The organism is Kitasatospora sp. NPDC097643, assembly GCF_040302625.1.
Classification (GTDB): domain Bacteria; phylum Actinomycetota; class Actinomycetes; order Streptomycetales; family Streptomycetaceae; genus Kitasatospora.
Genome location: NZ_JBEOSA010000047.1, coordinates 1 through 57,671, shown reverse-complemented (window position 1 = coordinate 57,671; position 57,671 = coordinate 1). Strand labels below are relative to the sequence as shown.

The following is a 57,671-nucleotide window of genomic DNA, read 5'->3' as shown; positions in this document are numbered from 1 at the left end:
CCGGGACGGCCTGGTTGTCCTCGCGGCGCACCCGCGGACCCGCCGCAGCGGGCGGCTCCGCGGACGGCTCCGCCAATGGCTGAGGCTCGCTGTCCATCTGTGATGACACTACGTCAACAGCCCTTCCGCGCCGAGCGCCTTCAGCGATTCCGCACATCATCTTCACCCCGCCGTGGGCAACCCCCAGGACCTCCCGATGATCGTGCCCGACGGCCGCCGTACGGCCGCCGTACGGTCTCCACAAACCGAACGGCCCGTGGGAACCGGAGGTCCCCACGGGCCGTTCAGCGCTGTCCGGACAACCCTCCGGCGGGCAGGTGGCGCCTGATCAGGCGGCGGTGACACCCTGGAGCGCGAAGGCGCCCTCGATGATGTCCAGACCCTCGTTGAGCAGGTGCTCCGGCATGACCAGCGGCGGCAGGAAGCGCAGCACGTTGCCGTAGGTGCCGGCGGTCAGCACGACCAGGCCCTCGGCGTGGCAGGCCTTCGCGATGGCCGCGGTGACCTCGGCGTTCGGCTCCTTGGAGCCCGGCTTCACCAGCTCGACGGCGATCATGGCGCCACGACCGCGGACGTCGCCGATGACGTCGAACTTCTCCTGCATCGCGCGCAGGCGGCCCAGCATGACCTCGCCGATCCGCTGCGCCTTGCCGTTGAGGTCCAGCTCCTTCATCGTCTCGATGGAGCCCAGCGCGGCGGCGCAGGCCACCGGGTTGCCGCCGTAGGTGCCACCCAGGCCACCCGCGTGCGCGGCGTCCATGATCTCGGCGCGACCGGTCACCGCGGCCAGCGGCAGGCCGCCGGCGATGCCCTTCGCGGTGGTGATCAGGTCCGGGACGATGCCCTCGTCGTCACAGGCGAACCACTGGCCGGTCCGGCAGAAGCCGGTCTGGATCTCGTCCGCGACGAACACGATGCCGTTCGCCTTCGCGAACTCCACGATCGCCGGCAGGAAGCCCTTGGCCGGCTCGATGAAGCCGCCCTCGCCCTGGATCGGCTCGATGATGATCGCGGCGACGTTGTCGGCGCCGATCTGCTTGTTGATCATGTCGATCGCCTGCGCGGCGGCCTCGGCGGCGCAGTTCTCCGCACCGGTCAGCCAGCGGTACGGGTAGGCCACCGGCACCCGGTAGATCTCCGGGGCGAACGGGCCGAAGCCCTGCTTGTACGGCATGTTCTTCGCCGTCAGGCCCATGGTGAGGTTGGTGCGGCCGTGGTAGCCGTGGTCGAACACCACGACGGCGGTGCGCTTGGTGTAGGCGCGGGCGATCTTCACCGCGTTCTCGACCGCCTCGGCGCCCGAGTTGAACAGCGCGGTGCGCTTCTCGTGGTCACCCGGGGTCAGCTCGTTCAGCTGCTCGGCGACGGCCACGTAGCCCTCGTACGGGGTCACCATGAAACAGGTGTGGGTGAAGGCGGCCAGCTGCTCGGACGCCTTGGCCACCACGGCCTCGGCGCTGTTGCCGACATTGGTCACGGCGATGCCGGAGCCGAAGTCGATCAGCGAGTTGCCGTCCACGTCCTCCAGCACGCCACCGTTGGCACGGGACACGTACACCGGCAGGGTGGTGCCGACACCGGCCGCCACCGCACCCAGCTTGCGGGCCTGAAGCTCCTGCGACTTCGGACCGGGGATCGCGGTGACCAGGCGGCGCTCCTGCGGGAGCGGCGTTGCGGCGCTCATGGGTTTCTCCAGACTTCTCGGCTCGGTCTTCGCAGGCTACGGCCGCCCTCCCCGGCCCGGCATGCGCCACTCGGTAGCACTGCGCCATCCGACTTGTCCGGCACGGCCAGCGCAGGTGGCGCAACTACCCGCAGGTCCTGCTCCACTACATTGAGCGCGGGCGTGTCGCCGGTACGGCGGCATGGGTATGGCGGCACCGACGGCGGTCGGGCCGGGCGGGCGAGGGAGCGGGGCCGTACATGGCACAGGACGGGGCACAGCACCACGGCGATCGCACCACCACTAGACCCCCCACCCCGATGCCCCACCAACGCCCCGCCACCCCGGGCGGCGGCAGCCCCGCCTTCGACCTCACCACCTGGGCCTCCGCGCCCCGCCCCGAGGCCGAACCGGGCGTCTACCGGCTCGGCTACCGCCGCCTCGACCCGGAGCGGGCCGAGGCGGCCCAGGTCGCGACCTGGCCGCTGCTGCTGCGGGCGGCGCTTAACGCGGTGGTGGGGTGGTTCGCCTATCTGTACGGCACGCAGTTGCTGACCTACGTACTCGTGTGGTTCGGCGGACAAACGGGCATCGGCCCGCTTGCCTCGCCATCGGAGTCCGAGGCAATGTTCACGCTCCTGGTGGCCAACGCGTTCGTCATCGGCGTGGTCATCAAGGTCTTCGGCAGGATGGGCCGTTGGCCCGAGGTGTGGCGGCGGTACGTGGCGCCGTTGCTGTCGCGGGCGGTGACGCAGGTGGAGCCCGCCGGGGACGACGAGGTGGCGGCGGAGGCCGCGCGGCGGCTGGACCCGTGGGACGGGCTGCGGCAGGGCGGGGCGGCGGAGGCGGCGGGGCGGCTGGAGGGGGAGGCGGTCGGCGACGTCGACTACGTGCGGATCCAGCGGGCGTGGGAGTCGGCGCAGGCGGACCCGGCGTTCGTGCCGGCCTTCGTCGACCAGGTGACGGCCCGCGGCGCGGCGGCCTTCGCCCACCCGTCGGAGGCCCGCGAGCTGCCCGGCCGCGGCGGGCAGCACGATCTGTTGCTGGGTCAGGTGCGTCTGGGCACCGCCCAGGACGTGCCGAAGAACCCGCTGGGCCACCGGGCGGCCGGGTTCGCGCTGGATCCGGCGGTGCTGGGGACCTCGCTGCTGGCGGTGGGCCCGGCGGGGACGGGGAAGACGGCGCGGTTGGCCCGGCCGGTGGCCGAGGCGCTGTGCCTGCAGGCGCTGGCAGGCACGGCCTGCGCCGTGGTGGTCGGGGCGGCGGACGCGGATCTGGGTCCGGACGCCTGGTACGACGTGGTGATCGCCCCCGGTGACCGGACCTCGGTGTACGGCCTGGACCTCTACGGGGCGGCGCAGGATCCGGACGAGGCGGCCGCCCGGCTGGCCGAGGCGCTGCTGCCGGACGAGCTGACGGCCCGCACGGAGACCGCCCGGACGGCGCTGCAACAGGTGGTGGGCCCGTTCCACGCCGCGTACGGCCGCTACCCGGGGGTGCGTGAGCTGCGGGCCTTGTCGGCCGGCGACCCGGACGCACTGGCGGCGCTGGTGAAGGCGCTCGGGGTGGCCGGGCGGCTGGCCGCGTACGAGCGGGACCTGGAGCACCGGGAGCGGCAGCGCGGCCGGGCGGACGATCCCGGGGCACTGCTGGCGGACCGGCTGGCCCTGCTGGACCGGCCGGCCTTCGAGGGTGCCTTCGCGACGGACGGCACCGGCCGTCCGCCGTTCGCGATGCGGGTGCTGGACCATCCGCTGCGGGTGCGGGTGAAGCTGCCGGAGCGCAGTCACCCGGAGGCGGCGCGGATGCTGTCGCGGCTGGTGGTGGGGCAGTTCGTGCAGGCGGCGGGGGCCCGTGAGGACCGGTCGCTGTTCGCCGGGCTGGTGGTGGACGACGCCTCCGCCGCGCTGGACGCGACCGCCGTGCGCGGCCTGCAGCGGATGCGCGGGGCGAACGCGGGCGCGGTGCTGCTGCTGCGCACGCTGGTGGACCTGCCGGAGGCACTGCGCGCGCCGCTGTTCGGCGCGGTCGGCTGCCGGGTGGCGTTCCCGGGGATCGCGCCGTGGGACGGCCGGCTGTTCTCGGAGGCCTGGGGGACCCATCTGGTGCAGGAGACCGCCGTGACGCACACCCCGGACACCTCCGGTGGTGTGATCCGGCGGGCCGGGCGGTTGGGGCGGAAGGCGTTGTCGGGGACGACGGCGCAGACGGAGTCGGTGACGACGCGGGACGTGGAGCGGCTGCGGTGGTCGCCGTCGGATCTGGCGCACGCGTTGCCGGCGGGGCACGCGGTGGTGTCGTTGACGGCGGTGTCGGGGGAGCAGGTGCCGCCGTTGCTGGTGGATCTGCGGGGGTGAGGGCGGGGCGGGGGGCCGGGTGGGGGAGGAGCCTGCCTTCGAGGTGGATTCGGCAGTGCCGGTTGTCCGGGGCGTCCATAATGAAGGGGAGAGACCCTCACCAGTCCCACTGCCCTCTCCCCGCCCGGCCGCAACGGCGCGGTCAGGTCGTTCCCCCGAAGGTGCCATGCCTCCCACACTCGCCTCCGTCGTCCGCAACAGTTCGCTCCATCTGACGGTCCTCGCCGGTGCGGATCACCTGGAGCGGCCGGTCCGCTGGGTGCACACCAGTGAGCTGGACGATCCGACGCCGTTCCTGGAGGGTGGCGAGCTGCTGCTCACCACCGGGATCAAGCTGGGCCGGACGGCCGCGCAGTTGCAGGCGTACGTGCACCGGCTGGCCGATGCCGGGGTGGTGGGGCTGGGCCTGGGGGTCGGGCTGTCGCACACCGAGGTGCCGCAGCCGCTGGTGGACGCGGCGGCGCAGCGGGGGCTGCCGCTGCTGCGGGTGCCGGAGCCGACGCCGTTCATCGCGATCAGCAAGGTGGTGTCGGCGGCGCTGGCCGCGGAGCAGTACGAGGCGGTGACGACGAGCTTCGAGGCGCAGGAGGAGCTGACCAGGGCCGCTCTGGGCAAGGACGGCACGACGGCCGTGGTGCGCCGGCTGGCGGCGCGGCTGGGGGGCTGGGCGGCGCTGTACGACGGGTCGGGTGCGCTGTCGGTGGTGGCCCCGGACTGGGCGGCGCGGCGGGCGGGGCGGCTGGCGGCGGAGGTGGACCGGCTGCGTCGGCGTCCGGCGCCGTCGAGTGCCGCGTTGCAGGGGCGGTCGCCGGGGATAGACACGGCGGACGAGGACTACGTGGTGGTCCAGTCGCTGGGGGCGGACCGGCGGGCCCGGGGTTTCCTGGCGGTCGGGACCGAGGACCGGATCACGCCGACCGAGCGGTACGTGCTGAACGCGGCGGTGGCGCTGCTGACCCTCACCCTGGAGCGCTCGCGCGAGCTGCGGCAGGCGGAGGAGCGGATGGGCGCGGCGCTGCTGCGGATGGTGCTGGCGGGTGAGGTGGCGACGGCCCGGCAGGTGGCGGTGGGGCTGTTCGGCGGCCTGCCGGAGGGGACGATACGGGTTCTGGTGGCCGGGGCCGGGCCGAACGCGGATGCCGGGGAGGGGCTCGCGGAGCTGGGTGACCGGGCCGAGCAGGCCGGTGCCCGGGTGGGCGAGAAGCTGCTGGTGGCGCGGGAGGACGGTGCGCACGGGCCGCGGCTGATGGTGCTGGCGCTGGACAACGGCGCGGTGCACCGGGCCTGCCTGGGGGCGGTGGAGGAGCACGAGGGCCTGTCGCTGGGGGTCTCGGCGCCGGCCGCGCTGGAGGAGGCCGGGACGGCGCACGCGCAGGCCGAGCGGGCGCTGGCGGTGGCGCTGCGGGGTGGCCGCCGGTCGGTGGACCACGAGGAGGTCGGCGCGGGGTCGCTGCTGCCGCTGTTGGGGGAGGACGCGGTGACGGCGTTCGCGGAGGGGCTGTTGCGGCCGCTGCGCGAGCACGACCGGACGGCCCGCGGTGATCTGGTGGCCTCGCTGCGGGCGTGGCTGTCCAGGCACGGGCAGTGGGACGCGGCGGCGGCGGATCTCGGGGTGCACCGGCACACGCTGCGCTACCGGATGCGCCGGGTCGAGGAGCTGCTGGGGCGGTCGCTGGACGACACGGACGTGCGGATGGAGTTGTGGCTGGCGTTGCGTTCCGGGGAGGAATAGAACACCGGTCTGGACGGGATGGAGTGGCCCCGGGGACGAACGCTACTAGTCGTCCAATCCGGTCGGCGCGCCGACCGACCTACCCTCGGGTTCGGGTCCCACGCTCGTGGGCCTGACGACGACGAGGAGAGGGCCGGTACCACGGTGACCACCACGTACGATTTCTGGCTCGCCGGCCGCCGGGCGAGCGGCGACGCCGACTTCGAGGTGCACAACAGCTGGGACGGCCGTCTGGTCGGCAAGGTGAGCATCCCGACCGAGGCCCAGGTCGAGGAGGCGCTGGACGCCGCCGTCGCCGCGCTGCCGGTGTTCGCCGCGACCCCGGCGCACGTGCGCGCCGCCGCGCTGGACCACGTGGCCAAGCGGCTGGCCGAGCGCACCGAGGAGATCGCGCAGCTGATCACCGCGGAGAACGGCAAGCCGATCAAGTGGGCCCGCGGTGAGGTCGGCCGGGCCGTCTCGGTGTTCCGCTGGGCCGCCGAGGAGGCCCGCCGGACCAACGGCGAGACGATGCGGCTGGACACCGACCCGGGCGGCGTGGGCCGTTTCGCGGTGGTGCGGCGCTTCCCGCGCGGTGTGGTGCTGGGCATCGCCCCGTTCAACTTCCCGCTGAACCTGGTCGCGCACAAGGTCGCCCCGGCGATCGCGGTCGGCGCCCCGATCATCCTCAAGCCGGCTCCGGCGACCCCGATTTCGGCGCTGGTGCTGGGCGAGATCCTGGCCGAGACCGAGCTGCCGGCCGGTTCGTGGAGCGTGCTGACGGTTCCGAACGACCGGATGCCGGCGCTGGTACGGGACGAGCGCCTGCCGGTGATCTCCTTCACCGGTTCGGACAAGGTCGGCTACCAGATCATGGACTCGGTGCCGCGCAAGCACACCACCCTGGAGCTGGGCGGCAACGCCGCGGCCGTGGTGCTCGCCGACTGGTCCTCGGACGCCGACCTGGACTGGGCGGCCACCCGGATCGCGATGTTCGCCAACTACCAGGGCGGCCAGTCCTGCATCTCGGTGCAGCGGGTGATCGCCGACGCGTCGGTGTACGACGCGCTGGTGGAGCGGGTCGTGGCGAAGGTCAACGCCCAGGTCACCGGTGACCCGAACGACGACGCGACGGACGTCGGCCCGCTGGTGGACGAGAACGCCGCGAAGCGCGTGGAGTCCTGGGTGGACGACGCGGTCGCCAAGGGCGCCAAGGTGCTGGCCGGCGGCACCCGCGAGGGCGCGACCTACGCCCCGACCGTGCTGGCCGAGCTGCCGGCGGACGCGATCCTGGCCAAGGCCGAGGTGTTCGGCCCGGTGCTGTCGCTGCACAAGGTGGACGGCGTCGAGGAGGCCTTCGCGGCCGTCAACGACTCGCCGTTCGGCCTCCAGGCGGGCGTGTTCACGCACGACCTGCAGACCGCCTTCCGCGCCCACCGGGAGCTGGCGGTCGGCGGTGTGATCATCGGCGACGCGCCGTCCTACCGCGCCGACCAGATGCCGTACGGCGGCGTCAAGGACTCCGGTGTCGGCCGCGAGGGCGTCAAGTACGCGATGGCCGACTACACCGTCGAGAAGGTGCTGGTCCTGACCGGCCTCGACCTGTAAGGGCGACGACGCTCCGAGGCCCGGCTTACACACCCGTGTGGGCCGGGCCTCAGACGTGTCCGCCCGCGGCGGCGACGGCCTCCGTGACGGTGGCGTTGCCGGCGACCAGTTCCAGGGTCTGCCCGGCGGTGCCCGGCTCGCGCAGCAGGGCGGCGAGGACGGCGGCCACGTCGGCCCGGTCCACCGCGCCGCGCCCGACCGAGGGGGCGAGCCGGACCAGGCCGGTGCCGGGGCCGTCGGTGAGCCGCCCGGGGCGCAGCACCGTCCAGTCCAGCGCGGCGCGAGCCCGGACGGCGTCGTCGGCGGCGCCCTTGGCCCGCAGGTAGGTCTCGAAGACCTCGTCGGCGGGGTGGTGGGCGTGGGCGTCGGCGCCCATCGCGGAGATCATCAGGTAGCGCCGGACGCCCGCGAGCTCGGCGGCGTCGGCGAGCAGCACGGCGGCGTCGCGGTCGACGGTGTTCTTGCGGGCGGCGCCGCTGCCCGGGCCGGCGCCGGCGGCGAAGACCACGGCGTCGGCGCCGGCGAGCAGTTGGGCGAGTTGCGGGGCGGTGGCGGACTCCAGGTCGAGCACCAGGGGCTCGGCGCCGGCGTCCTCCAGGTCCCGGGCCTGTTCGGGGCGGCGGATGATGCCGGCGGGCCGGTCGCCGCGGGCGGCGAGCAGCCGTTCCAGGTGCAGCGCGATCTGTCCGTGGCCCCCGGCGATGACGGTACGCATGGCTCCGACGGTAGCCCCGGGCGGGGACCGGCGTCCTGGGGAAGGTCTCGGACAGGACACAATGGGCGCATGACTTCGCTCGCCCACCCGCAGCTGCGTTTCACGCCCACCGTCCAGGACCCGTCCGGCCCCCGGGAGTTGGTGATCCTCGGGTCGACCGGGTCGATCGGCACCCAGGCCATCGACGTGGTGCTCCGCAACCCGGACCGGTTCCGGGTGGTCGCCCTGTCGGCCGCGGGCGGCCGGGTGGAGCTGCTGGCCGAGCAGGCGCTGACGCTGGGTGTGCACACGGTGGCGGTGGCGGATCCGGCGGCCGAGCCGGCGCTGCGCGCGGCGCTGGCCGCGAAGGCGGCGGGCCGGGCGCTGCCGGCGGTGCTGGCCGGGCCGGAGGCGGCGACCGAGCTGGCCGGGATGGAGTGCCACTCGGTGCTGAACGGCATCACCGGTTCGATCGGGCTGCGGCCGACGCTGGCCGCGCTGGCGGCGGGCCGGGTGCTGGTGCTGGCCAACAAGGAGTCGCTGATCGTCGGCGGCCCGCTGGTGAAGGCGGTGGCGAAGCCGGGGCAGATCGTGCCGGTGGACTCCGAGCACGCGGCGCTGTTCCAGGCGCTGGCCGGCGGTACCCGGGCCGAGGTCCGCAAGCTGGTGGTCACCGCCAGCGGCGGCCCGTTCCGGACCCGGACCCGGGAGCAGCTGGCCGGAGTCACCCCGGCGGAGGCGCTGGCCCACCCGACCTGGGCGATGGGCCCGGTCGTCACGATCAACTCGGCCACCCTGGTGAACAAGGGCCTGGAGGTGATCGAGGCGCACCTGCTGTACGACGTGCCGTTCGACCGGATCGAGGTCGTGGTCCATCCGCAGTCGGTGGTGCACTCGATGGTGGAGTTCACCGACGGTTCGACGCTGGCGCAGGCCAGCCCGCCGGACATGCGGATGCCGATCGCCCTGGGTCTGGGCTGGCCGGACCGGGTGCCGGACGCCGCCCCGGGCTGCGACTGGACCAAGGCCGCGACCTGGGAGTTCTTCCCGCTGGACAACGAGGCCTTCCCGTCGGTGGAGCTGGCCCGCGAGGTGGGCACCCTGGGCGGGACCGTTCCGGCGGTGTTCAATGCCGCGAACGAGGAGTGCGTGGAGGCCTTCCTGAAGGGCCGCCTCGCCTTCACCGGAATCGTGGACACTGTTGCCAAGGTCGTGGCGGAGCACGGCACGCCCGTCCCGGGAACTTCCCTGACGGTCGAGGACGTCCTGCACGCGGAGGACTGGGCCAGGGCCCGGGCCCGCGAGCTGGCGGCGGGCTGAGGACCGGCCGAGGGGTCGGCCTGGGCCCGACTCCGGTAGGACAAGAGGACGAGCGGAGCGGCATGACGGAGGAGCGACGGTGGCAACGGTGATGACGGTGGTCGGCATCCTGGTCTTCGTGATCGGGTTGCTCGTCTCGATCGCCTGGCACGAGCTCGGCCACCTCTCCACGGCCAAGCTGTTCGGCATCCGGGTGCCGCAGTACATGGTCGGCTTCGGCCCGACCCTCTGGTCGCGGCGCAAGGGCGAGACCGAGTACGGCATCAAGGCGATCCCGTTCGGCGGGTACATCCGGATGATCGGGATGTTCCCGCCGGGCGAGGACGGCCGGATCACCCAGCGCAGCAGCTCGCCCTGGCGGAGCATGATCGAGGACGCCCGGGAGGCCTCGTACGAGGAGCTCCAGGAGGGCGACGAGCACCGGCTCTTCTACACCCGCAAGCCGTGGAAGCGCGTCATCGTCATGTTCGCCGGTCCGTTCATGAACCTGATCCTGGCGTTCGGGCTGTTCCTGACCGTGAACATGGGCTTCGGCCAGCCGATGTCGGTGCCGGTCATCGGCTCGGTCTCGCAGTGCATCGTCAAGGCCGGCCAGCCCACCGACGTCTGCCCCGCCGACGCCTCGCCGACCCCGGCCCACCAGGTCGGGCTGAAGCAGGGCGACAAGGTGCTCTCCTTCGACGGGGACCGGATCCGCGACTACGACCAGCTCCAGGCGGACATCCGCAAGTCGGCCGGCCGGACCGTGTCGGTCGTGGTCGAGCGCGACGGGCAGCGGCTGACGCTCAACCCCACCATCGCCGTCAACCAGGTGCAGAAGTTCGACGGCCAGGACCGGCCGGTCAAGGGCCAGACCGTGGAGGCCGGCTTCCTCGGCTTCACCCCCAAGCGTGAAATCGTCCAGCAGACCTTCGGGCAGTCCCTCGACCGGATGTACGACATGGGCGAGAACGGGGTGAAGTCCCTCGTCGCCCTGCCCGGCAAGATCCCGGGCCTGTGGAACGCCGTCGTCGGCGACGCCCCGCGCGATCCGGACTCCCCGATCGGCATGGTCGGCGCCGCCCGGGTCAGCGGCGAGGTGTTCTCGCTGGACATCCCGGGCAGCCAGCGGGTCGCCTTCTTCGTGAACCTGCTCGCCGGGATCAACCTCTCGTTGTTCCTGTTCAACATGCTGCCGCTGCTGCCGCTGGACGGCGGGCACATCGCGGGCGCGGTCTGGGAGGCCGTCCGGCGCCATGTCGCACGGGTGTTCAGGCGGCCCGATCCCGGCCCGTTCGACGTCGCCCGGCTGATGCCGCTGGCCTACGTCGTGGCCAGCATCTTCATCGGGTTCACCCTGCTCGTGGTGGTCGCCGACCTGGTGAACCCGGTCAAGATCAGCTAGGGCGTTCGGGTACGGCGGGTGTGCTGGGGCCCACCACCGTGCCGTACCGTTGAGGCCGGGTGCGCGATCGTTGCGCGCCCGGCCTCGGCCGTCCCAGCGGCCGGGCGGTCGACCACACCTCAACCCCGGGGAACCCTGCGCACATGACCGCGATCTCGCTCGGTATTCCGTCCCTGCCGCTCAAGCCGCTCGCCAAGCGCCGTGTCTCCCGGCAGATCATGGTCGGGAACGTCCCGGTCGGCGGTGACGCCCCCGTCTCGGTGCAGTCGATGACCACCACCGTGACCTCGGACATCAACGCCACGCTGCAGCAGATCGCGCAGCTCACCGCCTCCGGCTGCCAGATCGTCCGGGTCGCCGTGCCGTCCCAGGACGACGCCGACGCGCTGCCGATCATCGCCAAGAAGTCGCAGATCCCGGTGATCGCGGACATCCACTTCCAGCCCAAGTACGTCTTCGCCGCCATCGACGCCGGCTGTGCCGCCGTGCGCGTCAACCCCGGCAACATCAAGGCCTTCGACGACAAGGTCGGCGAGATCGCCAAGGCCGCCAGGGACGCCGGCGTGCCGATCCGGATCGGCGTCAACGCCGGCTCGCTCGACAAGCGGCTGCTGGAGAAGTACGGCCGGGCCACCCCCGAGGCGCTGGTCGAGTCCGCGCTCTGGGAGTGCTCGCTGTTCGAGGAGCACGACTTCCGCGACATCAAGATCTCGGTCAAGCACAACGACCCGGTCGTGATGATCAACGCCTATCGCCAGCTCGCCGCCGCCTGCGACTACCCGCTGCACCTGGGCGTCACCGAGGCCGGCCCGGCGTTCCAGGGCACCATCAAGTCCGCGGTCGCCTTCGGCGCGCTGCTGGCCGAGGGCATCGGCGACACCATCCGGGTCTCCCTCTCCGCCCCGCCGGCCGAGGAGATCAAGGTCGGCACCCAGATCCTGGAGTCGCTCGGCCTGCGCCAGCGCGGCCTGGAGATCGTCTCCTGCCCGTCCTGCGGCCGCGCCCAGGTCGACGTCTACAAGCTCGCCGAGGAGGTCACCGCCGGCCTGGAGGGCATGGAGGTGCCGCTGCGCGTCGCCGTCATGGGCTGCGTCGTCAACGGCCCCGGCGAGGCCCGCGAGGCCGACCTCGGCGTCGCCTCCGGCAACGGCAAGGGCCAGATCTTCGTCAAGGGCGAGGTCATCAAGACCGTCCCCGAGTCGAAGATCGTCGAGACCCTCATCGAGGAGGCGCTCAAGCTCGCCGAGCAGATGACCGCCGAGGGCGTCGAGGCCGGTGCGCCGACCGTCGTCGCCGCCGAGTGACCAGGTAGTGCTCGCGCGGGTCCACCGCGTGAAGTTTTCCGGAAGCGGGGCCGTCCGTTCGCGGACGGCCCCGCGGCCGTAGCCGGGTGGGGCCACGGAGTAGGGTGCGGCCAGAGTCGTCTCAGTGAGGTGCTGTCTCGATGCTCGATCGAGGTGTGATGCTCCCCAGCTCGTTCCAGGCCGCCCGCGCGCTGGCCACCACCCGGGTGCTGGAGCCCCCCGACCTCGCGGACGCCCTGGAGGTCCTCCACCGCGACCCGGTCGCCAACGCCTTCGTCGCCACCCGGGTCGAAGCCGTCGGCCTCGACCCCTGGCGGCTCGGCGGCGAGATGTGGGGCTGGTACGACGCGGACGGCGCCCTCGACGCGCTCTGCTACGCCGGAGCCAACCTCGTCCTGGTCGAGGCCGGGCCGGAGGCCGTCCAGGCCTTCGCCGAACGGGCCCGCCGCCAGGGCCGCCGCTGCTCCTCGATCGTCGGTCCGGCCGGGCCCACCGCCGCGTTCTGGGCGGTGATGGAGCGCAGCTGGGGCCCGGCCCGGGACGTCCGCGCCCACCAGCCGCTGCTCGCCACCACCGTGCCGTCCGCCGAGATCGCCCCCGACCCGCTGGTGCGGCGGGTGCGGCGCAACGAGGTCGACACCCTGATGCCGGCCTGCGTGGCGATGTTCACCGAGGAGGTCGGGGTCTCCCCGCTGGCCGGCGACGGCGGTCTGCTCTACCAGGCCCGGGTGGCCGAACTCGTCTCCACCGGGCGGTCGTTCGCGCGATTCGGGGACGACGGGCAGGTGGTGTTCAAGGCCGAGATCGGGGCGGTCACCGAGGGGGCCTGCCAGATCCAGGGGGTCTGGGTCGCGCCGGAGCACCGGGGGCAGGGGCTGTCCGAGAGCGGGATGGCGGCCGTGCTCGACATCGCGCTGCGGGAGGTGGCGCCGGTCGTCTCGCTGTACGTCAACGACTTCAACCTGCGGGCCCGGGCCGCGTACCGGCGGGTCGGCTTCCGTGAGGTCGGGGCGTTCATGAGCGTGCTGTTCTGAGGCGGTCGGTTCCGATCTTCGCCCGCGCTGCCGGGCCACGGGTAGTAACGTCCGGGGCATGGATCAGCTGACCGGGGTGACGATCGAGGCCATCGACCTTGCGGCCTGGGCGCCGCAGGCGTTGGAGGTCCAGGCGGTGGCGTTCGGGCTGACGCCCGAGGAGGTCGCGGTCCGGCTGCACATCGTCGGGCGGCACGCCCAGCAGCCCGGGGTGATCGCGCTCGGCGCGTTGAGCGCGGGTCGGCTGGTCGGCTTCGGCTACGGCATGCCCAACCGGCGTGAGCACTGGTGGAGCACGGTGATCGAGCCCTACCTCACCGCGCGCGGCTACGGGGACTGGCTGGACGGCGTGTTCGCCGTCACCGAGCTGCACGTCCTGCCCGAGTACCAGGGGCAGGGCGTCGGCTCCCGGCTGATCCGCACGCTGTGCGAGCGCTCGGGGCTCGACCGCAGCATCCTCTCCGCGATCGACGCGGAGACCCCGGCCCGGCGGCTCTACCGGTCGCTCGGCTACCAGGACCTCGCGCGGGCGGTGCGGTTCCCGGCCACGGACCGGCTGTACGCGGTGATGGGGGCGCGGCTCCCGCTGCGGGGCCGCTAAGGGTCAGGTCTTCAGGGCTGGAGGCTCCCGGCGAGTTCGAGGTGGAGCTCGGCGTCCTCCCGGCGGCCCGCGGTCAGGGCGCGCAGGGCGAGGTCGACCGCGCGGAACAGGGTCCAGCCGCGCAGCCGGTCGCGGTCCACCTCCAGGGCGTCGGCCAGCTGGTGCAGCCGGCGGCGGACGGCCGCGGGCGCGCCCGGGGAGCCGACCAGGGTGTCCGCCCGGTCCAGCGCCAGCCGGGCCAGGTCGAAGGCGCGCTCACCGGCCAGCGGGCGCGGGTCGATCGCCAGCCAGGGGGCCCGGTCCGCGGCCAGCACGTTGCCGTGGTGGAAGTCCCCGTGCAGCAGGAAGGTCTCGGTGGCGGAGTCGGCCAGTGCGTGGGCCGTCTCCAGCGCCTCGGCGAACAGGGGCTGGGCGGCGTCGGCGGCGTCGGGGAGCTCGGTGCGGCCCTCCCGCAGGCGTTCGACGGTGGTGGCCACGCGGGAGGACAGCGTCGGGAACGGGTGCTCGTCGGGCAGCTCCACCCAGAGCCGGTGCAGCAGGCTGGCCGCCTCCAGCATCGCCTTCGGCTCGGCGAGGGAGCGCAACGGGATGTCGCCGTGCAGCCGCTCCAGCAGCAGGACGCCCTCGGCGGGGTCGGCGTCGAGCAGGAGGACGGCCCCACGACCCGCCCAGTGGGTGAGCGCGGCGTGCTCCAGGGCGGTCTCCGGGGTGCGGAAGCCGGTCTTGAGGACGGCGGGGGAGAGGTCGTCGCGGTGCACGTACGCGACCAGGCTCAGGCTGCCGCCGGGGTCGAGGACCCGTTCCAGCGTGAGGTCCCAGCGGGTCAGGTAGCCGGCCACGGTGGCGGGGAGGGTGGCCAGCCACTGGCGGCCCTCCTCGCCCTCGCCGGCGGTGAGGCTGTGGGTCAGCCAGGCGGGGACGGTGATCTGTGCTGCTGCTCCCGACATGCCGGCCTTCCGGTTGACGTTGGCCCGGTGGGTGGTGCGGTGGTGCGGTGTCCATTGTCGGTCATCGGGATGACATCGCAGGTCAGGAGCGGGCGGGGTCGGCCGGGTCGGGGTCAGCCGGTCGGGGTGGCGGTGGCGGTGGCGGTGGGGGCGGCGGTGGACGGCGCATCGGGGATGCCGGGGAGGGCGGGGACCTCGGCGCCCCAGCGGCGGGCCCGGAGGGCGCACTCGCGCAGGGCCTCGGCGGCGGTGGCGCGGTGGGCGGCGGGGACGGCGGCGACGAGGTCGGCGTAGACGGTGGTCAGCCGGGTTTCGAGGTGGGCGGCGAGCCGGGTGGCGGAGGCCGCGTCGGTGACGGCGAAGGGGAGCTGGTAGCCGGCGGAGGCGGCGCTGGGGGTGCCGCCGAGGCCGGCGATCAGGCGCTGCCAGGCGTCCCGGCGGGCCTCGTGGGCGGCGTAGGCGCTGCGGGCGTCGGCGCGCTGGTCCTCCGGGAGCCGGGCACCGACCACGCCGTAGCCGTAGACGGCGGCGTGTTCGGCGCTGAGGGCGGGCTGGAGGGCCGCGGCGCCCGCGGCGTCGGTGGCGGCGGACGCGGAGGGGGTGGGGGTGGCGGGTGCCGTCTCGGCCGGGGTGGTGTCGCCGAGGGCGACGGAGTGCAGCACGCCGGAGGCGGCGATCGAGGCGAGCAGCCGGGCGAGCGGGGGTTTGGCGGCGGCCAGGTCGGCGAGCCGGGTCTGCGCGGTCTGGCGCTCCAGGGCGGCCAGGGCGGCGACGGTCGGTGCCGCGGCCGGGGCGGTGGCCGCCGCGGGGGTGGTCGCGGTGGCGCTGGGCGCCGCGGTGGCGGGCAGGCCGGCGGCGAGTGCGGCGCGGTGCTGGGCGACCTCGGCGCGCAGCGGGGTGAGCTGGGCGGACTGGCCGCCGGAGGACAGCAGCGCGTCGTAACCGGCCAGCAGGGTGTCGGTGGCGGCGACGGCGCGCAGGCGGATGGGCTCGTCCGGGTCGGGGGTCGGGCGGGGGGTGGCCGGCACCACGCCGGTGTCCTCGTCGTTGCCGGCCGTGCAGGCGGCGGTGGTGGTGAGGAGCAGCCCGAGGGCCAGGAAGGTCCGTCGGCTGGGCGGCTGCATGGGTGTCACTCCGGGGCGTGTACGGGAGGACGGCCTGCCCGCCTGCCCTCGTTGGCGTGAATGATTACAGAACCCCCATGTTCTCGGGCATGGTTTCCGGCCATTGGATCTTGTGCGGAGGGGTGTGACCTTGCTCGCAGTGGGTGGCGCCCGGGGGCCGGGGGTGGTCCGGAATCGGTGGTTGGCGCCTTCACCGGCTAGGCTTTGGGCCGAGCTGCCGTGACCCGGTGTGCGCCGGAGCGGCGCCGGGGGCGCGGGGCGACCTTCTGACAACAGCAGACGCGGCCGAGGAGTCCACCCGGATGAGCACCACCCACACCGACCGGCTGCGCGCGTTGCTGGAGCCGCTGGCCGCGCAGGCCGGCCTGGATCTCGAGGACGTCAAGGTCACCAGGGCGGGCAGCCGCCGGCAGGTCCAGATCGACGTCGACACCGACGGCGGCGTGGACATGGACGCCATCGCCGAGTTCAGCCGGGTGGTCGGCGAGGCCCTGGACGAGTCGGACCTGATGGGGGACGAGGCGTACCTGCTGGAGGTCGGCTCGCCGGGTGCGGAGCGTCCGCTGACGCTGCCCCGGCACTGGCAGCGCGCCGAGGGCCGACTGGCCAAGATCCACCTGGTCGACGGCGGGGAGATCGTCGCCCGGGTGCTGACGGCGGACGAGGACGGCGCGCTGGTCGAGGTGCAGCCGGTGAAGGGCCGTGGCCGCCCGAAGGAGCGCCGCCTGGAGTACACCGAGGTGGCCCGGGCGCGCGTCCAGGTCGAGTTCAACCGCAAGGACGACGAACTCCTCGACCAGGCCGCGGACTTCGAGGAGGGGGACGAGGGTGCGGAGTGACGCCCGTGCCGTACCGGGGGGCCGCAGCATGACGAACGTGACGAAAGACGAGGAGGCGTAGCCGTGGACATCGACATGAGTGCCCTGCGCACGCTGGTCAACGAGAAGAACATCCCCTTCGACCTGCTGGTCGAGTCCATCGAGTCCGCCCTCCTCACCGCGTACCACCGCACCGAGGGCTCGCGCCGCCGCGCCCGGGTGCACCTGGACCGCAAGAGCGGCCACGTGACGGTGTGGGCGATGGAGGACCCGGCGGAGCTGGACGAGGGCGTCGAGCCGAAGGAGTTCGACGACACCCCGAACGGCTTCGGCCGGATCGCGTCCAGCATCGGCATCCAGGTGATGATGCAGCGCCTGCGCGACGCCGCCGACGACCAGACCTTCGGCGAGTACGCGGGCAAGGAGGGCGACATCGTCACCGGTGTCGTCCAGCAGGGCAACGACCCGAAGAACGTGCTGGTCGACATCGGCAAGCTGGAGGCCATCCTGCCGCCGCAGGAGCAGGTCCCGGGCGAGGACTACCGGCACGGCACCCGGCTGAAGTGCTACGTGGTGGCGGTGCGCCGCGGTGTCCGCGGGGCCTCGGTGACGCTGTCCCGCACGCACCCGAACCTGGTCAAGAAGCTGTTCGCGCTGGAGGTCCCGGAGATCGCGGACGGCAGCGTGGAGATCGCCGCGATCGCCCGTGAGGCCGGCCACCGCACCAAGATCGCGGTCTGGTCGCGCCGGGCCGGGCTGAACGCCAAGGGCGCCTGCATCGGCCCGATGGGCGCCCGGGTGCGCGCGGTGATGGGCGAGCTGCACGGCGAGAAGATCGACATCGTCGACTGGTCGGAGGACCCCCGCGAGATGGTCGCCGCGGCGCTGTCCCCCGCGCGGGTGACCAGCGTGGAGATCGTCGACATGGCCCAGCGCTCCGCCCGGGTGATCGTGCCCGACTACCAGCTGTCGCTGGCGATCGGCAAGGAGGGCCAGAACGCCCGCCTCGCCGCCCGCCTCACCGGCTGGCGGATCGACATCCGGCCGGACACCGAGGGCCAGCCCGAGGCCGGCCGGGAATCGGACGACCGGTAGTCGTTGTTGTACGCGGTGCTCCTGCCGGTCCGTCCCGGATCGGCGGGGCGGCGCCATGTCCCTTCGGAGGGGTAGACTTGCCTTCGTCTGGCCGGACGCATGTCCGAGCACGCCCGGAACGCACCTGCGTGGGCTGCCGCAAGCGCGCGGCCAAGCACCAGCTGTTGCGTGTCACGGCGGTCGAGGGCGTCTGCGTCCCTGATCCCCGTGGCGCACTGCCGGGCCGGGGCGCGCACCTGCACCCCGATCCGGCCTGCCTCGACCTCGCGGTCCGCCGCCGGGCGTTCCCCCGGGCCTTCCGGCTCCAGGGTGTGCTCGACACGGAGCGGCTCCGCGGGTTCATCGGGGAGCGGACCGGTGACACCCCGGCGCCCTGAGCGCCCGGTGGGGCCGCGTCCGCGACCGGCCGCCGCTCAGTGCGGCGGGAGAACCACCGCAACAAGCACAGCGCACGGGAAGCCGCGCGCCGTGCACCAGTCAGGTACCTCGCGATGTGGAAGTAGGTCGAGATTGCGATGAGCACTCGATGAGTACGCGATGAGTACGCGATGGGTACGCCCATGAAGTAGCGACGGTCCGGCGGACGAGACACCCCGGACTCATAGACAGGAGTGAAGTGGCTAAGGTCCGGGTTTACGAACTCGCCAAGGAACTTGGCTTGGAGAGCAAGGCCGTCATGGCCAAGCTCACCGAGCTCGGTGAGTTCGTCCGTTCGGCGTCCTCGACGATCGAGGCGCCGGTCGTGCGCAAGCTGACTGACGCGCTTGGTGTGGCCCCCACCGGTGGTGGTTCCGCTGCCAAGCCGGGCCCGCGGAAGACCGCGGCGCCCCAGCCCGCGAGTGGCTCCGCCACCGCGGGTGCACCCAAGCCGGGTGCTCCGACCCCGGGTCCGCGCCCCAGCGCGACCCCTGGTCCCCGTCCGACCCCTGCGGCTGCGGCAGCGCCTGCTGCTCCGGCCGCGCCCGCCGCGACGAAGCCGGGTGCGCCGACTCCGGGCCCGCGCCCGGCCGCGCGTCCCGCCGCTCCGGCGGCCCCGGCCGCGCCCGCGGCCGAGTTCTCCTCGCCGGCTCCGGCCGGTGACGCCCCGCGTCCGGCCACCCAGGCCCCGCGTCCGGCCGGTCCCGCCGCCGGCGGTGCCCGTCCGGGTCCGCGTCCGGCCGGCCCGCGTCCGGGCAACAACCCGTTCACCTCGGGCAGTGCCACCGGCATGGCCCGCCCCGGCGACCGTCGTCCGGCCGCTCCGGGCGCGCGTCCGGGTGCCCCGGGCGCCCAGGGTGGCGACCGTCCGCGTCCGGGCGGCGACCGTCCGCGTCCGGCCGGTGCCCCCGGTGCCGGTGCTCCCCGTCCGGGTGGCGACCGTCCGCGTCCGGCCGGTGCGCCGGGTGCGGGTGCTCCCCGTCCGGGTGGCGCTCCGCGTCCGGGTGGTCCGGGTGCGCCGGGTGCCGGTGCCCCCCGTCCGGGTGGTGCTCCGCGTCCCGACGGCATGCCGCGTCCGGCCGCGCCGCGTCCCGGTGGCCCGACCCCGTCCGGCATGCCGCGCCCGAACCCGGGCATGATGCCGCAGCGTCCGGCTCCGGGCCCGCGTCCCGGTCCGGGTGGCCGTGGTCCGGGTGGCCCCGGTGGCCGTCCGGGTGCCCCGGGTGGTGCCCGTCCGGGCTTCCAGGGTCGTCCGGCCGGTCCGGGCTCGCGTCCGGCCGGTGGCGGCGGCTTCGGCGGTCCGCGTCCGGGTGGCGCGGGTGCCGGTGGCGGCGGCGGCTTCGGCGGTCCGCGTCCCGGTGGCTTCGGCGGTCGTCCCGGTGGCCCGGGTGCCCGTGGTGGCACGCAGGGCGCCTTCGGTCGTGGCCCGGGCGGTCGCCCGGCGCGCGGCCGCAAGTCGAAGCGGGCGAAGCGCCAGGAGTACGAGGCCATGCAGGCCCCGTCCGTCGGCGGTGTGATGCTCCCTCGCGGCAACGGCCAGACCGTTCGCCTGTCGAGCGGCGCCTCGCTGATGGACTTCGCGGAGAAGATCAACGCCAACCCGGCCGCGCTCGTCTCCGTCATGTTCAACCTCGGTGAGATGGTCACCGCGACCCAGTCGGTCTCCGACGCGACCCTCGAGCTGCTGGCCGGCGAGATGGGCTTCCAGCTGGAGATCGTCAGCCGGGACGACGAGGACCGCGAGCTGCTGGAGTCGTTCGACATCGACTTCGGTGCCGACGAGGGCGACGAGGACCAGCTGGCTCCGCGCCCGCCGGTCGTCACCGTCATGGGTCACGTCGACCACGGTAAGACCCGACTGCTGGACGCCATCCGCAAGTCGAACGTGGTGGCCGGCGAGGCCGGTGGCATCACCCAGCACATCGGTGCCTACCAGGTGGCCACGATGGTGAACGGCGAAGAGCGCCCGATCACCTTCCTCGACACCCCGGGTCACGAGGCGTTCTCCGCCATGCGTGCCCGTGGTGCCAAGTCCACCGACATCGCGATCCTGGTGGTCGCGGCCAACGACGGTGTCATGCCGCAGACGGTCGAGGCGCTCAACCACGCCAAGGCCGCCGGTGTGCCGATCGTGGTCGCCGTCAACAAGATCGACGTCGAGGGTGCGGACCCGACCAAGGTCCGTGGCCAGCTGACCGAGTTCGGTCTGGTGGCCGAGGAGTACGGCGGCGACACCATGTTCGTCGACATCTCCGCGCGCCAGGGCCTGAACATCGAGCAGCTGCTGGAGGCCGTGGTCCTCACCGCGGACGCCTCGCTCGACCTGCGGGCCAACCCCGACCAGGACGCGCAGGGTATTGCCATCGAGGCCCACCTCGACAAGGGCCGCGGTGCCATGGCGACCGTCCTCGTCCAGCGCGGTACCCTCCGCGTCGGCGACTCGATCGTCGTGGGCGACGCCTACGGCCGCGTCCGCGCGATGCTGGACGAGAACGGCAACAACCTCTCCGAGGCCGGCCCGTCCCGCCCGGTGCTGCTGCTCGGTCTGACCTCGGTGCCCCGCGCCGGCGACAGCTTCATCGTCGTCGACGAGGACCGCACCGCCCGTCAGATCGCCGAGAAGCGCTCGGCCCGCGACCGCAACGCCGCCTTCGCGCAGCGTCGGGTCCGGGTGTCCCTGGAGGACCTGGACAAGGCCATCGCCGCCGGCTCCATCGAGCAGCTCAACCTCATCATCAAGGGTGACGTCTCCGGTTCGGTGGAAGCCCTCGAGGACGCCCTCGTCAAGCTGGACGTGGGCGAGGAGGTCGAGCTCCGGGTCCTGCACCGCGGTGTGGGTGCCATCACCGAGTCCGACGTGGACCTGGCGATGGGCTCGGACGCCATCATCATCGGCTTCAACGTGCGCGCCGAAGGCCGTGCGCGTACCGCGGCCGACAAGGAAGGCGTGGACGTCCGGTACTACTCGGTCATCTACCAGGCGATCGAGGAGATCGAGAACGCCCTCAAGGGCAAGCTCAAGCCGGAGTACGAGGAGGTGCGCCTCGGCGCCGCGGAGATCCGCGAGGTCTTCCGCTCCTCCAAGTTCGGCAACATCGCCGGTGTCCTGGTCCGCGACGGCATCATCCGCCGCAACACCAAGGCCCGCCTGCTGCGCGACGGCAAGGTCGTGGCGGAGAACCTCACCATCGAGGGTCTGCGCCGCTTCAAGGACGACGCGACCGAGGTCCGCGAGGGCTTCGAGGCCGGTGTCACCCTGGGGTCGTTCAACGACATCAAGGTCGACGACATCATCGAGACCTACGAGATGCGCGAGAAGCCGCGCGCCTAGTCGGTGTCAGCCGGGGCCGGTCGACGGGTGGTATTTCCGTCGACCGGCCCCGGTCTCGCTGTGTAGGGTCCGGGGTAGTTCAGATGTTTCAGCGTCAGCCCGGTTGTGGGCTGTTCGTCCCCGAGGCCTTCCAGGTCGGCGAGACCTGTCATACATGTTCGTGGGAACACTCACCTTCGACCTGCTGCTGGGCGACGTCCACTCGCTCAAGGAGAAGCGTTCGATCGTGCGGCCCATCGTGGCCGAACTGCAGCGCAAGTACAGCGTGTGCGCTGCCGAGACCGGGAACCAGGATCTGCACCGCCGGGCCGAGATCGGCCTCGCGGTGGTGTCCGGCGAGGCCGGGTACGTCACCGAGATCCTGGACAGCTGTGAGCGGTTGGTCGCCGGCCGCCCCGAGGTGCAGCTCCTCTCCGCGAGGAGGCGCTACCACAACGACGACGACGAATGAGAGCCGTGGAGGCGGTCGGCGGAAGTCGCCGTTCTCACACAGATCAGGACCCAGAGCGCCCGCAAGGCCGGGCGCGGGCCGGTACTTTGGGGCGTGGGCCCCGACGGGTGCGTAGCTCCCCCGAGTACCGGGCCCACTGCACGAGGAGGCAACGTGACCGACACCGCAAGGGCGCGCAAGCTCGCCGACCGCATCCAGGTGGTCGTCGCCCAGACCCTGGAGCGGCGGATCAAGGACCCGCGACTGGGGTTCGTGACCATCACCGACACCCGGGTGACCGGCGACCTGCGCGAGGCCACCGTCTTCTACACCGTCTTCGGCGACGAGACCGAGCGCGAGGCCACCGCGGCCGCGCTGGAGAGCGCCAAGGGCGTGATCCGCTCCGAGGTCGGCAAGATCGGGGTGCGCTTCACCCCGACGCTGACCTTCGTCGCGGACGCGCTGCCGGACAACGCCCGGAACATCGACGACCTGCTCGACCGGGCCAAGGCCATCGACGCGGCGGTGCGCACCACCGCCGCGGGCGCGACCTACGCCGGCGACGCGGACCCGTACCGGGTGCCGGCGTCCGAGCGTGACGACGAGGACGAGTAGTCATGGCGGGTGAGTCGGCGAAGGCCGCCTCGCGAACCGGTTCGACCACGGGGGCGTCCTCCACCAGCACGGTGGAGGGTGCCCTCGCGGCGCTCCCGGGGCCGCGCGCCGAGGAGAGCGGCTTCGAGCTGGTCTGGCAGCAGGTGGTGGCGGAGATCGGGCGGGCCCGCACGATCGACCTGATCTGCCACATCTGCCCGGACGGCGACGCGCTGGGCTCCGCGCTGGCGGCCGCGCTGGCGCTGCGCGGGCTGGGCAAGGAGGTGCGGGTCTCGTTCGGCGACGACCCGCAGATCGTGCCCGAGTCGCTGGCCTTCCTGCCCGGCCAGGAGCTGATCGTGCCGGCCTCCGAGGTGCCGGACACGCCGGGGCTGGTGCTCTGCTTCGACGTGGCGGCGGAGAGCCGGCTCGGCCTGCTGCACGACAAGGCCTTCGCCGCGCCCGTCCTGGTGGTGTTCGACCACCACGCCTCCAACCCGGGCTTCGGCACCCACCAGCTGATCGACCCGAGCGCGCCGGCCACCGCCGTGCTGGTCGACGAGCTGCTGCGCCGGCTCGGCGTCGAACTCGACCAGGACCTGGCCACCTGCCTCTACACCGGTGTCGCCACCGACACTGGCTCGTTCAAGTACCGGGCCACCACGCCCGCCACCCACGAGCTCGCCGGGCGGCTGCTGGCCACCGGCATCCGGCACGACCTGATCTCCCGGCAGCTGTGGGACACCTCCTCCTTCGGCTACCTCAAGGTGCTCGCGGGCGCGCTCGACCGGGCCGTCTACGAGCCGGAGGCGGCCGGTGGGCTGGGCCTGGTGTGGACCTGGGTGCCGTACCAGGACCTGGTGCTGTTCAGCGTCACGGTCGAGGAGATCGAGGGGCTGATCGACATCCTGCGCCGCCCGGCCGAGGCCGAGGTGGCGCTGGTGCTCAAGCAGGATCCGGACGGGACGCTGCGGGGCTCCACGCGTTCCAAGGGCGCGGTGGACGTCGCCGCCGCCTGCACCGAACTCGGCGGTGGCGGGCACGTGTTCGCGGCCGGGTTCAGCGCCCGGGAGGACGTCGCCACGGTGGTCGGGCGGTTCCGGAGCGCGCTGCGACCGGTACGTTGATCATCTCTTGACCGCTTTTTAGAGAAAGAACTTGATGAAGCGCAAAGGCACCGGCCCGGACGGCCTGGTGATCGTCGACAAGCCCGAGGGCATCACCTCGCACGGAGTGGTCGCCAAGCTGCGCTGGCTGGCCGGGACGCGGAAGGTCGGCCACGCCGGCACCCTGGACCCGATGGCCACCGGCGTGCTGGTCATCGGCGTCGAGCGGGCCACCCGGTTGCTCGGCCACCTGATGCTCACCGCCAAGACGTACGAGGCGACCATCCGGCTCGGCCAGACCACGATCACCGACGACCGGGAGGGCGAGGTCGTCTCGTCCACCCCGGCCGAGGGCGTGACCCGGGAGGCGATCGACGAGGGGATCGCGAAGCTCACCGGCGAGATCATGCAGGTGCCGTCCAAGGTCAGCGCGATCAAGATCGACGGCAAGCGGTCGTACGCGCGGGTGCGCGAGGGCGAGGACTTCGAGCTGGCGGCCCGGCCCACCACGATCCACTCCTTCACCGTGCACGCGCAGCGCGCGGCCGTCGCCGAGGACGGCACGCCGGTGATCGACCTGGACGTGACCGTCGAGTGCTCCTCCGGCACCTACATCCGGGCGCTGGCCCGCGACCTCGGCGCCGGGCTCGGCGTCGGCGGGCACCTGACCGCGCTGCGGCGCACCAAGGTCGGGCCGTACGGGGTGGAGTCGGCGCGCACCCTGGAGCAGCTGGAGGCTGCGGTCACTAGCGGCTCCGCCGCAGGGCTGGAGGTGCTGCCGATCGCGGAGGCCGCGGCGGCCGCCTTCCCGCGCTGGGACCTGGACGCGGCCTCGGCCGAGAAGCTGTCGCACGGTGCCCGGCTCAAGGCGCCGGGGCTGGGCGTGGACGGGCCGATCGCGGTCTTCGGGCCGGACGGGCGCTTCCTCGCGCTGGTCGAGGAGAAGGGCGGGCAGGCGAAGCCGGTCGCGGTCTTCGTCGGCTGACGTCCCCCGATCGCGTCGTCACCCTCCGGTCGCGTCGTCACCCCTGCGGCGTCGCCGCCCCGGTCGCATCGTCACCCCCGTCGGGAGTCCTCCCGGCGGGGGTTTCGCCCGTTCGGGGGGCTTCACCCCGGCGGGGGAGCGCGCGAGGTGAATTCCGGTGGTGAGCGGCGCGGGCGCGGTCGGCCCGCCCGCCCGGCGGGCAGGCTCCGGGCGACTGACGGCCGGAGGGGGCTCACATGCGGGACGGGGACGGGGCGGCGGGCGATCCGGGGCGGTACCTGCTCCGGATCCGCGACCTCAACGGGCGGCTGCACGGCTTGGGGTTCGTCGCCGACCCGCAGGGCACCGTGCTCACCGCGCACGAGAGCGTGGCGGGCCTGGACCGGATCGTCCTGCACACCCCCGGCGGCCAGAGCCGGGTGCTCGGCCCGGACGCCGTGCAGCCGCTGCCCGGGCACGGGCTGGCCCTGCTGCGGACCGACGCGGTGGGCGGGCTGCCCGTGCCGCCGCTGCCGCTGGCCGCCGTCGGGGCCGGGCACGAGGTGCTGCTGCCCGCGCTCGCCGGGGCGGACGGCCGCGCGGTGGCGCTGCGCTGCGGCCTGCTGGGCGTCACCGGCCTCGGGTACCCGCAGCCGGACCGGCTGCACCGGCTGGCCGGGGTGCTGGTGCTCGACCTGCCGACGGTCGGCGGGGTCGCGGTGCCGGCCGGGTCGCCGGTGCTGGACACCCGCAGCGGCGCCGTGGTCGCGCTGGCCGCGCCCGGGCTGCGGGGGCCCGGGCACGGGGGCGCGCTCCCGGCGGTGCCGGTGGGCGGCGGCGTGCTGGTCGCGCCGGAGCTGGCCGAACTGCTGGCGCGCAACGCGGCCGGCATCCCCGCGTACGGGCCGGCGCTCAACCTGGCCGGGGTGCTGCGGCTGACCGCAGCCCAGCTGGCCGCCGCCGGGGCGGGCCCCGGCCGGGTGGCCGGGCTCGCCGCCGACCGGGTCGACCGGCCGGACGGCCTGACCGGGGACGAGCCGGAGGCCGTCCTCACCGCGCTGGTCGGCGCGCCCGGCAGCGGGCGCAGCACCGAACTCGCCGCCCTCGCCGTCCGCCGGGGCGGCGGCGACCGCCCGCTGCCCACGCTCTGGCTGCGCGGCGCCGACCTGCGGGCCGGGGACCGCTCGCTGGCCGAGCCGGTGGAGCGGGCGCTGGCCGCGGCCGCGGTGGAACTCGGCGTCCCGGCGCCCGCCCCGGAGCCGGTGGCGGCGCTGTGCGCGGCGGCCGGGCGGCCGCTGCTGGTGCTGCTGGACGCGCCCGAGGAGGCCCCGGTGCCGCTCGACGCGCGTCGGCTGCGCGGGGCGGGGGAGTGGCTGACCGGGTGCGGGGCGTGGCTGCTGACCGCCTGCGGGGAGGAGACCTGGGAACGGCTGACCGCCGGGGCGAGCCCGCCCGAGCTCGCCGGGTACCCGCTCGGCCCGCTGCCCGCCGAGGCGGCCGAGCGGGTGCGACGCCGGTACGGGCTGCCGCCGGGCTGGCCGGACCCCGCCGACGCGCGGCACCCGCTGGCCGTCCGGCTGGCCGGGGAGCTGTGGGCGCAGGGCCTGCGCGGGGAGCCGGCGCCCCGGACCGAGCTGTTCGACGGGTACCTGGACCTGCGCTGCCTGCGGGTCGCCCAGCGGCTGGCCGAGGACGGCCGGCCGCGTCGCCCGGGGGCGCACCGCCGGGGCGCGGTCCGGCCCGCCGGGCCGTCCCCGGGCCGGGTGCGTCGGCTGGCGGCGGCGGTGGCCGGGCGGGTGCACGAGGCGGCCCGGCGGATGCTCGGCGCCGAGCAGGGCGGGCTGGGCCGGGCCGCGTTCGAGGAACTGTTCCCGGTGGCCGGCGGCTGGGCGACGGCGGTGCTCGCGGAGGGCCTGTTCGTCCCGGCCGGGGCCGGATTCCGGTTCGCGCACGGGGAGTTCGCGGACTGGTTGCAGGGCCAGCACCTGGACCTGGACGGCGCGCTGCGGCTGCTGCTGGGGGAGGCGGAGGACACGCCCGCAGCGGGCGACGGCCCGGACCACCCGGACCCGGCGGAGCGGTCGGTGCCCCGGCACCGGGTCGGCCCGGTGCTCGCCGCACTGCGCCGGACCGCCGAGACCTGGGGCGCGAACGCGCTGGACCCGTGGCTGCACCGGATCTGGCGCGCCCTGGACCTGCGCCCGCCCGGCAGTGAACCCGCCTGGTGGGCGGCCCGGTTGCTCACCGCCGGGCTGGCCGCCAGCCCCGAGCCGGCCCGGCACCTGGCGCTGCTACAGCAGTTGGCCGGCCGGATCGCCGAACAGGCGGTCGCCGCGGGCGGGTTCGAGGGCCTGTCGGCGGAGCGCCGCGATCTGCTCGGCCCGGCGTTCTGGACCGGCCTGGGCCTGCCCGTCGAGGCCGAACTCGCCCTGCTGCGGCACCTGGTGGCGGCCGACGGCCCCGGGCAACCGTTCCTCGCGGTGGTGGCCGAGCGGCTGCGCGCCGACCCGGTCACCGTGTTCCCGCTGCTCTGCGCCTGGTTCGACGACCCGCGCGGCCTGCCGACGGGGTCTGGGAGCGTCGCCGACCTCGCCCACGACCTGCTGTACGCCCACCGCAGGCTCGCCCTGGACGAGTTGGCCGACGCGCTGGCCGACGCCGCGCACCCGCGGGCGGACGCGCTGCTCACCGTGCTCGCCGCCGAGGAGCCGTCCGCGCTCTGCCGTGCGGTGGACCGCTGGAGCCACGACCGCCGGCCCGAACGGCACGTCGCCGCCGCCGTGCACGCGCTGCGCGTCGCCCCGCACGCCGACGGCGCCGCGGCCGGGCTGCTGCGGTTCACCGCGCTGACCCTGCTCGCCCGGGAGGACGAGCCGGGCCTGCACGGCGCCGCGCTGGCCCTGCTGGTCGCCGACCCGGCGACCCGGGCCGGGCACCTGCCGGCCGCGCTGGCCCTGTACCGGGCGGGCGGCGACGCCCTGTTCACCCCGCGCGCGCTGGCCCCCGCCCTGGAGAGCGACCCGGAGGCCGTCCTGGCCGCCCTCGCGGACCGGCTCGCGGAGCCCGACGCGGCCGTCGCCGAGACGCTGCGGGTGCTCGCCGACGCCCGCGCCCCGCTGGTCACCCGGCGCGGCGCCGAGCTGGCCGCCCGGCTGCTGCGCGACCACCCGGCGCTGGCCGGCCCGGTCGCCGTCGACTACCTGGGCCGCCGCCTGGACCGCGCCGCCACCGGCGGCCCGGCCGCCCGGCTGGAGCTGCGGGTGCTGCTCGGCGGTGCGCTGGCCGCCCGGGCGGGGGTGCGCCGGCCGTTCGCGCAGGTGCTGTCCACGCCGGTGGCCGACCCGGCGGCGGACGCGCTGCGCTGCGAACTGCTGGACACCCTGCTGGCCACCGAGAGCGACCCGACGGTGCTGACCGCCGCCGTGGAGCGGCTCGCCGAGCACTGCGCGGCCGAGAAGCCAGCCCGGGCCCGGGCGGTGCTGGCCCGCGCGACGCCCGCGCTGCCGACCGCGGACGAGGTGCTGGTGCGCTGCGCCGGCCGCTCGGCGGCCTTCGCACAGCTGCTCGCCCAGTGGCCCCGGGACGCCGCCCCGACCCCGCCGGACGGCCCCCGGCTGAGCCAGCTGCGGGCCCTGCTGGCGGCCGGGCGGGACCCGCAGCACGCCGCCGCCGAGGCGCAGCGGGCGCCGCTGGGGCCTGTGGTGCGTTCAACCCGTATTCCGGTGCCTGAGCAGGGGCAGGCGCATGGCACGCTATAGGGGTTCGGGTTTTGAGCGTTTGAGCGTACAGAGGGTACGCGCCGTACGGAACAAGGAGCGGTCAGGGTGCAGCGCTGGCGTGGCCTGGAGGAGATCCCCGGTGACTGGGGACGCAGCGTCGTCACCATCGGCTCGTTCGACGGGGTGCACCGCGGACATCAGCTGATCATCGGCCGGGCGGTCGAGCGCGCCCGCGAACTCGGCCTCCCCGCGGTCGTGGTGACCTTCGACCCGCACCCGCGCGAGGTCATCCGCCCGGGCAGCCACCCGGCGCTGCTGGCCCCGCAGGCGCGCCGCGCCGAGCTGATCGCCGGGCTCGGCGTGGACGCGGTGCTGGTGCTGCCGTTCACCCCCGAGCTGTCCCAGGAGTCGGCGGAGACCTTCGTCCGGCAGGTGCTGGTGGACGCGCTGCACGCCCGGGCCGTCATCGAGGGCCCCAACTTCCGCTTCGGGCACCGGGCCGCGGGGGACGTGGCGCTGCTCACCGAGCTGGGCCGCGCGGACGACTTCGAGGTCGAGGTCGTCGACCTCCAGGTGAGCGGGACGGCGGGGGACGGCGAGCCGTTCTCCTCCACGCTGACCCGGCGCCTGGTCGCGGCCGGGGACATGACCGGCGCCGGCGAGGTGCTCGGCCGACCGCACCGGGTCGAGGGCGTGGTGGTGCGCGGTGCGCAGCGCGGCCGCGAACTCGGCTACCCGACCGCCAACGTGGAGACCGTGCCGCACAGCGCGATCCCGGCCGACGGCGTCTACGCGGGCTGGCTCACCGCGGACGGCGAGAGGATGCCGGCGGCGATCTCGGTCGGCACCAACCCGACCTTCGACGGCACCGCCCGCACCGTCGAGGCGTACGCCATCGACCGGGTCGGCCTGGACCTGTACGGGCTGCACGTGGCCGTGGACTTCCTGGCCTACCTGCGCGGGATGGAGAAGTTCGACTCCATCGAGGCGCTGCTGGACCGGATGGCGGACGACGTCAAGCGGGCCCGTGAGCTGACCGACGGCTGCTGAACGCCGCCCATGGAACGCCGAAGGGCCCGCCGACCTGGTCGGCGGGCCCTTCGGCGTCACTGCTGCGGCTGCGGCGGCGGGTAGCCGTACCCGGGCGGCGGCTGGTGGCCGTCCGGCTGGCCGGGGTACGGCGGCTGCGCCTGCGGCTGGGGCTGGGCCGGCGGGTAGCCGTAGCCGGGGCCCGGCTGCGGGACGCCGGGCTGCTGCGGGTCGGGGTACGGCTGCGGCTGCGGCTGCGGCCAGCCCGCCGGGGCGCCGGGCTGCGGCGGCGGGTAGCCGTACCCGGCCGGGGGCGGCGGGGTCTGGCCGGGCTGCGGCTGGGGGGCCCAGGGCGCCCCGGGGGCCGGCTGACCGACCTGCCCCGGGTAGGGCTGGGCCGGCTGCGGGTCGGGGTACGGCTGCGGCTGGCCGCCCTGCGGCGGGTACGGCGCCTGCGCCTGCTGCTGCCACCCGGCCTGCTGCGCGGCGGCCTGCTGGGCCCGGATGATGTCCTCGCCGACCAGGGTGGCCAGCTCGAAGTAGGCCTCCCGGACCTTGGGCCGCATCATGTCGAGGTTGACCTCGGCGCCGGCCGCCAGGCTCTCGTCGAACGGGACCACGACCACCCCGCGGCAGCGGGTCTGGAAGTGCGCGACGATGTCCTCGACCTTGATCATCTTGCTGGTCTCGCGCACCCCGGAGACCACCGTGATGCTGCGCTGCACCAGGTCCGCGTAGCCGTGCGCGGAGAGCCAGTCCAGGGTGGTCGAGGCGCTGGAGGCGCCGTCCACGCTGGGCGTGGAGACGATGATCAGCTGGTCGGCGAGGTCCAGCACACCGCGCATCGCGCTGTACAGCAGGCCGGTGCCGGAGTCGGTCAGGATGATCGGGTACTGGCGGCCCAGCACCTCGATGACCTGCCGGTAGTCCGAGTCGTTGAACGTGGTCGACACCGCCGGGTCGACGTCGTTCGCCAGGATCTCCAGGCCCGAGTGCAGGTCCTGCGAGGTGAACTGACGGATGTCCATGTAGCTGCGCAGGTGCGGGATGGCCGTCACCAGGTCGCGGATGGTCGCGCCGGTCTGGCGCTTGACCCGGCGGCCCAGGGTGCCGGCGTCCGGGTTGGCGTCGATCGCGATCACCTTGTCCTGGCGCTCGCTGGCCAGGGTCGCGCCGAGCGCGGTGGTGGTCGTGGTCTTGCCGACCCCGCCCTTGAGGCTGATCACGGCGATCCGGTAGCAGCTCAGCACCGGGGTGCGGATGATCTCCAGCTTGCGGGACTTCTCGGCGGCCGCCGCCTTGCCGCCGAACTGGAACCGGGGCTGCTGGCGCTGCTGCTTGGGCTGGCTGCGCAGCAGCCGGTCCGAGGACAGCTCGACCGCGGCGGTGTAGCCGAGCGGCGCGCCGTGCGCGACCTGCTGCGGGGCGGCGGCCTGCTGGAACGCGGCGGGCGCCGGCGCGGCAGCGCCCTGCGGCGGCCAGGGCTGCGCCGGGGCCGGCTGCTGCGGTTCGGCGTACGGCTGCGGCTGGGCGGGCTGCTGGTAGGCGGCGGGCTGCGGCCAGCCGCCCTGGCGCGGGTCCACCGCGGCGGGCTGCGGGGCCGGTGCCGGCTGCGGTGCGGGCTGGGCGGCGGCCTGCTGGGCGGCCCACGCGGCGGCCTGCGGGTCCTGCGGCAGTGGCTGCGGCTGCTGCTGCTGGGCCGCGACCGGCTGGACGGGCGGCTGCGGGTACGCCTGCGGCGGGACCGGCTGGGGGCCGGGCTGCGCCGGCTGGGCCGCCTGCGGGTCGGGGTACGCCTGCGGCTCCGGGTACGGCAGCGGGGCCGGCGCCGGCTGCGGCTGAGGCGCGGCCGGGACGGGCTGCTGGTGCGCTGCGGCCTCCGCCGGGGGCCAGCCCGGGGCGACGGCCTGCGGCGGCCCGGGGACCGCGGCGGGTGCGGGTGCTGGCGCCGGTGCGGGTGCGGGTGCGGGTGCGGGTGCCGGGAACGGGACGTGCTGCGCCTCGGTCTGGACGGGCGGCACGGGCACGGGCGCCGGAGCGGGAGCCTGGGCGGGGACCGGCGTCGGGACCGCCTCCGCGGCGGGCACGGCCGGAGCGGGCACGGGGACCGGAGCGGGCATCGGCATCGGAGCGGGCTCGGCCACCGGGGCAGGAGCCCCCGGCTGGGCCTGGGCACCAGGTCCCGGCACCGCTGCCGGAGCCGCGTGAGCACCCGGAGCACCCGCAGCCACCGCCCCCGGAGCCGCCGCGGCCGGGTTCGCCCCCGGAGCCGCCGCCGCATCCGTCTGCACGTACCAGGACGGGGGAGTGTAATCGGGCGCGTCGGACCAATCGTCGTCGTCCTCCGCCGCGTTGTCGCCGACGTAGACGCCGTCCCGATCGCTGCTCACTAGGGCTCCCTCGTGTTCGCCGCCGCTTGTTCAGCGGTGCCGTTGCCGCATCAAAGACTAGGCCGTACGGCAACCCCCGTTGAAGGCGGCGTCGGATCCGGTTGCCCGGCCCCGGGCCGGTGCCGCCGTCAGTCCATCCGGCGCGGGCCGCCGAGAACCTGCTGCTCGGCCTGCCCGGCCACGGCCCGCACGTACTGGCGGCGCATCCGGGTGGCCCACAGGGTGAGGTCGTCGCCGAGGGTGGGCAGTGCGGCGACGTCCTCCGGCGGGAGCGAGAGCACCCGGCCGGTCAGTTCCGCCTCCTGCGGGGAGATCCGCTGCACGCCCACCAGGTCGGCCGCGTTGAGCACCCGGGACGCGTTCGGGCCCAGGTAGGGCAGCAGCGTCAGGGTGGTCTGCCAGGGGGCGGCGGAGAGCCGGCTGCGCGGCGGGCGGGCGCCGAGGTCGCGCACGACCAGCACCGGCGAGGCCACCGAGGCGCCCTGCGGCCCGAGCCGGCCGACCTGGTGGATCGTCACGCACGGCTGCCCGCCGCCCGCGGCCTGCGCCATCGGCCCCCACAGCTGGGAGCGGGCCGTCTCCACCGCGACCCGGGCGCCGATCGCGGCCGCCCGCAGCGCGATGACCTGCGCCGTCCACACCCCGCCGACCAGCACCAGCTCGTACGAACCGGGCCGGAACAGGCCGAGCACCGCGGGCAGGCCCTGCGGGTCGACGCCGATCACCACGCCGTCGTCGCCGACCGGGAAGGCCAGCGCCGCCAGGTCGGCGGGCTCCAGCACGTGCTTCTCCCGGCGCGGGCCGCGCAGCCCGAAGCCGGGCAGGATCCGCGGCCGGGGCCGGGGCTGAGAGCCGCCGTGCTGCGGCCCGGGGGCCGGGTACGTCTGGTACGCCATCAGGACGCTCCTCCCAGCGGCAGGGTGGCGAGCACACCGGGGGCCTGCTCCAGGTCGAGCCGGGTCAGGCCGAGGCCGGTGCTCTGGGCCCGGGCCTCCACCTGGCGGCCGATCTGGACCACCTCGCTCTCGCTGCGCCCGGTCACCCGCAGGTGCCCGCTGATCGTCACCGAGCCGCCGGTGCCGTGTCCGGCGGTCAGGCTGAAGGTGCTGGCGAGCGCCGGCGAGCCGGTGATCAGGTTGACCAGGTCGGGTGCGCCGATCCGGCCGGGGGCGCCGCCGGGGCGGCCGAGCTGCGGCCAGCGGGAGATCCAGTAGGTGCTGTGCCAGCGGTCGTCGATCCGCCAGAACCGGTTGCCCTCCTGGGTGCGGCGGGTGGTGCCGCCGCCGCTGCCGGTGCCCTGGCGCCCGGCCACCGCGAGCGGGTTGGCACAGGTGGAGGTGGACAGCGCGGCGATCAGCTCGCGTTCGTCCAGCACGGTCGCCTTGAACCCGGCGCTGTTGAGCCGCCCGGCGAGCTGGTCGGTCACCCGTTGCAGCGCCTTGCGGGCGCCCTCCTCGCCGCCGCCGCGGGCCCGGACGGCGGTGGCCGCCCGTTCCGGGTCGAGCTTGAGCGCCACCCAGGTCAGCCGCAGGCCCGGGGTGGCGGTGCCGTCCGGCAGCTCCCGGTAGGCGCGGGCGGCCAGCGACTGCTCGGGCAGGTGCTGGGCCGGGGCCGGCTGGGTGTGCTGGACCACCTGCACCGACTCCAGCGTGATGTCGTCCACCGTCAGCGCCGAGCAGATCACGTCCAGCGGCAGCGGCAGCGCGGTGCGCACCGGGCGCAGCGGCTGGTCCTTGGCCTGGACGAGCAGCACCGAGCTGAGGAAGGTCCCGTCGCCGACCATGCCGGTCTCCCGGCGGACCGGCCGGCCGCCGAGCTCCACCTCGGTGGCGTGGGTGCAGGTGCGCAGGGCCGGTTCGAGCTCCAGGGCCGGGGCGAAGGCCGGGTCGGTGCCGGCCGGCGGCAGGGTGGTACGGGCCTGCCGGCGGCGGGACTTGAGGGTGGCGCGGACCCGCAGCGCCTCGGGGACGGTGCGGCCGCGCACCGGGATGGCGGCGAGCACGACCAGGACGAGCGCGACCGCGCCGAAGCCGGCGGCGACCGGCCGGCTGATCGTCCAGCCGACCGCGACCAGCGCCACCGCGACCTCGACCAGGACGAGCTGCTGGAGTTTCAGCCGGCCGCCGAGCAGGCCGGGCCGGGGGTGGATCCGGACCGGAACGGGCCCGCTCGCGCCGGTGCCGGCCCCGGCGGGCGGCTGCGCGGAGGTGGCTGCCGGGGCCGGGTCGCCGGGCTGCGCCCGGCGTCCGGACCGGCGCGACCCCCTGCCCGTCGCCGTGCCGCGGCGTCCTGGAGCGGTCTGGCTTGGCATCCCCCGGGTGACCCTCTCTGATCAGTCGTCGCGGCCCGGCTGGCCGGTTCGCGCACCGTACCCGTACCGTACTCACCGTCTGCTGCCGCATCGTAGAGGGTTCGAGCGCGTTCTCGCCCGGCGGGTGCGGACCACGGGGCAGCGGTCTGACAAGGGGGACGACGAGGATGGCATCGCGCCGGGACGAGCTGAACGCCTACACCTTCGCCCGTAAGCGCACCGTCGGCGCCTTCCTGCTGCCCGGTGGTGGCGGCAGCGACGAGGACGCGCCGCGGCCGGTGAAGGCGGTGCTGCCGAGCGTCCTCGTGGCGACCGCGGTCGTCGCCGGGTTCGGGCTCTGGGGGGTGTTCAAGCCGGGGGCGCCGCTGCACTGGGACGACGGCAAGAGCGTGATCCAGGGCAAGCGCTCGACCACCCGGTACGTGGTGCTGACCGATCCGGACGGCCGGACGAAGCGCCTGCACCAGGTGCTCAACATGTCCTCGGCCCGGCTGGTGCTGCCCGCCGAGGCCAAGGTGGTGGTGGTCGACGACGACGTGCTCGACCGCTACCCCAACCACGGCCCGACGATCGGCATCCCGTACGCGCCGGACAAGCTGCCCGCCAAGGACAACGCGGACAAGCCGATGAAATGGTCGGTCTGCGACCGCCCGGGCTCGGACGACAAGCAGGAGACCGTCAACCAGGCGGTGTTCGTGGCGGCCGGCGCGGACGCGGCGACGCTGGAGGCCAAGGACCGGAAGCTGGGCCAGGACCAGCTGCTGCTGGTGCAGCTGGCGGACGAGCAGCAGGTCTCGGCGCAGCCGGCGCCGGGTCAGCCGGCCGTCAAGCCCGCGGACGCGAAGGTGTACCTGGTCGACGCGCAGGGCCGCAAGCACGAGATCGGCTCCGAGAAGGCCGACGACAAGGAGCGCAAGTCGCTGATCACCGCGGTGTTCGGGCCCAACGCGGTGCCGCAGCGGGTCAAGCGCGACTGGCTGGACACCCTGCTGAACGGCAGCCCGATCACCTTCCCGCAGCTCGACGGGGTGGCGGACAGCCAGAACCCGAACTCCTCGGTGACGCTGGAGAACCAGGCGGACCGCCGGGTCGGCCGGCTGGTGCACTACCAGGACCGCCACTACGTGGTCGGCAAGGACCGGCTGTTCCTGGTGACGCCGTTCCAGGCGGAGCTGATCCGGCAGAACCCGGCGTACCAGATCCTCTACAAGTACGACGCCGACAAGAAGCCGCGCAGCGACGAGATGACCCCGGCCGACCACGCCGCGCTCGGCAACAACACCCCGCTGCCGAACGTCGGGGACGACTGGCCGCTGAAGTCCGGTGCGCCGCTGAACAACTGGCAGGACCGGCAGGACGCCCGCAAGGTGGTCTGCAGCACCTTCGACGGCGTCGCCGAGGACGGCCGCACGCCCCGGCGCAGCGTCTGGGCGGGTCCGTCGTACCCGGCGCAGTACAGCAACGGGGCGGGCGCCGCGTACGTGACGCCCGGTCACGGCCTCTTCTACCGCGCGCTGGACAACACGACGGCCGGCTCCGGCAGCGACTTCCTGATCACCGAGACCGGCCTGCGCTACTCGGTGCCGACCAACGGCGACGGCGGCCGCGGCGCCACCGCCGCACCCACCGCCCAGCCGGGGCAGAGCGGCGCCCCGAAGCCGCCGACCGCGCAGCCGACCACGGCGGCGCCGGACCAGCCGCAGCCGCAGCAGTCGGACGAACCCGGCGGCAACCAGGCCAGGTTGGGCTACCAGGGCGTCCAGCCGCTCCCGGTGCCGCGGGAGTGGTCGAACCTGGTGCCGGCCGGCCCGCCGCTGACCGCGAAGAGCGCCGCGCAGCAGCAGAACGCCTGAGCGGCCTGACGCGCCAAGGGACTTGGCCCCGTGTCATGGTCTGGTAACTACTCGGCGCTCGATGTTGGGTGAGTTGCGTGTGCCGACTACAGTGCTCCTCGACATCACACCGGTGATGCGACGGACGGGCCGGACGGCCCTCCGTTCACACAATGTTGTTCTCATGGGGGACGGTGGAGCATGGGTCAGTTCACGATGACCGCTCAGGAGATGCTGGCTTTCGCCAAGCAGATCGATGACGCGATCCAGAAGATCGATGCGGAGCGGACCAAGCTCAACGGCACGGTCACCAACGTCACCGGCGGCTGGAAGGGCCAGGCGGCGACCGCCTACACCAACCTGCAGACCCAGTTCAACCAGGACATCGACGCGCTGAACCAGTCGCTGCGGGCGATCAAGGGCGCGATCGAGGAGACCACCCGCCGCTACTCGCTCACCGAGCAGGACCAGCAGCAGCAGTTCACCGCTGCCCAGGGCTGATCACCTCTTCGCACCGCTTCGAACCGCCGCCACGCGGGGCACCCGCCGGTAGCCGCGGGGTGCTTCGCATCCATGACTAGGAGACATCGTGTCCGACGGCCACATCCTCGTTAACTTCGAAACCGTCCACGCCGCCGCCGAGGAGGTGCGGGGCTCCGCCGCCCGCATCAAGCAGCTGCTGGAGGACCTCCAGGGCAACGTCAAGCGCATCTCGGGCAGCTGGGAGGGCCAGGCCCAGCAGGGTTACCAGGCCCACCAGGCCGTCTGGGACGCCCGCGCCGCCGACCTCCAGGACGTCTGCGGCAAGATCGCGTCCTCGCTGGACAGCGCCGCGGCGAGCTACAAGGCCACCGAGGACAACAACGCCAAGCTCTGGCAGCACTGACCGCGCGTTCCCGCGGGGAACGTACGGTGGGGCGGGTACCCGGACTCCGGGCACCCGCCCCTGGCGCGCAGGCAGGTGGACGACATGAGGGGTGGCAGGGTGTCCGGACGCGGGTACCGCAGGACGGCCGCGACGCTGGCCGCGCTGGCCGTACTGGCCGGGCCGCTGGCCGCCCCGGCGTACGCCGACGGGCCCGGCCTGGCCGCCGCCGGTGACTGCCCCAACCCCGCGCCCGACGTGCAGACCGTGCCCTGGGCGCTGCAACGCCTGCTGCTCGACGAGCTGTGGCAGGGCGGGCGGACGAGGGGCGCGGGCGTGACCGTCGCGGTCATCGACACCGGCGTGGACGACCGCAACCCGCAGCTGGCCGACAAGGTCGTGGACGGCGGAAACCTGCTGGTCAACCGGGAGACCAAGCAGAAGGTCGAGGGCACCGCCAAGGACGACCCGGTCGGCCACGGCACCAAGGTGGCCGGCATCATCGCCGCCCGCCGCAGCGACCGGACCGGCTTCGTCGGCCTGGCCCCCGACGCCACCATCCTGTCGATCCGCCAGAACGACAGCGAGGGCAACGGCGACGTCTCCACCCTCGTCCAGGCCATCAATACGGCGGTCCAGGCCAAGGCCAGGGTCATCAACATCTCCCAGGACGTCCGCGGCGCCGGCAGCGCCGGGTTCGGCGGCTACCCCGAGCTGAAGGCCGCCGTCCAGGCCGCCGAGGACAACAACGTCGTGGTGGTCGCCTCCACCGGCAACGACGGCAAGGAGGGCGACACCTACCCCGGGGCCTTCCCGACCGTGCTGGCCGTCGGCGCCTCCGACCGCAACAACGAGCGCGCCCCGTTCTCCCAGTACGGCTCCTTCGTGAAGGTCGCCGCGCCCGGCGTCGACATGCTCTCCACCGTCCCCCGGGGCGGCCAGTGCGTGGACAACGGCACCAGTTTCGCCGCCCCGTACGTCGCCGGGCTCGCCGCGCTGCTGACGGGCGCCCACCCGTCGTGGAAGCCCGCGCAGGTCCGCGCCTGGATCGAGCAGACCGCCCAGCGCACCGAGCACGGCCCGAACCGCTTCATCGGCTGGGGCGTGGTGGACCCGGTCAGGGCCGTCACCAAGGCGCCCGAGGCCGCGCCGTTCGCGGCCGTCGAGGACCCGCCCGTCCAGCTCGCCGCCGCCCCGATCGTGCCGCGGCCGGTCGGCCTCGGCGAGACCCAGGCCGACCGGGACGGCCGCACCGCGACGTACGTCCTGGGCATCGGCGCGCTGCTGGTGGCCCTGCTGATCGGCGGCGGCGTGGTGCTGCGCGACCACCGGCGCCGGCCCGTCGACTGACGTCTCCTCAGGAACCTCCCGCCCGGCTGTAACATCCCGCGCCGGTCGCCGCATCCAAGAGGTGTCAGTGACCACGAACGACGGGGGCGGCGAACATGCGGTGGATCGGGGCGGGCCGGGAGGCCAAGGACACGGAGTTCCTGGAGCTCGTGTCCAGTCGCACCGGGCACCTGTACCGCTCGGCCTGTCTGCTGACCAGCGGCGACACCCACTACGCCGAGGACCTCGTGCAGGAGACCCTCAGCCGGATGTACGTGCTGTGGCGGCGCAGCGCCTGGACCGGCGGACGGCACCGGATCGACAACCCGGCCGCCTACGCCCACACCATGATGGTGCGCACCTTCCTCGCCCAGCAGCGCCGCCGTTCCAGCGGCGAGCGCCCCACCGGCGAACTGCCCGAGCCCGAGGGCCGGGAGTCGGACAGCACCCTGCGGCTGACCCTGCTCGACGCCCTCGGCCGGATGCCGGCCAAGGACCGGGCCGTCCTGGTGCTGCGCTACTGGGAGGACCGCAGCGTCGAGGAGACGGCCGAGGTGCTGCGTTCCTCCTCCGGTGCGGTCCGCACCCGTACCACCCGGGCCCTGGCCCGGATCCGTGCTCTGCTCGGCGACTCGCTGGCCGAACTGGCCGCGCGCTGAGCGCCCTTCCCGAGCACCCTTCCGGAATTCCGTTGACGCAATCCGCGACCCGAGGAAACGGTGATCTCCCATGTCCGAACCGGACAAGTTCGAGGACGATCTGCTCTATGCCATGACCCGCACCGGGGAGGGCTTCCACGCCGGGCAGGGCGACCTGGTGGCGGGCGGCTACCAGCGCGGCCGCCGCCGCTGGCGCCGGCGCTCCGCCGCCGCGGTGGTGAGCGGCGCGGCCGCGCTCGCCCTGGTGGGCACCGGTGCGGTGTACCTCTCCGGCTCCGGCGCCTCCCCGGACCGGGTCAGCGCCGCGGCCGCCCCCGCCGCGGGCGCCGCGAGCGGCCCGGCCACCGGCACGGCGTCCGCCCCGACCCCGGCCTCGGGCAGCGCCGCTGCCACCCCGGCCACCCCGACCGCCAAGGCCTCCACGGCCGCCCCGGTGATCACCGGTGACGAGATGCTGACCGCCTTCAAGGCGCTGCTGCCCAAGGGCGAGATCACCCAGGCCAAGGGCCGCGGCACCGACGACAGCCAGGCGGGCGGCAGCTTCGTCGGCGCGGACCTGGTCTTCGACGACGGCCAGGGCAAGTCGCTGATCCAGCTCGGGATCCAGAAGAACCACAAGGGTCAGAACCAGGAACCCTCCTGCCCGAGCGACTTCACATCCACCCGGACCGACTCGTGCAGCGTGACCACCCTGCCGGACGGCTCCAAGCTCTGGCTCAACCAGGGCCACGAGTACTCGGACCAGCGCGCGGACACCAAGGAGTGGTCGGCCGGGCTGACCGGCCCGGACGGCCGGTACATCTCGGTGAGCGAGTGGAACTCCCCGCAGGAGAAGGGCGCGCCCGACAGCCGCCCCAACCCGCCGCTGACCCTGGAGCAGCTGAAGGCGATCGTCACCGACAAGTCCTGGGACCGGGTCGTGGCGTCGGTCAAGTACAGCGGCGTCGACTACGAGGCGATCGACCCCGGCCTGTCGGCGGAGGACCGCCAGGCCGTCGTGGCCAAGCTGCTGCCCGCCGGGATCACGGTGACCGGTCACGACGCCGGCAGCCCGACCGCGCTCACCCTCCAGCTGGCCCAGGGCCAGAGCGCGGGTTCGCTGGTGCTGCGGGTGGAGAACTGGGCGAAGTCCCCCGACGGCGGGATCGAGACGGCGTACAAGGACGCGACCGTGCTGCCCGACGGGAGCCGGATCCTGACCCGCGGCGGCGGTGCCGAGGGCCCCAGCTCCCAGCTGGCGGTGAACGTCCTGCGCCCGGACGGGATGCAGGTCATGCTCGTCCAGGGCGCGAAGGGCAAGGCGCTGCTCACTCCGGACCAGCTGAAGGCGATCGCCACCAGCCCGGAGTGGAAGGCGAAGAAGTGACCTCGTGAAAAGCGGCAGTGCCCCGGGCTACGAGGGGAGCCCGGGGCACTGCCGTGTGGGGGTGGGGTGGGGGTCAGGACTGCTGCTGGTCCTCGGGGAGGCTGATCACCCAGCGGGTGTCCTGCCGGGGGCGCAGGTAGAACAGCCAGTAGAGGGTGGCGGCGACGGTGATGCCGCCGGTCCACAGCAGCGGCTCGGTGTCCAGCTGGGTCATCACGTAGAGCAGGACGGCGATCAGGACCGCCGGGACGACCGGCCACAGCGGCATCCGCCAGGCGGCGGCGTGCTTGTGGTGGCCGCGGCGGGAGAGCAGCGAGGCGACCGCGACCAGCAGGTACATCGCGGTGACCGCGACGCCGGTGATGTTGCTGAGCAGCTCGCCCTTGACGAAGCAGAGCGCGGCGCCGGGCAGGCCGACCGCCAGGGTGGCGATCCACGGGGAGCCGAACCGGCCCAGGGTGCCGAAGGCCTTGTTGACCGGCTCGGGCCAGGCCTTGTCACGGGCGGAGGCGAACAGCACCCGGGAGTTCTGGATGACCATGACGATGCCGGCGTTGATGATGGCCAGCGCGATGCACAGGCTGATGAAGGTGCCGACCGCCGAGTTGCTCCACGCGGTGACCATGCCGGAGATGTCGCCGGCGGCCAGGGTGTCCAGGTCGGGGGCGCCCATGGTGATGGCGGCGACCGGGATCAGGATGACGGCGGTGGACAGGCCGAGCGTCCACAGCACGGTGCGCGAGACGGTGCGGCGGGGGTTCTCCAGCTCCTCGGAGAGGTAGACGGCGGTGGAGAAGCCCTGGGTGACGAAGAGGGCGATGCCGAGCGCGCCGACGATGGCGCCGATGCCGACGGTGCTGGTGGCGCCGCCGTCCCCGGGGACCACGCCGTGCAGCAGGCTGGGGTGGTCGGGGTTGGTGTGGGCGAAGCCGAGCACCGAGACGACGGCGGCCGCGACGACCTCCAGGACCAGGAAGATGCCGGTGATCCAGGCGTTGGCGCGCAGGTCCAGCAGACCGGCCAGGGTGGCGGCCAGCATCACCGCGGCGCCCGCGATGGGCTTGTCCACGTGCAGGACCGGCGCCAGGTAGTCGGCGGTGCCGAGGGCGATGACCGAGGGGACGATCATCACCACGATCAGCGACTGGATGAAGACCAGCCAGCCCGCCAGTCGCCCGGCCAGGGTGCCGACCATCGCGTACTCGCCGCCGGCGCTGGGGATCAGCGTGCCGAGCTCGGAGTAGCAGAACGCGACCGCGATGCAGAGCAGCGCACCGATGCCGATGGCGAGGGCGGTGGCGCTGCCGATGCTGGAGAACAGCTCGGGCACGATCACGAAGAGCGTGGACGCCGGGGTGACGCAGGACAGCGTGAGCAGCGTGCCGCCGACGACGCCGATCGAGCGCTTGAGCTGCTGGGGGGCGGCGCCGCTGTCGGCCGTCTGGGGGGCTACGGCGTGTGGCGGGCGAAGCGTGTCGGTCATGAAGGCTTCCGATCGGCTCTGTGCGGTCCTGGGGTGGGAGCGGTATCGCCTCCGCTGGCTGGCTGCTCGGGTCTTGGTCCGGTCGCTCCCGGGCCGCAATGGAACCTTGGGCGTATTGATCGCGTCAACGCGGGAATTGCTTCGGAATCCGTTGCAGAGAACGGCATAACCATGCGATCCGATGATCACTTAGGGTCATTGGCGCGTTTGTCCGACTTGTTACCTCTGGCGCATCGCACATGAATCCAAGGTGAACGGCGCATTTCTGGCTGCTATTCGAAGGCGCGCGCCGGATCGGACGATGGCACGCCCAGGCATCCTTCCGGGCCCGCGCACCCCCCGGGCGGGGTGCGGGAACCGCAGCCCGACGCCGGAAAGATCTAGGTAACGTTTCAGCACCTGGGACGTCGAAGGGGCCGGACCCGTGTGGGCCCGACCCCTTCGCTCACCCTCCGTAGCCGTCGCCGTGGATGGTCCGCGCCGCTACGCCGGCGGCAGCCAGCCCGTCTGGACCATCTGCCCGCCGGTCGCCCGGCGCGACACGTACACCCCGCGGCCCGGCGGCAGCGGCCCCGGCTTGACCGTCCCCAGCAGCGCGCCCTCGTCCCGGTTCCCGGACAGGATCACACCCTGCCCGCCCAGCTCGCGCATCCGCTGCATCACCGGCTCGTACAGCGAACGGCCCGCGCCGCCCGCGCTGCGCGCCACGATCACCCGCAGGCCGATGTCCCGGGCGAACGGCAGGAACTCCGCCAGCGGCGCCAGCGGGTTGCCCGAACTCGTCGCGACCAGCTCGTAGTCGTCCACGATCACGAACATGTCCTTGCCGCTGTACCAGCTGCGGTTGCGCAGTTGCTCGGCGGTCACGTCCGGGCCGGGCAGGCGGCGCGAGCAGGCCCCGCGCAGCATGTCCACGATGCTCGCCATGGCCGGCTGCGCGGCCGCGTACTCCACCAGGTACTCGTCCGGCACGACGCCCAGCAGCGCGCGCCGGTAGTCGCCGACCACGATGCCCGCCTGGTCCGGCGTGTACCGCTCGGTGATCTGCTTGATCAGCATCCGCAGCAGCGCCGACTTCCCCGACTCGGTGTCGCCGAACACGATGAACAGCGGGTCGGTCTCGAAGTTGACGAAGGCGGGCGCCAGTTCGGCCTCGTCCACGCCGAAGGCGATCCCGCGCTCCGGCTGCTCGAAGCCCTTCGGCAGCGAGTGCCCGTCCAGGACGGCCGGCAGCATCCGCACCTGCGGCGCGCGCGGACCGGTCCAGGCCCCGCTGATCGCGGAGACCAGACCGGCCACCCCGTCCTGGAGGTCCTCCACCGAGGAGGAGCCGTCCAGCCGGGGCAGACCGGACAGGAAGTGCAGCCGCTCCGGGGTGATGCCGCGCCCGGCCAGCGCCGGGACGTTCTGCGCCACCCGGCGGTCCACCTCGGACTCCATCGCGTCGCCCAGCTTGAGCTCGGTCCGGTTCTGCAACAGGTCCTTCAGCGCCGGGCGCACCTCGGCGTACCGGGTCGCGGTGACGATCAGGTGGACGCCGTAGCCGAGACCGCGCTGGGCGATGTCGCCGATCACCCCCTCCAGGACCTCGAACTCCTGCTTGAAGGTGTTCCAGCCGTCGATCACCAGGAAGACGTCGCCGAACTGCTCGTCCGGCAACTGCCCGGCCGCCCGGCGGGCCCGGTAGGTCGCGATGGTGTCGATCCCGGCGACCCGGAACAGCTCCTCGCGCCGGTTCAGCACCCCGTGCACCTCGGAGACCATCCGGCGCACCTTGTCGACGTCCAGGCGCCCGGCCACCCCGCCGACGTGCGGCAGCCCGGCCAGCGAGCCGAAGCTGCCCGCGCCGAAGTCCAGCAGGTAGAACTGCACCTCCTGCGGGGTGTGGGTGAGCCCGAACGAGGCCACCGTGGTGCGCACCACCGTCGACTTGCCCGACCGCGGGCCGCCGACGACCAGACCGTGGCCGGCCGCCCCCGCGTAGTCGACGTGCAGGATGTCGGTCTTCTGCTCGCGCGGCTTGTCCACCACGCCGATCGGCACGCGCAGCCGGCCCACCGGGAAGCCGGGCGCGGTCAGCCCGCGCTCCGGCACCACCTGCAACGGCGGCAGCAGGTGGTCCATGCTCGGCGCGTCGTCCAGCGGCGGCAGCCACACCTGGTGCGCGGCCGGGCCCTGGCCCGACATCCGCTGCACGAACACGTCCAGCACGGTGTCCACCAGCGCGTCGTCCGGCTCCGGCGCCTGCGGCGTCTCCTCCTCCAGCGCCGGCTCCGGCAGTTCCACCTCGGCCGCGGTGAACAGCACCGGGCGGGCACTGGTCCGCCGCCCGCCGGTCGACCGCTGCTGCCCCGGCGCCCGGTAGGGCCCCGAGACGTACGCGGCCTTGAACCGGTCCATCACGTCCTCGCCGAACTTGAGGTAGCCGACGCCGGGCACCGGCGGCAGGTGGTAGGCGTCCGGCACGCCGATCGCCGCCCGCGACTCGGCCGCCGAGAAGGTGCGCAGACCGATCCGGTACGAGAGGTAGGTGTCCAGGCCGCGCAGCTTGCCCTCCTCCAGGCGCTGCGAGGCCAGCAGCAGGTGCACGCCCAGTGACCGGCCGATCCGGCCGATCTGGATGAACATCTCGATGAAGTCCGGCTTGGCGGTGAGGAGTTCGGAGAACTCGTCGATGATCAGCACCAGCGAGGGCAGCGGGTCCAGCGCCGCACCGGCCGCCCGGGCCCGCTCGTACTCGTGGATGTTGGCGTAGTTGCCCGCCGAGCGCAGCAGCTCCTGGCGGCGGTGCAGCTCGCCCTCGATCGCGTCGCGCATGCGGTCGACCAGGGTGAGCTCACCCTCCAGGTTGGTGATCACCGCCGAGGTGTGCGGCATGTCCGCCATGCCGGAGAAGGTCGCCCCGCCCTTGAAGTCGGCGAGCACGAAGTTGAGGATCTCCGAGGAGTGCGTCATCGCCAGCGCCAGCACCAGGGTGCGCAGCAGCTCCGACTTGCCGGAGCCGGTCGCGCCCACGCACAGGCCGTGCGGGCCCATGCCCTCCAGCGCGGCCTCCTTGATGTCCAGGTAGACGTGCTCGCCGTTGGCGCCCACCCCGATCGGCACCCGCATCCGCTCGTGCTGCGCCCGCGGCCGCCAGCTGCGGGTCACGTCGAACGAGCCCGGGTCGCCGGAGTTCATCAGGTCGGTGAAGTCCAGGTTGGACAGCAGCGGCTCGTCGTCCCCGCCGGCCGAGATCCGGTACGGCGCCAGCTGCCGGGCCAGCGCCTCGGACTGCCAGACCGACAGCAGGTCCGGCTTGCCGGTGTACGTCGCGCCGGAGGCCGAGCGCAGCACCAGCTCCTCCGGGCCCACCGTCACCATCAGGTGGCCGCTCGGCTCGTCCAGGTCGCCCGGGACCACCTCGATGACGGTCACCCCCTGCACGCCCTCGGCGCCGGCCAGCACCGAGTCGTGCGGCACCCCGGCGCCGTCCATCACCACCACCAGGTGCGGCTGGTCCGGCGCCGGCGTGGCGTCCCGGACGAACCGCTGGCGGCCGGCCAGCTCGTCCTGGAGCAGGTGCTCCAGCTCGCCCAGGCCGGTGGCGATCAGCCGGCGCGAGCCCGCGCCGTCGCTCTCCTTGCGGTGCTGGTTGTGCGGGAGCCACTTGGTCCACTCCCACTCCTCGGCCGCGCCCGGCGCCGCCGCGACCGCCACCAGCAGGTCGTCCGGCGAGTGCAGCGTGGTCAGCTGGGAGATCATCGCCCGCACGTTGCCGTACACCGAGTCCGGGTCGCCGCACACCGTGATGTGGTAGAAGGCGCGCAGCGAGACCGCCAGCGGCAGGTCCTGCAAGGTGCCGTGCGCCTTCAGGAAGGAGTGCATCGCGGCCGCCGACAGCGGCTCCAGCTCGTCCATCGGCGCGGTCTGCGGCGCCACCAACGGCGTCGACAGCTGCACCGGGCCCAGGCCCACCCGGATCTGCGCGAAGTCCCCGTCCCCGGGGCGGCGCTCCCAGAGACGGCGGCCGTCCGCCACGATCGACCACAGCTGGTCCGGCGCCGGGTTCAGGAACAGCAGCGCGCCGCGCTGGCGCTCCGCGGTGCGGCGCACCTGCCGGCGCATCTGCTGAAGGTACTTGAGGTAGTCGCGGCGCTCGTCCGACAGCGCGGTGGAACCGCCCTTACGGGCCCGCACGATCTGCGCGAACATCATGCCGACCGTCGAGGCGATCATCAGACCGCCCATGATCTTCATGACCGGCTGCGCGCCCGGCGCGAAGAAGAACACCGACGAGCCGCCCATGCCGAGCATCGGCAGGACGCTCATCAGCCAGTCCTCGCCGCCCTGCCGGGGCAGCTCGGGCGGGCTCACCAGCTCCACCGGCTCGTCCGGCACCGCCGGCGGATAGGCCCTGGCAGGGCGTTTGACCGTGATCACACCCATGTGTCATCCCCGCGGCGTCGATCGATCACTTCGGCATCAGCCCTCACGCGACTGGGCCGGCATCCGGACCGGTGCATCTGACGCCCCCGCCCCCCGTGCCGTGCGCAGGGGCCGATCCTACTGGGCGCCCCGCGGCCCCTCCGTCGGACCCTGGCCCACCGTCAACCCGCCCCGCCCTCACCCGACCCGGGCCCGAACCGAGCGGGTAGGGTAACGCCGCGCCGACTCCCGGCCCGGCCGAGCCGGTGCCCGGGCGCCGGACGCCCGCGCAGCAGCCAGACCGACCGCCGCCGTGCCGCGGCACCGTCAGCCGGCGGCACCGTCAACCCAGGGGGAGCGCCCAGTGCGTCGAAGGAATCAGGTGGGGGCATGACCACGGCACCCACGACCGGCTACTGCCGGGTCACCGTCGTCGCCCCGGACCGCCGGATCGACGTCGCCCTGCCCGAGGACGTCCCGCTCGCGGACGTCTACCCCGAGGTGCTGCGGCTGGCCAACCAGACCCAGCCCGACGGCACCCCCACCGGCTTCCACCTGGTCCGCCGCGACGGCACCGTCCTCGACAGCGGACTGCCGCTCGCCGCCCAGCAGGTCCGCGACGGCGACCTGCTCGCGCTGCGCCCCTTCGCCGAGTCCCTCCCGCCGGCCGTCTACGACGACGTCGCCGACGCCATCGCCAGCGCCGTCGAGGCCGACCGCCGGTTCTGGAGCGCCGAACTCATGCGGGCCTTCGGCCTGATCGGCGCCGGCCTGCTGCTCACCCTGCTCGGCTTCGCGCTCTGGTTCTCCGACCTGCGCCACGACATGCACGGGCTGCCCGGCATCCTGGCCGGCGTCACCGCCGTCGTCCTGGTCGCCCTGGCCGGCGTCCGCGCCCGGGTCTACCAGGACGCCGACGCGGCCCTCGCGCTCGGCCTCGGCGCCCTGCCGCACGCCATGATCGGCGGCAGCGGCATCCTCACCGTCGCCCATCCGTGGGACGGCCCCGGCCGGCTCCAGTTCCTGGCCGGCTGCGTCGCCGTCCTGGTGGTCGCCGTCCTGCTGGTCGGCCTGCTGCCGACGAAGGACGCGGCGTTCGTCGCCGCCGCCCTGGTCGCCGCCGCCGGCGCGCTCGCCACCTTCGCCGCCGTCCTGCTGCCCGGGACCCCGGCCGCCCACATCGCTGCCGTCACCGGTGTCGCCGCGGTCGCCGCGGTCGGCTTCCTGCCCAGCCTGTCCGCCCGCTTCGCCCGGCTCCCGGTCGGCTTCAGCGCCCCCGGCCAGACCCGCACCCGCAGCCGTGACTACGACGAGGAGGCCGAGCGCGCCGAGGCCGTCCAGTACGAGCGGATCGCCCAGCAGGCCCGCCGCGGCCACGAGGTGCTGGTCGGCCTGGTCGGCGGGTGCGCGGCGGTCGTGGTCGGCGCCTGCGCCGTGCTCGGCTTCGCCGACGAGACCTACCCCGAGCTGCTCGCGCTGGCCCTTGGCCTGGCCACCATGCTGCGCGCCCGGCTGTTCCGCTACACCGCGCAGGTCCTCAGCCTGGCCGTCGCCGGCCTGCTGGGCCTGTGCCTGCTGATCGTCGGACTGTCGCTGCACACCCCGCAGTTCATCCTGCGGGCCGCCGGCTCCACCGACGTCGACCTGCGCACCATATGGTTCACTGCCTCCATCGCCTTCGGCGCCGCGCTGCTCACCGCGATCGCCCTGGTGGTGCCGCGCCTGGGCGTCTCCCCGTTCTGGGGCCGCATCCTGGACCTGTTCGACAGCCTCACCCTGATCTCGCTCGTCCCGCTGGCGCTCGCCGTGCTGGACATCTACCGGCTGGTCCGGGGCGCCACCGGCTGACCCGGGCCGCCCCGGTCGGGCCCGGTCCGGCCCCGCCGACCGGCCGGGTGGGCGGCACTGGTACCCTTGACCTTCGAGCGCAGCCGTGTGTCCGCCCCCGGTGGGTCGCCCAGCGACAAATCCGGAGGGGTTGCCGGCCGCGCTCAGTCACGACACCGAGTTCTCTCAGATCCTGTGTTGTCGACCAGGACCGCTCGGTATCACCCTGAAGGAGTTGCAGTGGCTCTCGCCTCTGACGTCAAGAAGCAGATCTTCGCCGAGTTCGGCACCAAGGAGGGCGACACCGGTTCCCCCGAGGTCCAGGTGGCCATGCTCTCCCGTCGCATCTCGGACCTGACCGAGCACCTCAAGACCCACAAGCACGACCACCACTCGCGTCGTGGCCTGCTGATCCTGGTCGGCCAGCGCCGCCGCCTGCTGCAGTACCTGGCCAAGAAGGACATCGAGCGCTTCCGTACGCTCGTCGACCGCCTGGGCATCCGCCGCGGTGCCGCCGGTGGCGCCCGCTAAGACCGCCGCTCGGGGCGGCTCCCCACACCGGGGAGCCGCCCCTCGCGCGTATGCCGCGGCACCCGAGCCGCGGCGCCCGGACATAACAACTCGCGCGCACCTCCCCAGGTGGCCGAGGATTGCACCGTAGGGTTGTGGGAAATGCCGGGTGATGGCGCACGAGCGCGCCACCCGGGCAGAAGGACCCGAACCCCCGCGGGACGAAGGCTTCAAACGGAAGCCGCCCGCATCCGAGAGAGCGTCCAGACGCGGACCGCCCGTCCCGGCCCGGCAGCCGAGAGGCGCCGGTCCTCGGTAGTGGCCCCCGGAACCCCCGCAGACGTGCGGGGCGTCCCCGGAGGCTTCGATCGAAGACCGGCCCGACTGCCGCCCTCCCTGACAGGAGGGCCCAGGGCCACCCGACAGGCACTACGCGGGGACGCTCTCCCGGAGACGTACGAAAGAGGAGATCTTCCAGGTGGAAGAGAACGTGTTCTACGCCGAGGCCGTGATCGACAACGGTTCCTTCGGCACCCGTACCATCCGCTTCGAGACCGGCCGCCTGGCCCGTCAGGCCGCCGGCTCCGCCGTGGCCTACCTGGACGACGACACCATGGTGCTGTCGGCCACCAGCGCGTCCAAGCAGCCGAAGGAGCACTTCGACTTCTTCCCGCTGACCGTGGACGTCGAGGAGCGGATGTACGCCGCGGGCCGCATCCCCGGCTCGTTCTTCCGTCGCGAGGGCCGGCCCTCCGAGGACGCGATCCTCACCTGCCGCCTGATCGACCGCCCGCTGCGCCCGTCCTTCGTCAAGGGCCTGCGCAACGAGGTCCAGGTCGTCGTCACCGTGATGGCGCTCAACCCGGACCACCTGTACGACGTGGTGGCCATCAACGCCGCCTCCGCCTCCACCCAGCTGGCGGGCCTGCCGTTCTCCGGCCCGATCGGCGGCGTGCGCGTCGCGCTGATCAACGGCCAGTGGGTCGCCTTCCCGACCCACAGCGAGCTGGAGTCGGCCGTCTTCGACATGGTCGTCGCCGGTCGCGTCCTGCCGGACGGCGACGTCGCGATCATGATGGTCGAGGCCGAGGCCACCGACAAGACCATCAAGCTGGTCACCGACGGCGCCGAGGCCCCGACCGAGGAGGTCGTCGCCTCCGGCCTGGAGGCCGCCAAGCCGTTCATCAAGGTGCTCTGCGCCGCCCAGGCCCAGCTGGCCGCCCAGGCCGCCAAGCCGACCGGCGAGTTCCCGGTCTTCCTGGACTACCAGGACGACGTCCTCGCCGCGCTGACCGCCGCCGTCAAGGACGAGCTCGCCCAGGCCCTCACCATCCCGGGCAAGCAGGAGCGCAACAACGAGCTGGACCGCGTCAAGGCGCTGGCCGCCGAGAAGCTGCTCCCCGAGTTCGAGGGTCGCGAGAAGGAGATCAGCGCCGCCTACAACGCGCTGACCAAGAAGATCGTCCGCGAGCGCGTCATCAAGGACAAGGTCCGCATCGACGGCCGCGGCGTCACCGACATCCGCACCCTGGCCGCCGAGGTCGAGGCCATCCCGCGGGTGCACGGCTCGGCCCTGTTCGAGCGTGGCGAGACCCAGATCCTGGGCGTCACCACCCTGAACATGCTGCGCATGGAGCAGCAGCTCGACACGCTCTCCCCGGAGACGCGTCGCCGCTACATGCACAACTACAACTTCCCGCCGTACTCGGTCGGCGAGACCGGCCGCGTGGGCTCGCCCAAGCGCCGCGAGATCGGCCACGGCGCGCTGGCGGAGCGGGCGATCATCCCGGTCCTGCCGTCCCGCGAGGAGTTCCCGTACGCCATCCGCCAGGTCTCCGAGGCGCTCGGCTCCAACGGCTCCACCTCGATGGGCTCGGTCTGCGCCTCCACCATGTCGCTGCTGAACGCCGGTGTGCCGCTGAAGGCCGCCGTCGCCGGCATCGCCATGGGCCTGATCTCCCAGGAGATCGACGGTGAGACCCACTACGTCGCGCTGACCGACATCCTGGGTGCCGAGGACGCGTACGGCGACATGGACTTCAAGGTCGCCGGTACCCGCAACTTCATCACCGCCCTGCAGCTGGACACCAAGCTCAACGGCATCCCGGCGTCGGTGCTCGCCGCCGCGCTGAAGCAGGCCCGCGACGCCCGCCTGCACATCCTCGACGTGATGAACGAGGCCATCGACTCTCCGGACGAGATGTCCCCGAACGCGCCGCGCATCATCACCATCAAGATCCCGGTGGACAAGATCGGCGAGGTCATCGGCCCCAAGGGCAAGATGATCAACCAGATCCAGGAGGACACCGGCGCCGAGATCACGATCGAGGACGACGGCACCATCTACATCGGTGCCGCCGACGGCCCGGCCGCCGAGGCCGCCCGCACCACGATCAACCAGATCGCCAACCCGACCATGCCGGAGGTCGGCGAGCGCTACCTGGGCACCGTGGTCAAGACCACGACCTTCGGCGCGTTCGTGTCGCTCATGCCGGGCAAGGACGGCCTGCTGCACATCTCGCAGATCCGCAAGCTCGCCGGTGGCAAGCGCGTGGAGAACGTCGAGGACGTGCTCGGCGTCGGCGCCAAGGTGCAGGTCGAGATCGCCGAGATCGACCCGCGCGGCAAGCTCTCCCTGATCCCGGTCATCGAGGGCGAGGAAGGCGGCGAGGCCGCTTCCGAGTGAAGCGCCGCTAGCTGACCCCTTGCGGCCCGTACGCCTCCCGGCGTGCGGGCCGCACCCTGTTGTCCTCGCGTTCGTCCGTACGTCTTCCCACGTGCGTTTCCCCTGGAGGTACCCCCCGTGGCGCAGGCCCCGGCGGTAAAGCAGCGCCCCGGCACCACCCGGACCCTGCTCAAGGGCGCCGACGGCGCCGGCACGGTGCGCCGCACCGTCCTCCCCGGCGGCCTGCGGGTCGTCACCGAGACCCTGCCGACGGTGCGCTCCGCCACCTTCGGCATCTGGGTCGGCGTCGGCTCGCGGGACGAGACCCCGCAGCTCAACGGCGCCACCCACTACCTGGAGCACCTGCTCTTCAAGGGCACCGAGCGGCGCAGCGCGCTGGACATCTCGGCCGCCCTGGACGCGGTCGGCGGCGAGATGAACGCCTTCACCGCGAAGGAGAACACCTGCTACTACGCCCGGGTGCTGGACACCGACCTGCCGCTGGCCATCGACGTGGTCTGCGACATGCTCACCGGCTCGCTCATCCGCACCGAGGACGTCGACGCCGAACGCGGCGTCATCCTCGAGGAGATGGCGATGGCCGAGGACGACCCGGGCGACGTGGTGCACGACCTGTTCGCCAAGGTGATCTACGGCAGCGGCCCGCTCGGCCGCCCGATCCTCGGCACCCAGGAGACCATCAAGGCGCTCACCCGCGACCAGATCGCCGGCTTCTACCACCGCCGCTACCGGCCCGAGAACCTGGTCGTCGCCGCGGCCGGCAACCTCGACCACCGCAAGGTGGTCAAGCAGGTCGAGCAGGCCTTCGCGCCGGTGCTGGCCCGCTCCACCGCCGCCCCCGCCGAGGCCCGGCGCGGCGTCAAGGCGCTGCGCACGGCCGGCAAGGTCGAGGTGCTCAACCGGTCCACCGAGCAGGCCCACCTGGTCCTCGGCGTGCCCGGGGTGCCGCGGCACGACGAGCGCCGCTGGGCGATGGGCGTGCTCAACGCGGCCCTCGGCGGCGGGATGAGCTCCCGGCTGTTCCAGGAGGTCCGGGAGAAGCGCGGCCTGGCCTACTCGGTGTACTCGTACTCCTCGTCCTACGCGGACAGCGGCCTGTTCGGCATCTACGCCGGCTGCCAGCCCAAGCGGGTCGAGGAGGTGCTGCGGATCTGCCGCGAGGAGCTCGCCAAGGTGGTCGCCGAGGGCATCACCGAGGAGGAGCTGCACCGGGCGATCGGCCAGATCTCCGGCTCCACCGTGCTCGGCATGGAGGACACCGGCTCGCTGATGAACCGGATCGGCAAGGCCGAGCTCAGCTACGGGCACCACCTGTCGGTGGACGACATGCTGGCGAAGATAGCGGCCGTGACCCTGGACGACGTCCACGAGGTCGCCCGTGATGTGCTGGGCGCGTACCGGCCGTCGCTGGCGCTGATCGGCCCGGTCAACGACAAGCGGGCCGCCAAGCTCGCCGATCTGCTGGTGTGAGAGGACTTTCGCTATGACGCTGCGTGTCGCCGTGATCGGCGCCAGGGGCCGGATCGGGTCCGAGGCGGTCAAGGCCGTCGAGGCCGCGCCGGACCTGGAGCTGGTCGCGACCCTGGGCCGCGGGTCCGAGCTGGAGGAGCTGACGAGGGCCGGGGCGCAGGTCGCGGTCGAGCTGACCCACCCGGATTCGGTGATGGGCAACCTCGACCACTGCCTGCACCACGGCATCCACGTGGTCACCGGCACCACCGGCTGGACCGAGGAGCGGCTGGCCACCGTCCGCGGATGGCTCGCCGAGGCCCCGGAGCTCGGCCTGCTGATCGCGCCGAACTTCTCCATCGGCGCGATCCTCGGGATGAAGTTCTCCCAGATGGCGGCCAGGTACTTCGAGTCGGTCGAGGTGGTCGAGCTGCACCACGACCGCAAGGCCGACGCCCCCAGCGGCACCGCCACCCGCACCGCCCAGCTGATCGCCGCCGCCCGCGCCGAGGCCGGGCGCCCGGCCCAGCAGGACCCGACCACGCACAGCCTGCCCGGCGCCCGCGGGGCCGACGTGGACGGGGTGCCGGTGCACGCCGTCCGGCTGCGCGGCCTGCTGGCCCACCAGCAGGTGATGTTCGGCGACACCGGTGAGACGCTCACCATCCGGCACGACTCGCTGCACCACAGCAGCTTCATGCCGGGCATCCTGCTCGGGGTGCGCAAGGTCGTCGACACGCCCGGGCTCACCCTGGGCCTCGAACACTTCCTGGACCTGTGAGCCCGTCATGACCTCTCGTACCGGCTTCTTCGTGCTGTCCGGCGTGCTGCTGCTGGTCGCCCTGGTCTGCGTGGGCGAGGGCGTCCAGCTGGTGGCCACCGGCAAGCCGCTCGGCATCGGCATCGGGATCTGCGCCTTCGTGATCCCGGTGATCGGGGTCTGGTTCCTGCGCCAGACCGTCCGCTTCGGCCGGGACAGCGAGCGGCTCGCCCGGGAGCTGGAGGCCGAGGGCGGCCTGCCGGTGGACGAGCTGAAGCGCACCACCGGCGGGCGGATCGACCGCGCCTCGGCCGACCGGGTGTTCGCCCGCCGCCAGGGCGAGGCGGAGGCCGCGCCGGGCGACTGGCGGGTCTGGTTCCGCCTCGCGGTGGCGTACGCCGACGCCGGCGACACCCCGCGCGCCCGCAAGACCATGCAGCACGCCATCAAGCTGCACAGCACCGAACCCGCAAGGAGTAACGCGTGAGCGACGAATCGACGAGCCCCCGGTTCCGCAGCGACGTCACGGTGGAGCTGGTCCGCAGCGCCGCCGCCGACTCGGACGTCATCTGGGCGGCCCGCGTCTCGACCGCGGGGGAGCAGTCCCTGGAGGCGCTCCAGCAGGACCCGGAGAAGTCCACGGGCCTGATCAACTTCCTGATGCGGGACCGGCACGGCACGCCGTTCGAGCACAACTCGATGACCTTCTTCATCAGCGCGCCGATCTTCGTGTTCCGCGAGTTCCACCGGCACCGCAGCGGCTGGTCGTACAACGAGGAGTCCGGCCGCTACCGCGAGCTGGAGCCGGTCTTCTACGTCCCGGCCGAGGAGCGCAAGCTCGTCCAGCACGGCCGCCCGGGCAAGTACGAGTTCGCCGAGGGCACCCCGGAGCAGTACCGGACCGTCACCGGGGCGATGGAGGCGGCGTACCGCGAGGCGTACGACCGCTACCAGGAGATGCTGGCGGCCGGCGTCGCCCGCGAGGTGGCCCGCGCGGTGCTGCCGGTCGGCCTGTTCTCCTCGATGTACGCGACCTGCAACTCCCGTTCGCTGATGCACTTCCTGTCGCTGCGGACCAAGCGGGAGAACTCGGCGGTGCCGTCCTTCCCGCAGCGGGAGATCGAGATGGTCGCCGAGCAGATGGAGGAGCAGTGGGCGCAGCTCATGCCGCTCACCCATGCGGCCTTCGAGAAGCACGGCAGGGTCGCCCCCTGACCTGGGACGACAGGCATACGGGCGGAGTGTCTGGCATGTCTGGATTGCGGCTTTTCTAGCCTCTCCCTACATTCGTGAACACGGATTCCGGTGCTGCCTGAACCCCCGAGCGGGCAGCACCGGAATCCCATGTCACCGCCGTCGTTCTCCGCCGTGGCGCCGCCGTTTCGGCCGCTCACCGTGCCTGCCCGTGTCCGAACCCTGGACCGGTGTGGGTACCGCCCCACCGCCTACGAGTAGCTTTGGACGCATGGCTCCGACCTCCACCCCCCAGACGCCTTTCGGCCGGGTCCTGACCGCGATGGTCACCCCGTTCACCGCCGACGGCGGACTCGACCTCGACGGCGCCCAGCGCCTCGCCACGCACCTCGTCGACTCCGGCAACGACGGCCTCGTCGTCAACGGCACCACCGGTGAGTCCCCGACCACCAGCGACGCCGAGAAGGCCCAGCTCGTCCGCGCCGTGGTGGAGGCGGTGGGGGACCGCGCCCACGTCGTGGCCGGCGTCGGCACCAACGACACCCACCACAGCGTCGAGCTGGCCCGCCAGGCGCAGGCCGCCGGAGCCCACGGCCTGCTGGCCGTCACGCCGTACTACAGCAAGCCCCCGCAGGAGGGCCTGTACCGGCACACCGTCGAGATCGCCGACGCCACCGAGCTGCCGGTCATGCTGTACGACATCCCCGGCCGCAGCGGTGTCGCGCTGAGCCACGAGACGCTGGTCCGCCTCGGCGAGCACCCGCGGATCGTCGCCAACAAGGACGCCAAGGGCGACCTCGGCGCCGCCGCCTGGGCGATCGCCCGCTCCGACCTCGCCTGGTACTCCGGCGACGACATCCTCAACCTGCCGCTGCTGTCGGTCGGAGCCGTCGGCGTGGTCAGCGTCGTCGGGCACGTCGTCGCCGGCGAGCTGCGCACGATGATCGAGGCCTACCTGGCCGGCGATGTGGCCAAGGCCACGGCCGTCCACCAGAGCCTGCTCCCGGTCTTCAGCGGTATGTTCCGCACGCAGGGCGTGATCCTCAGCAAGGCCGCGCTGGAGCTCCAGGGACTGCCGGCCGGCCCGCTGCGGCTGCCGCTGGTCGGTGCGACCCCCGAGGAGATCGCGCAACTGAAGAAGGATCTCGCCGCAGGCGGGGTACACCTGTAGCAGACATGGACGTGCGCGCCCCCCGGCTCGCCGGTCCCACCCGGGACCGCCGCTGGACCGGACCGACGGCGCGAGAGCACAGATCTAGTAGGAAAACGACACTGAGTACGCACGCCATATGTCTCCAGGGGGAGGACCCCGGGCATATGGCGTGCGTCGTGAGGAGAGTCTTTTGAGTCACCCGCATCCCGAACTCGGCGCGCCCCCCGCCCTGAAGGAGGGCGCCCTCCGCATCACTCCGCTCGGCGGCCTCGGCGAGATCGGCCGCAACATGACGGTCTTCGAGTACGGCGACCGCATGCTGATCGTCGACTGCGGCGTCCTCTTCCCCGAGGACGAGCAGCCCGGCGTGGACCTGATCCTCCCGGACTTCAGCTACATCCGGGACCGCCTCGACAAGGTCGACGGCATCGTCCTCACCCACGGGCACGAGGACCACATCGGCGCCGTCCCCTTCCTGCTGCGGGAGAACCCGGACATCCCGCTGATCGGCTCGAAGCTGACCCTCGCCCTGATCGAGGCCAAGCTCGCCGAGCACCGCATCCGGCCGTACGTGCTGGAGGTCAAGGAGGGCCAGCGCGAGCGCATCGGCCCCTTCGACTGCGAGTTCATCGCGGTCAACCACTCCATCCCGGACGCCCTCGCCGTGGCCGTCCGCACCCCCGCCGGCATGGTCGTGGCCACCGGTGACTTCAAGATGGACCAGCTGCCGCTCGACGGCCGCCTCACCGACCTGCCGACCTTCGCCAAGCTGGCGGAGGAGGGCATGGACCTGCTGCTGGTGGACTCCACCAACGCCGAGGTCCCCGGCTTCATCCCGCACGAGCGGGACATCTCGGCCGCGCTGCGAAACGTTTTCGCGAACGCGGAGAAGCGCATCATCGTCGCCTCCTTCGCCAGCCACGTGCACCGCATCCAGCAGGTCCTGGACGCCGCGCACGAGTACAAGCGCAAGGTGGCCTTCGTCGGACGCTCGATGGTCCGCAACATGGGCATCGCCCGCGACCTCGGGTACCTGAAGGTCCCCGGCAACATGGTCGTCGACGTCAAGCAGCTGGACGACCTGCCGGACAAGGAGGTCGTGCTGATCTGTACCGGCTCGCAGGGCGAGCCGATGGCGGCGCTGTCCCGGATGGCCAACCGCGACCACCAGATCCGCATCGTCGAGGGCGACACCGTCGTCCTGGCGTCCTCGCTCATCCCGGGCAACGAGAACGCCGTCTACCGGGTCATCAACGGCCTGACCCGCTGGGGCGCCAAGGTCGTCCACAAGGGCAACGCCAAGGTGCACGTCTCCGGCCACGCCTCGGCCGGCGAGCTGCTGTACTTCTTCAACATCTGCAAGCCGCGCAACCTGATGCCGGTCCACGGCGAGTGGCGCCACCTGCGGGCCGCCGCCGAGCTGGGCATCGCGACCGGCGTTCCGCGCAACCGCGTGGTCATCGCCGAGGACGGCGTCTGCGTCGACCTGGAGGGCGGCGTCGCCCGGATCGTCGGCAAGGTGCAGGCCGGCTACGTCTACGTGGACGGTGCCTCGGTCGGTGACATCACCGAGGCCTCGCTCAAGGACCGCAAGATCCTCGGCGAGGAGGGCTTCATCTCGGTCTTCGTCGCGGTCGACTCCACCAACGGCAAGATCGTCGGCGGCCCGACCATCCAGGCCCGCGGCTCCGGCATCGAGGACAGCGCCTTCGTCCCCGTCGCCAGCAAGCTCCAGGAGGCCCTGGACCGCTCGGCGAGCGACGGCGTCCTGGAACCCCGCCAGGTCCAGCAGCTGGTCCGCCGGACCATCGGCAAGTGGGTGGCGGACAACTACCGCCGTCGGCCGATGATCCTGCCGGTCGTCGTCGAGGTCTGAGGCCAGGTCTGAGGCCAGGTCTGAGGCCAGGTCTCAGCCCTGCTGAGCCCAGGTCCGAGCCCTGCTGAGCTCGGTTTGACGTGGGGCAGCCCGGTGCGTAATGTTCTCCGGGTTGCCCCACGGGACGAGCCCCAAGGAAGTCCTCGAATCTGAATTCGAGAACGACCGGGAAAACGGACCGAGAAACTCTGATAGAGTTCGGGAGCGCCGAAAGGCGAAAGCCAAATCGGATGAATGAAACTCCGGAAAACGGAGCGGAAAACATCTGATAAGCTGGAAACACGAAAGAACGAAGCGCCCGGAGGGCCCGCTGGAAGGCGGTCC

At 73.4% G+C, this 57,671-nt stretch carries 42 protein-coding genes; 33 read left to right on the top strand and 9 right to left on the bottom strand.

The features are described from left to right. Positions 1–328 precede the first annotated feature (328 nt). The gene (gene gabT / locus ABTY15_RS26510; RefSeq protein ID WP_350600351.1) at positions 329–1,684 is read right to left on the bottom strand and encodes a 4-aminobutyrate--2-oxoglutarate transaminase; all 1,356 of its coding nucleotides are present in this window, start codon (positions 1,682–1,684) and stop codon (positions 329–331) included. Positions 1,685–1,983: 299 nt separating this feature from the next. On the opposite strand from gabT, the gene ABTY15_RS26505 reads away from it, so the two are divergent. The 3 genes from ABTY15_RS26505 to ABTY15_RS26495 all read left to right on the top strand — a co-directional run bounded on the left by ABTY15_RS26505 (position 1,984) and on the right by ABTY15_RS26495 (position 7,339). Continuing rightward, a complete protein-coding gene (locus ABTY15_RS26505; RefSeq protein ID WP_350600347.1) occupies positions 1,984–4,020 on the top strand; it encodes a type IV secretory system conjugative DNA transfer family protein in 2,037 nt (678 codons plus the stop codon). A 166-nt stretch (positions 4,021–4,186) separates the two neighbouring features. Continuing rightward, positions 4,187–5,752 carry a PucR family transcriptional regulator gene (locus tag ABTY15_RS26500; protein ID WP_350600344.1) on the top strand — a complete coding sequence of 522 codons (1,566 nt, stop codon included), beginning with the start codon at positions 4,187–4,189 and terminating at the stop codon, positions 5,750–5,752. Between the two features lie 144 nt (positions 5,753–5,896). After that, on the top strand, positions 5,897–7,339 hold the full coding sequence (locus ABTY15_RS26495; protein WP_350600341.1) for an aldehyde dehydrogenase family protein: 1,443 nt from the start codon (positions 5,897–5,899) through the stop codon (positions 7,337–7,339). Positions 7,340–7,388: 49 nt separating this feature from the next. On the opposite strand, the gene ABTY15_RS26490 is transcribed toward ABTY15_RS26495, so the two are convergent. Further along, the gene (locus ABTY15_RS26490; RefSeq protein ID WP_350600337.1) at positions 7,389–8,054 is read right to left on the bottom strand and encodes an NAD(P)H-binding protein; all 666 of its coding nucleotides are present in this window, start codon (positions 8,052–8,054) and stop codon (positions 7,389–7,391) included. A gap of 69 nt (positions 8,055–8,123) precedes the next feature. On the opposite strand from ABTY15_RS26490, the gene dxr reads away from it, so the two are divergent. The 5 genes from dxr to ABTY15_RS26465 all read left to right on the top strand — a co-directional run bounded on the left by dxr (position 8,124) and on the right by ABTY15_RS26465 (position 13,676). Beyond that, the gene (gene dxr / locus ABTY15_RS26485; RefSeq protein ID WP_350600336.1) at positions 8,124–9,353 is read left to right on the top strand and encodes a 1-deoxy-D-xylulose-5-phosphate reductoisomerase; all 1,230 of its coding nucleotides are present in this window, start codon (positions 8,124–8,126) and stop codon (positions 9,351–9,353) included. Between the two features lie 79 nt (positions 9,354–9,432). Further along, a complete protein-coding gene (locus ABTY15_RS26480; RefSeq protein ID WP_350600334.1) occupies positions 9,433–10,737 on the top strand; it encodes a M50 family metallopeptidase in 1,305 nt (434 codons plus the stop codon). 143 nt (positions 10,738–10,880) lie between these two features. Next, entirely contained in the window at positions 10,881–12,041 is a 1,161-nt protein-coding gene (gene ispG, locus ABTY15_RS26475) for a flavodoxin-dependent (E)-4-hydroxy-3-methylbut-2-enyl-diphosphate synthase (protein WP_350600332.1), read from the top strand. Positions 12,042–12,199: 158 nt separating this feature from the next. Continuing rightward, positions 12,200–13,075, top strand: a complete 876-nt coding sequence (locus ABTY15_RS26470; RefSeq protein WP_350600386.1) for a GNAT family N-acetyltransferase — start codon at positions 12,200–12,202, stop codon at positions 13,073–13,075. A gap of 58 nt (positions 13,076–13,133) precedes the next feature. After that, on the top strand, positions 13,134–13,676 hold the full coding sequence (locus tag ABTY15_RS26465) for a GNAT family N-acetyltransferase (RefSeq protein ID WP_350600331.1): 543 nt from the start codon (positions 13,134–13,136) through the stop codon (positions 13,674–13,676). A gap of 11 nt (positions 13,677–13,687) precedes the next feature. Here the strand turns inward: ABTY15_RS26465 and ABTY15_RS26460 are convergent, their stop codons facing one another. Beyond that, positions 13,688–14,623, bottom strand: a complete 936-nt coding sequence (locus ABTY15_RS26460; RefSeq protein ID WP_350600328.1) for an aminoglycoside phosphotransferase family protein — start codon at positions 14,621–14,623, stop codon at positions 13,688–13,690. Between the two features lie 113 nt (positions 14,624–14,736). Further along, complete coding sequence (locus tag ABTY15_RS26455) at positions 14,737–15,282, bottom strand: ferritin-like domain-containing protein (protein WP_502893593.1); 546 nt, start codon at positions 15,280–15,282, stop codon at positions 14,737–14,739. Positions 15,283–16,049: 767 nt separating this feature from the next. Between ABTY15_RS26455 and rimP the strand changes: the two genes are divergently transcribed. The 10 genes from rimP (at position 16,050) to ABTY15_RS26405 (ending at position 29,271) form a co-directional block, all read left to right on the top strand. Next, a complete protein-coding gene (gene rimP / locus ABTY15_RS26450; RefSeq protein ID WP_350600325.1) occupies positions 16,050–16,586 on the top strand; it encodes a ribosome maturation factor RimP in 537 nt (178 codons plus the stop codon). A gap of 63 nt (positions 16,587–16,649) precedes the next feature. Beyond that, entirely contained in the window at positions 16,650–17,660 is a 1,011-nt protein-coding gene (gene nusA / locus ABTY15_RS26445; protein WP_350600323.1) for a transcription termination factor NusA, read from the top strand. A gap of 128 nt (positions 17,661–17,788) precedes the next feature. After that, on the top strand, positions 17,789–18,037 hold the full coding sequence (locus ABTY15_RS26440; protein WP_350600321.1) for a YlxR family protein: 249 nt from the start codon (positions 17,789–17,791) through the stop codon (positions 18,035–18,037). A 239-nt stretch (positions 18,038–18,276) separates the two neighbouring features. Next, positions 18,277–21,408 (top strand): translation initiation factor IF-2, encoded by a 3,132-nt coding sequence (gene infB, locus ABTY15_RS26435; protein WP_350600319.1) that lies wholly within the window; start codon positions 18,277–18,279, stop codon positions 21,406–21,408. A gap of 154 nt (positions 21,409–21,562) precedes the next feature. Continuing rightward, positions 21,563–21,859 (top strand): DUF503 domain-containing protein, encoded by a 297-nt coding sequence (locus tag ABTY15_RS26430; RefSeq protein WP_030397729.1) that lies wholly within the window; start codon positions 21,563–21,565, stop codon positions 21,857–21,859. A 153-nt stretch (positions 21,860–22,012) separates the two neighbouring features. Further along, positions 22,013–22,453, top strand: a complete 441-nt coding sequence (gene rbfA, locus ABTY15_RS26425) for a 30S ribosome-binding factor RbfA (protein WP_045702392.1) — start codon at positions 22,013–22,015, stop codon at positions 22,451–22,453. Positions 22,454–22,455: 2 nt separating this feature from the next. Further along, on the top strand, positions 22,456–23,559 hold the full coding sequence (locus tag ABTY15_RS26420; protein ID WP_350600311.1) for a DHH family phosphoesterase: 1,104 nt from the start codon (positions 22,456–22,458) through the stop codon (positions 23,557–23,559). 34 nt (positions 23,560–23,593) lie between these two features. Next, complete coding sequence (gene truB, locus ABTY15_RS26415; protein ID WP_350600308.1) at positions 23,594–24,523, top strand: tRNA pseudouridine(55) synthase TruB; 930 nt, start codon at positions 23,594–23,596, stop codon at positions 24,521–24,523. Positions 24,524–24,759: 236 nt separating this feature from the next. Next, entirely contained in the window at positions 24,760–28,260 is a 3,501-nt protein-coding gene (locus tag ABTY15_RS26410) for a serine protease (protein WP_350600305.1), read from the top strand. 66 nt (positions 28,261–28,326) lie between these two features. After that, positions 28,327–29,271, top strand: coding sequence for a bifunctional riboflavin kinase/FAD synthetase (locus ABTY15_RS26405; RefSeq protein WP_350600303.1), 945 nt, complete (start codon positions 28,327–28,329; stop codon positions 29,269–29,271). A 56-nt stretch (positions 29,272–29,327) separates the two neighbouring features. On the opposite strand, the gene ABTY15_RS26400 is transcribed toward ABTY15_RS26405, so the two are convergent. The 3 genes from ABTY15_RS26400 to eccE form a co-directional block, all read right to left on the bottom strand. Beyond that, positions 29,328–31,277, bottom strand: a complete 1,950-nt coding sequence (locus tag ABTY15_RS26400) for a MinD/ParA family ATP-binding protein (RefSeq protein WP_350600300.1) — start codon at positions 31,275–31,277, stop codon at positions 29,328–29,330. A 491-nt stretch (positions 31,278–31,768) separates the two neighbouring features. Then, positions 31,769–32,536 carry a hypothetical protein gene (locus ABTY15_RS26395; RefSeq protein WP_350600298.1) on the bottom strand — a complete coding sequence of 256 codons (768 nt, stop codon included), beginning with the start codon at positions 32,534–32,536 and terminating at the stop codon, positions 31,769–31,771. Further along, a complete protein-coding gene (eccE, locus tag ABTY15_RS26390) occupies positions 32,536–33,951 on the bottom strand; it encodes a type VII secretion protein EccE (protein WP_350600296.1) in 1,416 nt (471 codons plus the stop codon). Before eccE ends, ABTY15_RS26395 begins: the two co-directional genes overlap by 1 nt. Positions 33,952–34,118: 167 nt before the next feature. Between eccE and ABTY15_RS26385 the strand changes: the two genes are divergently transcribed. The 6 genes from ABTY15_RS26385 to ABTY15_RS26360 all read left to right on the top strand — a co-directional run bounded on the left by ABTY15_RS26385 (position 34,119) and on the right by ABTY15_RS26360 (position 40,002). Then, positions 34,119–35,804 carry a type VII secretion protein EccB gene (locus tag ABTY15_RS26385; protein ID WP_350600293.1) on the top strand — a complete coding sequence of 562 codons (1,686 nt, stop codon included), beginning with the start codon at positions 34,119–34,121 and terminating at the stop codon, positions 35,802–35,804. Between the two features lie 180 nt (positions 35,805–35,984). Next, positions 35,985–36,284 carry a WXG100 family type VII secretion target gene (locus tag ABTY15_RS26380; protein ID WP_350600290.1) on the top strand — a complete coding sequence of 100 codons (300 nt, stop codon included), beginning with the start codon at positions 35,985–35,987 and terminating at the stop codon, positions 36,282–36,284. Positions 36,285–36,372: 88 nt separating this feature from the next. After that, entirely contained in the window at positions 36,373–36,669 is a 297-nt protein-coding gene (locus ABTY15_RS26375; protein WP_350600288.1) for a WXG100 family type VII secretion target, read from the top strand. A gap of 84 nt (positions 36,670–36,753) precedes the next feature. Continuing rightward, positions 36,754–37,998 carry a type VII secretion-associated serine protease mycosin gene (gene mycP / locus ABTY15_RS26370; RefSeq protein WP_502893592.1) on the top strand — a complete coding sequence of 415 codons (1,245 nt, stop codon included), beginning with the start codon at positions 36,754–36,756 and terminating at the stop codon, positions 37,996–37,998. Between the two features lie 95 nt (positions 37,999–38,093). Further along, entirely contained in the window at positions 38,094–38,636 is a 543-nt protein-coding gene (locus ABTY15_RS26365) for a SigE family RNA polymerase sigma factor (protein ID WP_350600283.1), read from the top strand. 70 nt (positions 38,637–38,706) lie between these two features. Then, positions 38,707–40,002, top strand: a complete 1,296-nt coding sequence (locus ABTY15_RS26360) for a hypothetical protein (RefSeq protein WP_350600281.1) — start codon at positions 38,707–38,709, stop codon at positions 40,000–40,002. A gap of 73 nt (positions 40,003–40,075) precedes the next feature. Here ABTY15_RS26360 and ABTY15_RS26355 read toward each other — a convergent pair whose 3' ends face one another. Both ABTY15_RS26355 and eccCa read right to left on the bottom strand, forming a co-directional pair. Next, positions 40,076–41,485, bottom strand: a complete 1,410-nt coding sequence (locus ABTY15_RS26355; protein ID WP_350600277.1) for an APC family permease — start codon at positions 41,483–41,485, stop codon at positions 40,076–40,078. 483 nt (positions 41,486–41,968) lie between these two features. After that, a complete protein-coding gene (gene eccCa / locus ABTY15_RS26350; RefSeq protein WP_350600274.1) occupies positions 41,969–45,913 on the bottom strand; it encodes a type VII secretion protein EccCa in 3,945 nt (1,314 codons plus the stop codon). Positions 45,914–46,282: 369 nt separating this feature from the next. Here eccCa and eccD point away from each other — a divergent pair, with 369 nt between their 5' ends. The 9 genes from eccD (at position 46,283) to ABTY15_RS26305 (ending at position 57,347) form a co-directional block, all read left to right on the top strand. Continuing rightward, entirely contained in the window at positions 46,283–47,740 is a 1,458-nt protein-coding gene (gene eccD / locus ABTY15_RS26345) for a type VII secretion integral membrane protein EccD (protein ID WP_350600271.1), read from the top strand. Positions 47,741–47,959: 219 nt separating this feature from the next. Then, positions 47,960–48,250: a 30S ribosomal protein S15 gene (gene rpsO, locus ABTY15_RS26340; RefSeq protein WP_350600268.1), complete on the top strand. Its 291-nt coding sequence runs from the start codon at positions 47,960–47,962 to the stop codon at positions 48,248–48,250. 457 nt (positions 48,251–48,707) lie between these two features. After that, on the top strand, positions 48,708–50,915 hold the full coding sequence (locus tag ABTY15_RS26335) for a polyribonucleotide nucleotidyltransferase (protein WP_350600265.1): 2,208 nt from the start codon (positions 48,708–48,710) through the stop codon (positions 50,913–50,915). Positions 50,916–51,032: 117 nt separating this feature from the next. Continuing rightward, positions 51,033–52,385, top strand: a complete 1,353-nt coding sequence (locus ABTY15_RS26330; protein ID WP_350600263.1) for a M16 family metallopeptidase — start codon at positions 51,033–51,035, stop codon at positions 52,383–52,385. Positions 52,386–52,398: 13 nt separating this feature from the next. Next, positions 52,399–53,145, top strand: coding sequence for a 4-hydroxy-tetrahydrodipicolinate reductase (gene dapB, locus ABTY15_RS26325; protein ID WP_350600262.1), 747 nt, complete (start codon positions 52,399–52,401; stop codon positions 53,143–53,145). A gap of 7 nt (positions 53,146–53,152) precedes the next feature. Beyond that, positions 53,153–53,611: a tetratricopeptide repeat protein gene (locus ABTY15_RS26320; RefSeq protein WP_350600258.1), complete on the top strand. Its 459-nt coding sequence runs from the start codon at positions 53,153–53,155 to the stop codon at positions 53,609–53,611. Next, on the top strand, positions 53,608–54,339 hold the full coding sequence (gene thyX / locus ABTY15_RS26315; protein WP_350600256.1) for an FAD-dependent thymidylate synthase: 732 nt from the start codon (positions 53,608–53,610) through the stop codon (positions 54,337–54,339). Before ABTY15_RS26320 ends, thyX begins: the two co-directional genes overlap by 4 nt. 250 nt (positions 54,340–54,589) lie before the next feature. After that, positions 54,590–55,489 (top strand): 4-hydroxy-tetrahydrodipicolinate synthase, encoded by a 900-nt coding sequence (gene dapA / locus ABTY15_RS26310; protein ID WP_350600253.1) that lies wholly within the window; start codon positions 54,590–54,592, stop codon positions 55,487–55,489. A gap of 172 nt (positions 55,490–55,661) precedes the next feature. Then, positions 55,662–57,347, top strand: coding sequence for a ribonuclease J (locus tag ABTY15_RS26305; protein ID WP_350600251.1), 1,686 nt, complete (start codon positions 55,662–55,664; stop codon positions 57,345–57,347). Positions 57,348–57,671 lie beyond the last annotated feature (324 nt).

Bases quoted from the DNA above. Each gene is read 5' to 3' on its own strand.
- ABTY15_RS26410 (WP_350600305.1), top strand. From the start codon at position 24,760: ATGCGGGACGGGGACGGGGCGGCGGGCGATCCGGGGCGGTACCTGCTC.
- ABTY15_RS26505 (WP_350600347.1), top strand. From the start codon at position 1,984: ATGCCCCACCAACGCCCCGCCACCCCGGGCGGCGGCAGCCCCGCCTTC.
- ABTY15_RS26385 (WP_350600293.1), top strand. From the start codon at position 34,119: ATGGCATCGCGCCGGGACGAGCTGAACGCCTACACCTTCGCCCGTAAG.
- ABTY15_RS26430 (WP_030397729.1), top strand. From the start codon at position 21,563: ATGTTCGTGGGAACACTCACCTTCGACCTGCTGCTGGGCGACGTCCAC.
- ABTY15_RS26420 (WP_350600311.1), top strand. From the start codon at position 22,456: ATGGCGGGTGAGTCGGCGAAGGCCGCCTCGCGAACCGGTTCGACCACG.
- ABTY15_RS26355 (WP_350600277.1), bottom strand. From the start codon at position 41,485: ATGACCGACACGCTTCGCCCGCCACACGCCGTAGCCCCCCAGACGGCC.
- ispG (WP_350600332.1), top strand. From the start codon at position 10,881: ATGACCGCGATCTCGCTCGGTATTCCGTCCCTGCCGCTCAAGCCGCTC.
- ABTY15_RS26490 (WP_350600337.1), bottom strand. From the start codon at position 8,054: ATGCGTACCGTCATCGCCGGGGGCCACGGACAGATCGCGCTGCACCTG.
- rimP (WP_350600325.1), top strand. From the start codon at position 16,050: ATGAGCACCACCCACACCGACCGGCTGCGCGCGTTGCTGGAGCCGCTG.
- ABTY15_RS26360 (WP_350600281.1), top strand. From the start codon at position 38,707: ATGTCCGAACCGGACAAGTTCGAGGACGATCTGCTCTATGCCATGACC.
- ABTY15_RS26460 (WP_350600328.1), bottom strand. From the start codon at position 14,623: ATGTCGGGAGCAGCAGCACAGATCACCGTCCCCGCCTGGCTGACCCAC.
- eccD (WP_350600271.1), top strand. From the start codon at position 46,283: ATGACCACGGCACCCACGACCGGCTACTGCCGGGTCACCGTCGTCGCC.
- ABTY15_RS26380 (WP_350600290.1), top strand. From the start codon at position 35,985: ATGGGTCAGTTCACGATGACCGCTCAGGAGATGCTGGCTTTCGCCAAG.
- ABTY15_RS26320 (WP_350600258.1), top strand. From the start codon at position 53,153: ATGACCTCTCGTACCGGCTTCTTCGTGCTGTCCGGCGTGCTGCTGCTG.
- eccE (WP_350600296.1), bottom strand. From the start codon at position 33,951: ATGCCAAGCCAGACCGCTCCAGGACGCCGCGGCACGGCGACGGGCAGG.
- truB (WP_350600308.1), top strand. From the start codon at position 23,594: ATGAAGCGCAAAGGCACCGGCCCGGACGGCCTGGTGATCGTCGACAAG.
- dapB (WP_350600262.1), top strand. From the start codon at position 52,399: ATGACGCTGCGTGTCGCCGTGATCGGCGCCAGGGGCCGGATCGGGTCC.
- dapA (WP_350600253.1), top strand. From the start codon at position 54,590: ATGGCTCCGACCTCCACCCCCCAGACGCCTTTCGGCCGGGTCCTGACC.
- mycP (WP_502893592.1), top strand. From the start codon at position 36,754: ATGAGGGGTGGCAGGGTGTCCGGACGCGGGTACCGCAGGACGGCCGCG.
- ABTY15_RS26395 (WP_350600298.1), bottom strand. From the start codon at position 32,536: ATGGCGTACCAGACGTACCCGGCCCCCGGGCCGCAGCACGGCGGCTCT.
- ABTY15_RS26365 (WP_350600283.1), top strand. From the start codon at position 38,094: ATGCGGTGGATCGGGGCGGGCCGGGAGGCCAAGGACACGGAGTTCCTG.
- ABTY15_RS26470 (WP_350600386.1), top strand. From the start codon at position 12,200: ATGCTCCCCAGCTCGTTCCAGGCCGCCCGCGCGCTGGCCACCACCCGG.
- ABTY15_RS26500 (WP_350600344.1), top strand. From the start codon at position 4,187: ATGCCTCCCACACTCGCCTCCGTCGTCCGCAACAGTTCGCTCCATCTG.
- gabT (WP_350600351.1), bottom strand. From the start codon at position 1,684: ATGAGCGCCGCAACGCCGCTCCCGCAGGAGCGCCGCCTGGTCACCGCG.
- dxr (WP_350600336.1), top strand. From the start codon at position 8,124: ATGACTTCGCTCGCCCACCCGCAGCTGCGTTTCACGCCCACCGTCCAG.
- eccCa (WP_350600274.1), bottom strand. From the start codon at position 45,913: ATGGGTGTGATCACGGTCAAACGCCCTGCCAGGGCCTATCCGCCGGCG.
- ABTY15_RS26465 (WP_350600331.1), top strand. From the start codon at position 13,134: ATGGATCAGCTGACCGGGGTGACGATCGAGGCCATCGACCTTGCGGCC.